40 protein-coding genes, 7 tRNA genes, 1 rRNA gene and 1 pseudogene are annotated in these 46,148 nt (G+C 40.7%); 40 read left to right on the top strand and 9 right to left on the bottom strand.

All coding sequences use genetic code 11. The features are described 5' to 3' along the window. The first annotated feature begins 177 nt into the window (after nt 1-177). The 6 genes from rrf to ihfA all read left to right on the top strand — a co-directional run bounded on the left by rrf (nt 178) and on the right by ihfA (nt 6,511). A 5S ribosomal RNA gene (gene rrf, locus PSI06_RS14390) occupies nt 178-292 on the top strand. Nucleotides 293-977: 685 nt separating this feature from the next. Then, nucleotides 978-2,033 (top strand): DUF2066 domain-containing protein, encoded by a 1,056-nt coding sequence (locus tag PSI06_RS14385; protein WP_273604080.1) that lies wholly within the window; start codon nt 978-980, stop codon nt 2,031-2,033. Then, complete coding sequence (gene hda / locus PSI06_RS14380; protein ID WP_198401346.1) at nt 2,033-2,743, top strand: DnaA regulatory inactivator Hda; 711 nt, start codon at nt 2,033-2,035, stop codon at nt 2,741-2,743. The genes PSI06_RS14385 and hda overlap by 1 nt, the downstream gene beginning before the upstream one ends. 82 nt (nt 2,744-2,825) lie before the next feature. Continuing rightward, a complete protein-coding gene (gene pheS, locus PSI06_RS14375) occupies nt 2,826-3,806 on the top strand; it encodes a phenylalanine--tRNA ligase subunit alpha (protein WP_054983635.1) in 981 nt (326 codons plus the stop codon). 15 nt (nt 3,807-3,821) lie between these two features. Continuing rightward, the gene (gene pheT, locus PSI06_RS14370; protein ID WP_273604079.1) at nt 3,822-6,209 is read left to right on the top strand and encodes a phenylalanine--tRNA ligase subunit beta; all 2,388 of its coding nucleotides are present in this window, start codon (nt 3,822-3,824) and stop codon (nt 6,207-6,209) included. Nucleotides 6,210-6,211: 2 nt separating this feature from the next. After that, entirely contained in the window at nt 6,212-6,511 is a 300-nt protein-coding gene (ihfA, locus tag PSI06_RS14365; RefSeq protein ID WP_002960690.1) for an integration host factor subunit alpha, read from the top strand. Nucleotides 6,512-6,600: 89 nt separating this feature from the next. Here ihfA and PSI06_RS14360 read toward each other — a convergent pair whose 3' ends face one another. Further along, complete coding sequence (locus PSI06_RS14360) at nt 6,601-7,401, bottom strand: DUF2989 domain-containing protein (RefSeq protein WP_273604078.1); 801 nt, start codon at nt 7,399-7,401, stop codon at nt 6,601-6,603. A 174-nt stretch (nt 7,402-7,575) separates the two neighbouring features. Between PSI06_RS14360 and PSI06_RS14355 the strand changes: the two genes are divergently transcribed. The 10 genes from PSI06_RS14355 (at nt 7,576) to ccoG (ending at nt 20,717) form a co-directional block, all read left to right on the top strand. Next, nucleotides 7,576-9,018, top strand: coding sequence for a glyceraldehyde-3-phosphate dehydrogenase (locus PSI06_RS14355; protein WP_273604077.1), 1,443 nt, complete (start codon nt 7,576-7,578; stop codon nt 9,016-9,018). 316 nt (nt 9,019-9,334) lie between these two features. Beyond that, a complete protein-coding gene (locus PSI06_RS14350) occupies nt 9,335-10,462 on the top strand; it encodes a M14 family metallopeptidase (protein ID WP_004587236.1) in 1,128 nt (375 codons plus the stop codon). Nucleotides 10,463-10,620: 158 nt separating this feature from the next. Continuing rightward, the gene (locus PSI06_RS14345) at nt 10,621-12,288 is read left to right on the top strand and encodes an alanine/glycine:cation symporter family protein (protein WP_004587237.1); all 1,668 of its coding nucleotides are present in this window, start codon (nt 10,621-10,623) and stop codon (nt 12,286-12,288) included. Nucleotides 12,289-12,347: 59 nt separating this feature from the next. Continuing rightward, nucleotides 12,348-12,674: a hypothetical protein gene (locus tag PSI06_RS14340; RefSeq protein WP_004587238.1), complete on the top strand. Its 327-nt coding sequence runs from the start codon at nt 12,348-12,350 to the stop codon at nt 12,672-12,674. Between the two features lies 1 nt (nt 12,675). Beyond that, nucleotides 12,676-12,957, top strand: coding sequence for a YeaC family protein (locus tag PSI06_RS14335; protein ID WP_004587239.1), 282 nt, complete (start codon nt 12,676-12,678; stop codon nt 12,955-12,957). Continuing rightward, on the top strand, nt 12,947-15,628 hold the full coding sequence (locus tag PSI06_RS14330; RefSeq protein ID WP_273604076.1) for a DUF349 domain-containing protein: 2,682 nt from the start codon (nt 12,947-12,949) through the stop codon (nt 15,626-15,628). The genes PSI06_RS14335 and PSI06_RS14330 overlap by 11 nt, the downstream gene beginning before the upstream one ends. 93 nt (nt 15,629-15,721) lie before the next feature. Next, nucleotides 15,722-16,279, top strand: coding sequence for a DUF1439 domain-containing protein (locus tag PSI06_RS14325; protein WP_004587241.1), 558 nt, complete (start codon nt 15,722-15,724; stop codon nt 16,277-16,279). Between the two features lie 115 nt (nt 16,280-16,394). Continuing rightward, nucleotides 16,395-17,714, top strand: a complete 1,320-nt coding sequence (locus PSI06_RS14320) for an ABC1 kinase family protein (protein WP_273604075.1) — start codon at nt 16,395-16,397, stop codon at nt 17,712-17,714. 57 nt (nt 17,715-17,771) lie between these two features. Then, nucleotides 17,772-19,190, top strand: coding sequence for a sigma-54 interaction domain-containing protein (locus PSI06_RS14315; protein WP_273604074.1), 1,419 nt, complete (start codon nt 17,772-17,774; stop codon nt 19,188-19,190). A gap of 144 nt (nt 19,191-19,334) precedes the next feature. Further along, on the top strand, nt 19,335-20,717 hold the full coding sequence (ccoG, locus tag PSI06_RS14310) for a cytochrome c oxidase accessory protein CcoG (protein ID WP_121637276.1): 1,383 nt from the start codon (nt 19,335-19,337) through the stop codon (nt 20,715-20,717). Nucleotides 20,718-20,735: 18 nt separating this feature from the next. Here ccoG and PSI06_RS14305 read toward each other — a convergent pair whose 3' ends face one another. From PSI06_RS14305 to PSI06_RS14295, 3 genes are all read right to left on the bottom strand, one after another. Further along, a complete protein-coding gene (locus PSI06_RS14305; protein WP_064386531.1) occupies nt 20,736-21,146 on the bottom strand; it encodes a hypothetical protein in 411 nt (136 codons plus the stop codon). Between the two features lie 250 nt (nt 21,147-21,396). Beyond that, entirely contained in the window at nt 21,397-22,311 is a 915-nt protein-coding gene (locus PSI06_RS14300; protein WP_138685924.1) for a M14 family metallopeptidase, read from the bottom strand. 64 nt (nt 22,312-22,375) lie between these two features. Further along, complete coding sequence (locus PSI06_RS14295) at nt 22,376-22,960, bottom strand: hypothetical protein (RefSeq protein WP_024032189.1); 585 nt, start codon at nt 22,958-22,960, stop codon at nt 22,376-22,378. Nucleotides 22,961-23,257: 297 nt separating this feature from the next. Here PSI06_RS14295 and PSI06_RS14290 point away from each other — a divergent pair, with 297 nt between their 5' ends. From PSI06_RS14290 to PSI06_RS14280, 3 genes are all read left to right on the top strand, one after another. Further along, nucleotides 23,258-25,765 (top strand): UvrD-helicase domain-containing protein, encoded by a 2,508-nt coding sequence (locus PSI06_RS14290; RefSeq protein ID WP_273604073.1) that lies wholly within the window; start codon nt 23,258-23,260, stop codon nt 25,763-25,765. 185 nt (nt 25,766-25,950) lie between these two features. Then, the gene (locus PSI06_RS14285) at nt 25,951-27,519 is read left to right on the top strand and encodes a cyanophycinase (protein ID WP_273604072.1); all 1,569 of its coding nucleotides are present in this window, start codon (nt 25,951-25,953) and stop codon (nt 27,517-27,519) included. Between the two features lie 164 nt (nt 27,520-27,683). Next, on the top strand, nt 27,684-27,932 hold the full coding sequence (locus PSI06_RS14280; protein ID WP_004587250.1) for a hypothetical protein: 249 nt from the start codon (nt 27,684-27,686) through the stop codon (nt 27,930-27,932). Nucleotides 27,933-27,990: 58 nt separating this feature from the next. On the opposite strand, the gene PSI06_RS14275 is transcribed toward PSI06_RS14280, so the two are convergent. After that, a complete protein-coding gene (locus tag PSI06_RS14275; RefSeq protein ID WP_054983647.1) occupies nt 27,991-28,314 on the bottom strand; it encodes a DUF2845 domain-containing protein in 324 nt (107 codons plus the stop codon). Nucleotides 28,315-28,743: 429 nt separating this feature from the next. Here PSI06_RS14275 and PSI06_RS14270 point away from each other — a divergent pair. Beyond that, nucleotides 28,744-29,152: pseudogene (locus PSI06_RS14270) on the top strand (LexA family protein). A 488-nt stretch (nt 29,153-29,640) separates the two neighbouring features. On the opposite strand, the gene PSI06_RS14265 reads toward PSI06_RS14270, so the two are convergent. Then, nucleotides 29,641-29,853 carry a hypothetical protein gene (locus PSI06_RS14265; RefSeq protein WP_024032185.1) on the bottom strand — a complete coding sequence of 71 codons (213 nt, stop codon included), beginning with the start codon at nt 29,851-29,853 and terminating at the stop codon, nt 29,641-29,643. 140 nt (nt 29,854-29,993) lie between these two features. Here PSI06_RS14265 and PSI06_RS14260 point away from each other — a divergent pair, with 140 nt between their 5' ends. The 3 genes from PSI06_RS14260 to PSI06_RS14250 all read left to right on the top strand — a co-directional run bounded on the left by PSI06_RS14260 (nt 29,994) and on the right by PSI06_RS14250 (nt 32,111). Beyond that, nucleotides 29,994-31,094, top strand: coding sequence for a hypothetical protein (locus PSI06_RS14260; RefSeq protein ID WP_273604071.1), 1,101 nt, complete (start codon nt 29,994-29,996; stop codon nt 31,092-31,094). A 389-nt stretch (nt 31,095-31,483) separates the two neighbouring features. Next, nucleotides 31,484-31,666 carry a hypothetical protein gene (locus tag PSI06_RS14255; RefSeq protein WP_024032183.1) on the top strand — a complete coding sequence of 61 codons (183 nt, stop codon included), beginning with the start codon at nt 31,484-31,486 and terminating at the stop codon, nt 31,664-31,666. Next, entirely contained in the window at nt 31,632-32,111 is a 480-nt protein-coding gene (locus PSI06_RS14250; RefSeq protein ID WP_024032182.1) for a hypothetical protein, read from the top strand. The genes PSI06_RS14255 and PSI06_RS14250 overlap by 35 nt, the downstream gene beginning before the upstream one ends. 16 nt (nt 32,112-32,127) lie before the next feature. Here PSI06_RS14250 and PSI06_RS14245 read toward each other — a convergent pair whose 3' ends face one another. The 3 genes from PSI06_RS14245 to PSI06_RS14235 form a co-directional block, all read right to left on the bottom strand. Beyond that, nucleotides 32,128-32,592 carry a KilA-N domain-containing protein gene (locus tag PSI06_RS14245; protein ID WP_273604070.1) on the bottom strand — a complete coding sequence of 155 codons (465 nt, stop codon included), beginning with the start codon at nt 32,590-32,592 and terminating at the stop codon, nt 32,128-32,130. Between the two features lie 126 nt (nt 32,593-32,718). Continuing rightward, nucleotides 32,719-32,795: transfer RNA gene (locus tag PSI06_RS14240), tRNA-Pro, on the bottom strand. 163 nt (nt 32,796-32,958) lie between these two features. Continuing rightward, complete coding sequence (locus PSI06_RS14235; RefSeq protein ID WP_154945978.1) at nt 32,959-33,582, bottom strand: arylesterase; 624 nt, start codon at nt 33,580-33,582, stop codon at nt 32,959-32,961. Here PSI06_RS14235 and PSI06_RS14230 point away from each other — a divergent pair, their 5' ends adjacent. The 17 genes from PSI06_RS14230 (at nt 33,583) to PSI06_RS14150 (ending at nt 46,147) form a co-directional block, all read left to right on the top strand. After that, complete coding sequence (locus tag PSI06_RS14230; RefSeq protein ID WP_273604081.1) at nt 33,583-34,296, top strand: ABC transporter ATP-binding protein; 714 nt, start codon at nt 33,583-33,585, stop codon at nt 34,294-34,296. Beyond that, a complete protein-coding gene (locus tag PSI06_RS14225) occupies nt 34,286-36,787 on the top strand; it encodes an ABC transporter permease (RefSeq protein ID WP_273604069.1) in 2,502 nt (833 codons plus the stop codon). The genes PSI06_RS14230 and PSI06_RS14225 overlap by 11 nt, the downstream gene beginning before the upstream one ends. A 128-nt stretch (nt 36,788-36,915) precedes the next feature. After that, nucleotides 36,916-37,440, top strand: coding sequence for a crossover junction endodeoxyribonuclease RuvC (gene ruvC / locus PSI06_RS14220; protein ID WP_004587270.1), 525 nt, complete (start codon nt 36,916-36,918; stop codon nt 37,438-37,440). A 2-nt stretch (nt 37,441-37,442) separates the two neighbouring features. After that, nucleotides 37,443-38,060, top strand: a complete 618-nt coding sequence (gene ruvA / locus PSI06_RS14215; protein WP_004587271.1) for a Holliday junction branch migration protein RuvA — start codon at nt 37,443-37,445, stop codon at nt 38,058-38,060. Between the two features lie 7 nt (nt 38,061-38,067). Beyond that, nucleotides 38,068-39,075 carry a Holliday junction branch migration DNA helicase RuvB gene (ruvB, locus tag PSI06_RS14210; protein WP_004587272.1) on the top strand — a complete coding sequence of 336 codons (1,008 nt, stop codon included), beginning with the start codon at nt 38,068-38,070 and terminating at the stop codon, nt 39,073-39,075. Between the two features lie 1,279 nt (nt 39,076-40,354). Further along, nucleotides 40,355-41,059: a protein TolQ gene (gene tolQ / locus PSI06_RS14205; protein ID WP_004587273.1), complete on the top strand. Its 705-nt coding sequence runs from the start codon at nt 40,355-40,357 to the stop codon at nt 41,057-41,059. Continuing rightward, a complete protein-coding gene (tolR, locus tag PSI06_RS14200; protein ID WP_004587274.1) occupies nt 41,046-41,477 on the top strand; it encodes a protein TolR in 432 nt (143 codons plus the stop codon). Before tolQ ends, tolR begins: the two co-directional genes overlap by 14 nt. A 4-nt stretch (nt 41,478-41,481) precedes the next feature. After that, nucleotides 41,482-42,408 (top strand): cell envelope integrity protein TolA, encoded by a 927-nt coding sequence (tolA, locus tag PSI06_RS14195; protein ID WP_024032176.1) that lies wholly within the window; start codon nt 41,482-41,484, stop codon nt 42,406-42,408. Between the two features lie 9 nt (nt 42,409-42,417). Next, entirely contained in the window at nt 42,418-43,776 is a 1,359-nt protein-coding gene (gene tolB / locus PSI06_RS14190; protein ID WP_004587276.1) for a Tol-Pal system beta propeller repeat protein TolB, read from the top strand. Nucleotides 43,777-43,812: 36 nt separating this feature from the next. Continuing rightward, nucleotides 43,813-44,355, top strand: a complete 543-nt coding sequence (pal, locus tag PSI06_RS14185; protein WP_004587277.1) for a peptidoglycan-associated lipoprotein Pal — start codon at nt 43,813-43,815, stop codon at nt 44,353-44,355. Nucleotides 44,356-44,368: 13 nt separating this feature from the next. Next, nucleotides 44,369-45,118, top strand: a complete 750-nt coding sequence (ybgF, locus tag PSI06_RS14180) for a tol-pal system protein YbgF (protein ID WP_273604068.1) — start codon at nt 44,369-44,371, stop codon at nt 45,116-45,118. 219 nt (nt 45,119-45,337) lie between these two features. Then, nucleotides 45,338-45,413 (top strand) — tRNA-Lys (locus PSI06_RS14175). A 72-nt stretch (nt 45,414-45,485) separates the two neighbouring features. Continuing rightward, nucleotides 45,486-45,561, top strand: a tRNA-Lys gene (locus PSI06_RS14170). Nucleotides 45,562-45,631: 70 nt separating this feature from the next. Further along, nucleotides 45,632-45,707: transfer RNA gene (locus tag PSI06_RS14165), tRNA-Lys, on the top strand. A gap of 72 nt (nt 45,708-45,779) precedes the next feature. Further along, a tRNA-Lys gene (locus PSI06_RS14160) sits at nt 45,780-45,855 on the top strand. 71 nt (nt 45,856-45,926) lie between these two features. Beyond that, nucleotides 45,927-46,002: transfer RNA gene (locus tag PSI06_RS14155), tRNA-Lys, on the top strand. A gap of 72 nt (nt 46,003-46,074) precedes the next feature. Continuing rightward, nucleotides 46,075-46,147 (top strand) — tRNA-Lys (locus PSI06_RS14150). Nucleotide 46,148: the final 1 nt, after the last annotated feature.

Genomic DNA, 46,148 nt, shown 5'->3' with positions numbered 1-46,148 from the left:
AGCTAACTTGTACTAATTACCCGTGAGGCTTAACCATACAACGCCAAACGCGTTTTGTGACAGAAACAAGCGACAGAAGTTAATAGCTAAAGTAGATAGATACTTAGACTTAAAAAATATTATCAGATATTTTCCAAATTTAGTTGGTACGTGAAAACGGACTGACACCCTAATTTGCTTGGTAACCATAGCGTTTTGGACCCACCTGACCCCATGCCGAACTCAGTAGTGAAACGAAACAGCGCCGATGATAGTGTAGCATTTGCTATGTGAAAGTAGGACATTGCCAGGCTTCAAATAAGAGAAACCCGTTACAGCGATGTAACGGGTTTTTTGCTGTCTGGGATTTAATAAATAGCCAGACCCATGGCTAACTCACCAGAGAAGTAAAACAGCTCGAAGGCGAGCCCGGCCAACGATAGTGTAGCATTTGCTATGTGACTCTCTACCGCTGTGGGCACTACGACATCGCCAGGCTTCAAATACAAGAAAGCCCGACTCGAAAGACTCGGGCTTTTTTACGTCCGTAGAAAAGTAAAATGCGGACAATTAATGCACACTCATTTATTTCTAGGATGTAGGTCGGGCGAGCGTAGCGACTCCCGACGCAATGATAATGCCCCATTTGCTATGTGACTCTCTACCGCTGTGGGCACTACGACATTGCCAGGCTCCAATTACAAGAAAGCCCGATTCGAAAGAGCCGGGCTTTTTTACGTCCGCAGAAAAGTGAAATACATGTCTTTACGTAATATCACCACCTCCGTAGCGTGGGTTGAGTATCACGAAATCCGCGGATAAGGCTCGCCTTACCAATTACAACCCATTTAACATATAGCTAAGTAGCTGTTTGTTTCTGTTTTAAGCTTTAAGAAAAACAATATTTATTCAACATAGCTAGATTACAAATATAATTTTGCTTTGTTACTGGCTTTGATTTAGGATCAAAATAGTTTAAAACCAAGAACTAATAGCCAGTGTATAGATTATTAATTAGTGCCATATCATTTATATTTTGTTTCTCTGTGTCGGCAGTTGAAGTAACTGATCTGTATCAAGATATATTAAAAGTCGATGATAAAAGTCGAGACACGCGTTTAGCCGCTAGCCGCAAAGCATTACTTAATGTTTTAGTAAAGGTAAGCGGGGATGAAACTGCTGATCAAAATAAGCTTGCTCAACAACGCACCAAAAACATTTCAGATTACATGCTCAAGTTTGAATACGACGAAAAAGCAAATGGACAGCTTAATCTAGTTGTTAAATTTGAAGCGCGTAAAATAAATGAATTAATTAAAGAATTAAATTTACCTCTTTGGGGCGTCCAGCGCCCATTAGTTGCTATTTGGTTAGGTATTGAAGATAACTGGCGTAGAGAGCTTGTTACACAAGAAAGCTATCCTCAGTTAGAGCAGCTTATATATGACAAAGCCGGTCGACGTGGTTTACCCGTTGTAGTGCCACTATTAGATTTACAAGACAGACGTTTGGTTGGCATTCCTGAAGTATGGGGTAATTTTTCAGAGCCTGTTGAAGAGGCGTCGCGCCGTTATAGTGCAGAGCGAAGCATTACAGCAAGAATGTATCAAGAACCCGACAGTGAAACCTGGATTTTAGACTGGCGTTTTACTAATGACGATTTATTTGATTCAAACCGCCTTGAAGGTGATAAACAACAAATAGTAGGCCAGATGATAGACAGCTTAGCGTTGGGATTAGCCAATGAATACGCTATCGACCCTAACGCGTATTATGAACAGGCTGCGGCTACGCTCACCTTAAAAGGCACTCAAAGCTTTGTCGATATTGAACTTGCAAAGCGTCGTCTACAAAGTTTGAGTGTAGTGACGCAAGCAACAATAATGCGCAAAACCCCAGAATTTGTTGAGTTTAAGCTTAACCACACCGGCAGTGTGGGCGATCTTAAAAAAGGCCTTGGCCTTGATAGTGCCTTTAGAGATTATGTTGACCCTCGCGCATTTTACCATGTTGTAGACAAAAACAGTCTTGAGTATCAGTGGGTCGGTCAGTAATGCTAAGTGCTGAGCCAATGCAAATGGCACTACCAGTCACCTTACCTGACGATGAAACATTTGCTTCTTATTTTGGTGGGGAAGACTCTTTAGAGGTAAACCACCTTAAAGCGAGCTTTTCAAAGCTTGCCAACAAATTTCAGTACACTTATTTGTGCGGCTTAGGCGATTCTGGTAAATCCCATTTATTGTACGCAACCTGCATACAAGCCCAAGAGCGTGGGTTGTCAAACATGCTGTTGTCTATGCGTGAAGTTATCGACTTTGGCCCTATGGTTTTAGATGGTTTAGAAGCACTTGATGTATTATGTATTGATGATGTGCACTTAGTCGCTGGCAATGACGCATGGGAAAAAGCCCTTTTTAACTTTTTTAATCGCTTTAACGAGCCCGGAAAAATGTTAGTGGTTACGGCCGATTTGCTCCCCGACATGCTTAATATCAGCTTGCCCGACTTAGAGTCTCGGCTAAAGTGGGGAACTACCTTTCAAATTCGATCAATGAGTGATGATGATAAAGCACAAGCACTGGTTAAGCGTGCGCATATGCGTGGGCTTGAACTAAGCGATGAATGCGCGCGCTTTTTATTGACTCGCTTGAGTCGTGATATGCGTGCTTTATTAGACGTATTAGACAAATTAGATCATGCATCAATGGCCGCACAACGAAAATTAACAATTCCCTTCATAAAATCAACGTTAAAGCTGTAGTAGGTCTAGAATCTAGGCCCTGCTTTCAGTTATCATTAGTCAACAAAATTGTAATCACCTTCTGTGAAAGATCAGGTATCGAATGAACTTAGAAAATATTTTAGCGCAAGCACTTGAGGCAGTTGCCAGTGCCAGTGAAATCGCGCAACTAGAAGAGATCAGGGTTAATTACCTTGGTAAAAAAGGCGAAATCACAAGCTTACTTAAAACACTGGGTAAAATTGCTCCTGAAGAACGTAAAGAAGCAGGCCAAGTAATTAACCAAGCTAAGCAAGATGTACAAGCTGCCATTAACGAAAAGCGTGAGCTATTAGCAAGTAAAGCGCTTGAAGAAAAGCTAGCAGCTGAAACAATTGATGTAACTTTACCAGGGCGCGTAATGCCTACGGGTGGCCTTCATCCGGTAACACGCACAATCGAGCGTATAGAAAGCTTTTTTGGCGAGCTAGGTTTTGCTGTTAAATCAGGCCCAGAAGTAGAAGATGATTTTCATAACTTTGATGCGCTAAATATTCCTGAGCATCACCCAGCGCGTGCTGATCACGATACCTTTTATTTTAATCCTAAGTTAGTACTGCGTACCCAAACAAGTGGTGTGCAAATTCGTACTATGGAAACAGAGCAACCGCCACTGCGAATTATTTCGCCAGGTCGAGTATATCGTAACGACTACGACCAAACGCATACTCCTATGTTTCATCAGGTAGAAGGTTTAATGGTTGATACTGATGTAAGCTTCACAGAGCTTAAAGGTATTTTACACGACTTCTTACGTAACTTTTTTGAAGAAGACATGGAAATTCGTTTCCGTCCTTCATTCTTCCCATTTACAGAGCCTTCAGCTGAAGTAGATGTTATGGGTAAAGACGGTAAATGGCTTGAAGTATTAGGTTGTGGCATGGTTCACCCTAACGTACTTAAGTCAGTAGGTATTGACCCAGAAAAATACACCGGTTTTGCTTTTGGTATGGGCGTAGAGCGCTTAACCATGCTGCGCTATGGCGTAAATGACTTACGTGCATTTTTTGAAAATGACTTAAAATTCCTAAACCAGTTCCGTTAAGAGTGAAAATATAAAATGAAATTTAGTGAAAAGTGGTTAAGAGAGTGGGTAAATCCTGCTATTGATACGCAAGCTCTTTCGGAACAGCTTTCTATGGCTGGCCTTGAGGTTGACGCAGTTGAGAGCGCGGCAGCGGATTTTAACGGCGTAGTGGTTGGTGAAGTTGTGGAGTGCGCACAGCACCCAGATGCAGATAAACTTCGCGTTACTAAAATCAATGTAGGTGGCGATGAGCTACTTGATATTGTGTGTGGTGCGCCAAACTGTCGCCAAGGCATTAAAGTCGCTGTTGCAACAGTGGGTGCTGTTTTACCGGGCGACTTTAAAATTAAAAAAGCCAAATTACGTGGTCAGCCATCACACGGTATGCTGTGTGCCTTTGTTGAGCTAGGTATTAGCGAAGAAGGCGACGGCATCATGGAATTGCCAAGCGATGCGCCAATTGGTACAGACCTGCGCGAATACTTAGGCCTTGATGACAACATAATTGATGTGGACTTAACGCCAAACCGTGGTGATTGCTTAGGTATAAAAGGTCTTGCACGCGAAGTAGGTGTATTAAACAGCGTTGATGTAAACGAGCTACAAATTCCAGCTGTTAGCGGCACTATTGACGATGAAGTACCTATTGAACTTGTTAATTCTGATGCGTGTCCGCGTTACTTAGGGCGTGTAATCAAAGGCATTAGCCTTGATGCAGAAACACCGCTTTGGATGGTTGAAAAGCTTCGCCGTAGTGGTATTCGCTCAATCGACCCTGTTGTTGATGTTACTAACTATGTATTACTAGAACTTGGCCACCCAATGCATGCATTTGATTTAAATGCAATTGAAGGCGGCATTAAGGTTCGCAGTGCCAATGCAGGCGAAGAGTTAGTATTGCTTGATGGCAATACTGCAAAACTGAACGAATCAACACTTGTGATAGCCGATCATAATAAAGCACTTGCAATTGCCGGTATTTTTGGCGGTGAGCAATCAGGTGTTACAGAAAAAACGTCTGATATTTTATTAGAAAGCGCGTTTTTTAACCCAGTCGCAATTGCAGGTCAAGCCCGTAGTTACGGCTTACATACCGATGCATCACACCGCTATGAGCGTGGCGTAGATTTTACCCTGCAACACGATGCAATGGAACGCGCAACTGCTTTATTACTTGATATTGTTGGCGGTGAAGCAGGGCCTGTTGTAGAAGCTGTGGCTGCTGATAAACTGCCAAAGGTGACAGAAGTACGCCTACGTCGTGCGCGTTTAGACCGAGTAATTGGTCATCATATTGACGATGAGAAAGTGACTGATATTCTGACTCGTTTAGGGTTAGACGTTAAGTTTGAAAACGACAGCTGGAGCGCTGATATTCCAAGCTACCGCTTTGATATTCGTATTGAAGAAGACTTAATTGAAGAAGTTGCTCGTGTTTATGGTTACAACAGTATTCCAAATGTTGCGCCAACCGCAAAATTAAAAATGACTACACATGACGAGTCAACAATTGCGCTAAGTAAGTTTCGCAATACGTTAGTGACACGTGGCTACCAAGAAGCAATTACGTACAGCTTTGTAGACCCTAAAGCACAAGCTATTATACACCCACAAAGTAATCCGCTTATACTGCCGCACCCAATTTCAATTGAAATGTCGGCTATGCGTGTAAGCTTAATGCCAGGGCTTTTAGCATCGGTTGCGTATAATCAAAACCGTCAACAACCACGTATTCGTTTATTTGAGCATGGTCTTAAATTTATCAGCGACGACAGCGCAGAAAATGGCCTGCAGCAAGTCCCTGTCATTGGCGGTGTGATCACTGGCCTTGCACACGGCGAGCATTGGGTTGAGCAAAAACGCAACGTTGATTTTTACGACTTAAAAGGTGATGTTGAAGCCTTATTAGCAATCACCAACGATACAAGCCTTTTTGAAATTAAAGCAGAGCAGTCAGACGGATTACACCCAGGCCAATCAGCAGTTATTTATGTTGAAGGTAAAAAGGTAGGATTTTTTGGTGCTCTTCATCCTCAAGTGCAAAAATCGTTAGATATCAATAACGCAACTTTTGTATTTGAAATAGAAATGTCTGCAATAGAAAAAAGAAATTTACCGCAAGCTGTAGGGGTTTCAAAATTCCCTTCAAACCGCCGCGACATCGCGATTTTAGTGGCTGACAGCGTTAATTCAGGTGATATTTTAAGCACAATAGAAAAAGTTGGCGGAAATCAATTGGTTGACCTAAACTTATTCGATGTGTATAAGGGCAAAGGTATTGAGCCAAATTATAAGAGTTTGGCGATTGCTCTAACACTGCAGGCGGTTGATAGAACACTCGAAGAGAAAGATATCAATCTGGTAGTTGATAACGTGGTGGCCACATTGGCCGAAAAGTTTAATGCATCGTTGAGGGACTAGATATGGCGCTTACTAAAGCCGACATAGCTGAACACCTATTTGAAAAGCTCGGGATCAATAAAAAAGATGCCAAAGATTTAGTTGAAGCGTTTTTTGAAGAAATCCGCTCAGCGCTTGAAAAAGGCGAGCAGGTTAAGCTCTCTGGATTTGGTAACTTTGATCTTCGTGATAAAAAAGAAAGACCAGGCCGTAACCCGAAAACAGGAGAAGACATTCCTATTTCGGCGCGCCGCGTGGTGACCTTTAGACCAGGTCAAAAGCTTAAAACCCGTGTAGAAGTGGGCACAAGCAAAGCAAAATAAAAAAGGGCAGCGTAAGCTGCCTTTTTTATTTAAGAAAACCATCTGGCATCATGTTTTAAAACACATTAAATGCCAGGGGTTTTGCTTACCTAAAATTCTCGCGGCGATACAAACTCACCGTTTTGTATTTGTTCATACGTTTGTTGAGCAAGGGCATCGAGCGCATCTAAATTTTTACCATCGCTCATCAGTTGGTGCTCAATGGGTAGTAAATCTATATTCTCAATGCCAGCGCTTTGCGCCACTTTCGAAAAAATGTAAGCGTGCTTATATTTATCATGTTTATAAAACAAGCTGATTAACGAGGTATACACTTCAGGGTTTGGCTGTTGACCTTGTTTATTTAGCTCAAGGGTTTTATATAGCAAATCAATTGTTTTTTCATCGTCAGACTTAATGTAATAAGAGGCTAGATAAAACTGCATTTCTGCACTATCGGTTACGCTTTCATCATTTTCCATTGCAAGTAAACGAGTCAGCGCACTTTGCTCATTGTTACGTGACCAATGATAGTAAAGCAAACCTGGGTGGTTAGTGTTTTTTGTGTCTTGATAAAGTCGGGTCATCTCTTTAATGCTAGTAAGCTGACCTTCAATACGCGATGTTGTTTTAGACTTTAGTTTAATATGTTCTATTTTTGCGGCTAAAGTAATACATTGATTATACGACTCAAATCCCTTAAGCAATTGGTATTTGTTTTCATCTGTGGGTTTTTTATATTCTATATAGCGTTTTAAAATAACCTCTGAGCGCTCATTTTTACAATGGCTATCTTTATTTAAATCACTACAAAAGCCAGGTGTTTCTTTACATACCTGAGCGAGAGTCAGTGGTTCTTCGCATCCTGTTAACGCTAGCATTGTTAGTATTGCGCTTGCTCTTAAAACCATCCCTTAACCTCAAATGAATATATACATTACTATTCTAGCGCAATCATTTGTGCGCTAACAGTAGAGAATAACTTTAGATTAACTTAGAATAGCCCTGCCTGAAGTGCATTACTCTCAAAATCTAATGCATTTTTAAAGGCTATCCGTTCAAAATGATTAAATTAGGTAAATAAAATGACCTCATCTCACGAATTAGAATATACAAATAGTTGGCAAGAACGCCAAGATTACGCTGAAAGCATGCAACCTATCATTGGTAAGCTTTATCGTAACCGTGGCATAGAAATCGCTGTATATGGCCGTCCTCTCGTTAATGCCAGTACTATCGATATTATCAAATCACACAAAACTGTAGCGCAATTTGAAGGCACTAAATTACGTTTACGCGAAAGCTTTCCGTTTTTAGAAGCCATTAGTAAAATGGAGCTAAACTCAGCACGTATTGATATTGGTAAACTTGCTTATAGCTATTTGTACAGCGATGCTGCTAATGGCCGCACAGTTGATGAATTTGTTAAAAACGAATTAGCCGAAATTGCAGACTCACCAGCCAAAGAGCCGCGTGATGTTGTATTGTATGGCTTTGGTCGTATAGGGCGTTTGTTAGCACGTTTACTAATCGAAAAATCAGGCCCTTATGCCGACTTACGTTTACGCGCAATTGTGGTACGTGGCGGTAAAGAAGGCGACCTTGAGAAACGTGCAAGCTTACTGCGTCGTGATTCAATTCATGGTCCATTTAATGGCTCAATCACAATTGATACGCAGCGTAATGCAATTAAAGCGAATGGCAGCTACATCCAAGTGATTTATGCTAACTCGCCAAGTGAAGTTGATTACACCGCTTACGGTATCGAAAATGCGCTCGTAGTTGATAACACTGGTATTTGGAAAGACGAAGCAGGCCTTGGTCAGCACTTAGAGTCTAAAGGGGCTGCAAAAGTACTATTAACAGCACCGGCTAAAGGCAACATTAAAAACATTGTTTATGGTGTAAATAACCAAGACATTAAGCCTGAAGATAAAATCGTGTGTGCAGCAAGCTGTACCACCAATGCGATTACGCCAACGCTTAAAGCATTAAACGATAAGTTTGGTATTAATAACGGCCACGTAGAAACAGTACACTCTTACACAAACGATCAAAACCTTATTGATAACTATCACAAAGCAGAGCGTCGTGGACGAGCTGCTGCACTTAATATGGTAATTACCGAAACAGGGGCAGCTAAAGCGGTATCTAAAGCGCTTCCTGAGCTTGAAGGTAAGCTAACAGGTAATGCTATTCGTGTGCCTACACCTAATGTATCGCTTGCTATATTAAACTTAAACCTTAATAGCAGCACCTCTGTTGAAGAGCTAAATGCGTTTTTACGCGAAACAGCACTGCATTCAGAACTGCGTGACCAAATTGATTACACCGCATCAACCGAAATCGTATCTACCGATTTAGTCGGTAGCCGCTACGCAGGTGTTGTAGACTCGCAAGCAACAATTGTTGAAGGTAACCGCGTTGTTTTATACGTATGGTACGACAATGAATTTGGCTACAGCTGCCAAGTAGTTCGTTGTATGCGTGATATGGCTGAAGTTGCTTTCCCAAGCTTACCTCGCTAATTTAAACGCAATTATACTAAGCCAGCTTTTTTGCTGGCTTTTTTAGTCGCGTTATATTTTTAAAGTGTACCCTGTGTGGTAGGCTTTAATTATTGAAATGCTTATTTGGTTTCATTCAATAATGCATTTTACTATTTAACCTGCATTCTGCTGAGATAGCTCAATTATCCACAGTACAGGTTTTTAAATAGTGTCAGTTCTGCACTTTTAGGCCGCTCTTTTTTGTAATTTAGTAACCAAAAATAGAGTCAATTTAATCCAAAATATCAACGTGCCTAACAAAGCAGATAAACTTATTCTACCTTAAGGTTTTTTCATGAAAATCAGCAGCAATTTTGATAGTGGTAACATAAAGGTTATCGAAGCCAACGATCCGTTAAATATTCAATTAGAGATAAACAACGATCACCAGTCTGAATTTTACCAGTGGTTTCACTTTCGTCTAGAAACAACGCCTTATCAACTGCATAAGTTAAACATTAATAATTTAGAAAACTCTGCCTACCCAGATGGATGGGAAGGCTACCAAGCTGTTGCCTCATACGACCGTCAAACATGGTTCCGTGTGCCCTCAAATTACGAAAATGGCACGCTTACATTTGAACTAGAGCCTGAATGCCCCAGTGTATATTTTGCTTACTTTGCGCCATATAGCTACGACCGTCATTTAGATTTATTAGCCTGGGCGCAAAGCGAAGAGCTTTGCCAATTACAAACATTAGGTGAAACACTTGATGGCCGTGATATGAGCGTGCTTAAAATTGGTCAGCCTAGTGAAGATAAAAAAACAATCTGGATCACAGCGCGCCAACACCCAGGCGAAACTATGGCAGAATGGTTTGTAGAAGGGCTATTACACAAACTACTAGATGATGAAGACCCGCATGCCGCTGCTCTTTTATCAAAAGCTGTATTTTATGTAGTACCAAACATGAACCCAGATGGCAGCGTACGTGGTCACCTTCGTACTAACGCAAAAGGCGTTAACTTAAACCGTGAATGGCAAACGCCTAGCATGGAAAATAGCCCAGAAGTGTATTTAGTACTGAATAAAATGCGCGAAACTGGCCTCGATATGCATTTAGATATACACGGTGATGAAGCTATTCCTTATAACTTTGTGGCAGGCAGTGAAGGTATTCCAAGCTACGATGACCGCTTAAAAGACTTAGAAGATAGCTTTAAAGCAGCGCTACTTACTATAACGCCAGAGTTTCAAGATGAGCACGGTTACGATAAAGACGAGCCGGGCAAAGCTAATTTAACAGTTGGCTCATCTGCAACGGCAGAAGAATTTAAAGCACTTACTTACACAATTGAGATGCCTTTTAAAGACAATAACGACTTACCAGACCCAGATTACGGCTGGTCAGACCGCCGCTCGTATCAATTTGGTCAAGATACTTTAGCGGCAATCGTAAATGTCGTTGATAAATTAAGATAAATTAGTATAAGGTAAGGGCAACATTAAAATGTTGCCCTTTTTTATTACAAAATTAACAAATAATAAAAGTGCGCAATAGCTTAGTTATCGTATTACCTAGCTCTGAGTAAGTAATAAACAATCAACAGTCTCAAATAAAATAATAAGAGGTATTTAGCGTGGATGCATTCGGACAACTTTTAGATAGCCTAGATGGCATGTTAGGGGGCGCAGTTTGGTTTCCCTATGTGCTGCTAGGAGTCGGTCTATTTTTTACTATTTATTTAAAGTTCCCACAAATTCGTTATTTCAAACATGCGTGTAAAGTAGTTACAGGCAAATTTGATAAAAAAGGCACCGAGGGTGACACAACTCATTTTCAGGCACTGGCTACTGCGCTCTCTGGTACGGTAGGTACAGGTAACATTGGTGGGGTAGCCTTGGCTATTTCTATTGGTGGCCCCGCGGCATTATTTTGGATGTGGATGACGGCATTTTTTGGTATGACCACCAAATTTGTAGAAGTTACGCTTTCACATAAATACCGCGAAAAAACCCAAGATGGCACCATGGCGGGTGGCCCTATGTATTACATGGATAAACGCCTAAACATGAAGTGGCTTGCTATTTTATTTGCCGTTGCCACTGTAATTAGCTCTTTTGGTACGGGCAGTTTGCCACAAATTAACAACATAGCGCAGGGTATGGAAGCCACATTTGGTTTTGCACCTATGGCAACCGGTGCTGTGTTATCTATTTTACTTGCGTTGGTTATTTTAGGTGGTATTCGTCGTATTGCTGCTATTACATCACGTGTTGTGCCCATTATGGCCGTGATTTATATCATAGGTGCGTTAGGTGTTATTTTTTATAACATTGAAAACATCGGCCCTTCGTTTGCGTCAATATTTGTTGATGCATTTACAGGCTCTGCTGCAGCCGGTGGCTTTTTAGGTGCCTCTTTTGCGTATGCATTTAACAGAGGTGTAAACCGTGGCTTGTTCTCAAATGAGGCCGGTCAAGGTTCTGCACCCATTGCCCACGCATCGGCAAAAGCGGATGAACCTGTGTCTGAAGGCATGGTGTCAATTTTAGAGCCGTTTATCGATACCATTATTATTTGTACATTAACAGGCTTAGTTATTTTATCGTCGGGTGTGTGGAATGAAAAATTCGAAACACATTTTGAACGATCGTCAATGAGCATTATTAAAGGTGACTACTCAGAAACCAACGAAGCGCAGCGCCAAGAGCTATACAATTACCTAAACGGTAACGATAGCAAGGTAGAGCTATTCAACGGCAACATTGATGTAGTTAATGGCGAGCCAACAAGTAATGGCTTTACCGTATTACATTCACGCTCAATTGGTGAAGACATACGTTTTGGTATTACCGACAAACATAAGTACACAGGTATTGTTGAAGTTAAAAACGGCATGCCAACCGACGACAGCATTAGTTTAATTGGTAAATCGTTAGTGCACTCAGCAGAGCTGACAACCAAAGCGTTTACCCGAGGCTTTTTTGGCGATAGCGGCCAATACATAGTATCGATAGGCTTATTGTTATTCGCGTTTTCTACTGCCATTGCGTGGTCGTACTACGGTGACCGTGCCATGATTTACTTACTTGGTAATCGCTCAGTTATGCCGTATCGCGTATTTTATGTTGCCGCGTTCTTTTGGGCTTCGTTTGCCGATACCACTTTAGTATGGAAATTAGCAGCCGTTGCAATTGTCGTTATGACCTTGCCTAACTTATTTGGCATTATGTTATTGCGCAAAGAAATGAAACAATCCGTAGATGACTACTGGGTTAAATTCAAAAAAGACAACGAGCAATAAAACAAGTACAATAAAAGGCGCCGCAAGGCGCTTTTTTTATGCGTAGTATGGAGAGTAGTATGGCGATTATTCATTGCCCCAAATGTGCAAAATCAATTTCAGATAAACATCAGCAGTGTCCGCATTGCAATAGTAACATTGGCGCGCTTAACTCTGAGCAGGTACAACAGCTTCAGCGCGAACAGCGAATTAAAAAACAGCAAATGTTTATGAACCATTCTTTCTTGGCGCTCATACTATTTTTAGGTGGCTTTTTTTGCTTATACTTTTTACAACCCGCAAAAGAAACCCTGCAATGGTACGCGTATACAGTAGCGATTGGTGTTGGCTGTATTTGGTACTTAGTAAACCGCGTTATTTTAGTGACTCTAAAAAAGAAAAGATGACATGAATATTGACAACCTTGTACAAAATATAACCCCAGAATTATTTGAGCGTTTACAGTACGGTGCTTCAACCGGCAAATGGCCCGATGGCACGCCGCTCTCTGATGAGCAAAAGCAACAAACGGTGCAACTTGTTATGCTTTACCAAGCTAAAATAGCGCAATCAAACGAGCAATTTACCATTGGCGCTAATGGCGAAATGATCCAAAAGACAAAAGCACAACTACAAAAAGAATTTAAATCAGAAAACGAAATAGCTAGGTTTAGTGAACATGATCTTTAAACACCTTTTTACACCTAAGTGGAAACACCCAAAGCAGCAAGTTCGTCTAGACGCAATTGAAAAACTTGATGTAGAGCGCGACGCATCAATTTTAAGCACATTAGCGCTGGAAGATAACTCAGCCGAAATACGCCGCAAAGCATTACAAAAAGTAAATAACTTACCACTGTGGTGGAAAGCCTATAAACAAGATCACGCGCTAAAAGATGTAGCCGAAATACAAATTTCAAACGCAGTGTTAAACAACGAAAGCGCACTGAGCACGCAAATTAAAAGTGAGTATATAGACCGTTTTGCACCGGTTAAAACACTAGAAAAGCTCGCCTTTGCAGAGAAAGAACTGCAAGTACGCGTTAAACTTTTAAAGCGCTTAGCTAATCCTAAATTAATTGAAAAAGCGTTTAAAGAGGGCAGCGAAGAGCTTCAAAGCCAACTTGTAGAGCTCGTTATAACGCATCAACTTATTAAGCCATTAGTAAAGCACGCTAAAGGCGATGCTAAGCAGCAGCTTGAGCAACACATTGAAAACGAACGCTTAGCGATTGAAATGCCCGCTCAGGTAGAGAGCGCAACACGCGTTATTTTAGCAAAGCTAAATGCCCTGCGAGATAAAAACGATTACGCCATAGTAAACCCACAAGCCGGCGAATTAATGGCGCAGTGGCAAGCACTTGAACTTAAATGGTTAAGCGAAGAGCACGTTAAAGAGCTAGATAAAAAATACATCAGCATTACTGATAAACTCGATGCGCATATTGCTACGTTAAAAGCTCAGCACGAGCAACAACAGCAGCGTTTAGCCGAGCAACAACGCCAATTATTAGCCCTGGCAACACTTGAGGCATTGAGCGAAGAAATAGAAAACGCGTTGCAATTAGGCATAGAAACCCCAGAGCAAATTCAGCAAGATTGGTTAGAGGCTAAAGTAGCGCAAGCTAAGCAAACGTTAACCGATGCCCAACACGGCGATAACGCACAAACTAAGCAAGTTATTACAAAGCTTGAAAAACTATTCAATCAGGTGGCTAAACTACCAGAGCTTAGTAGCGCAATTGCACAGTATAAAATTGCTTTTGAACAGCTTAAAGAAATTGAGCCTGCGCAGCAGTTAGCTGATTACGATGATGTTTTAACTCGTTTTAATAACGCATTTAAACAAACTCGTAGCCATTTAAATGTGGTTGATGGGGCATTGCAGCAAAACTTTAAATCGCAATTAAATACGCATAAAAAGCAGTTTTTAGCGCAAATGAGTGAGCTGACAAAACCGCTTGAAAAAAACCAAAGCACAGCCAAACGTAAAGCACGCGATGTAAAACGCCTTATTGAGCAAGGCCGCTTTAATGTTGCTTTTGGTGTATTTAAAGGCTTTGAAGAGTTGTTTGATAAGTTAACACCGCAATTTCAGCAGCCACTAATAAACTTAAAAGCCGATTTAGAAGCACAACTTGCAGAAGCAAAAGATTGGCAAAAATACGCAGCCGCGCCAAAACGCGAAGCCTTACTTGAAGAAGTGGCAGGGTTAGTCGACCAACAGTGTGACGACCCACAACAGCGTGCAGAGCAAGTTAAAGCCTTTCGTAAGCGTTGGAACGAGCTTGGCCGTTTAGATACAGAGCAAGAAAAGCAACAAGGTGAGCAGTTTGATAGCAACATAGAGCTGTTGTTTGCACCGTGTCGTAGTTACTTTGCCGAGCAAGAAGTGGCGCGCGAAGCTGCAAAAGCCCAGCGTGAAGTACTGATAAACGATATGCAAGCACTAAGCGAGCAAGACACCGCTATTGAAAGCTTTGATTGGAAGCAGTTTGAAAGCCAATACAACCGTTTAAATAAAGCGTGGCGTAGCGTGGGTAAAGTTGACCCTAAAACATACCGCGTATTAAACGAAAGCTTTAAAACACAGCAGCAGAGCGTACTTGCTATATTAAATGCATACCATAAAGGTAACGCAGCACAAAAAAATGCCTTAGTGGAGCGCGCCTCAGCGCTTTCGCAAAGTGAAGATTTAGCTGCAGCATGCCAAGAGTTAAAGCAATTACAACAGCAATGGCAAAGTATAGGTTTTGCAGGTTTAAAAGCCGAAAATGCGCTGTGGCAAAAGTTTCGCCAGTATAACGATGAAACCTTTAGCAAACGTAGCAGTGAGTTTGAGCAGCAAAAGCAGGCTCAAAACGAAACAGATAAACAAGCTGCAATAGAACTGGCTGAGCTAGAAAGTGCCCTTGAGCAAGTAAATCAAAAAGCCCAATTGCATGACCTAGAAACCAAAGTAAAAGGCTACGCACAATATAAATCGCTTGCGTCAAAAGTGGCAGCATTATTAAGTGCTATTGACGAAAAGCTAACTTTACTTACAAGCCAAGCGCAGCATGCGCAATTTGAAGCGCTGATCACTGCACTTGAAAACAACGATGTAGTGCCAAGCCAATTTCAAGCTCCGTTAGCGACGTCGCTTAGTAGTGAACAACTTATTACAAGAATGGAAATTCTTGCCAATGTAAGCTCGCAAAATGCAGCGCTTAGAATGGCAGAGCAAGTCGCCATGCTTGATGATAAACACCGTGGTGAGCATGCTGATTTAAACTATTATTTAAAGCAGCTATTAGCGCTCAGTAAGGGTTCAGTTGAGCCTGACACACTAGCTAAAATTAAAACCATTTTTACAGCATAATATGTAATTAGCTTGTATTAAATACAGGTATTGCATAATAAAAGCCGCTGTTTAAGCGGCTTTTTTATAATTACAACGAGGATAAAGGTTAGCATGAGAATTTTATTACTGTTTTTAACCACACTATTTTTAAGCGCATGTAATTCTACACAAGGCGTGTCTGTTTACTCATTTACCAGCTCAGAAGTAGAAAGTGTGCTAGGTAAACAGTTGCCTAAGTTAAGCGAAAAGGTGAGCTTAATGGGGCTGCCAGTGCAGTTTGATGTAAACGATTTAAGTGTAAATATTGGTCCAGATAACCGTGATGTAGTAGTACTTGGTGCAGACTCCAGTGCAGAAATAAATGCATTTGCACTAAAATACCCAGTACGCTTAAAGCTACAAATTGAAGGCAGCCCATTTTACGACAGTGAAAAAAAAGCCGTGTTTTTACGCAATGTTAAACTACTAGATTCGAGTGTGGATGCTGGTGGCTTTAAAGGTAATTTAGCGGCGCTTGATAATGAAGCGATGGAAGTAATTAATGCTTTTTTAGCTCTCAACCCTGTTTATACGTTAAATATGGACGACCCTAAAATGATGCTGCTAAGCAAATTACCCCTTGATATGAAAGTGGTTGAAGGGGCAATTAAATTAGTACCGCGCCTTTAATATACAGCACACTGCTTGCGATAGTTTTTTTACCCAAACGTTTGGTTAATTAGATCGAGCCCAGTAAAATATACGTATTAATTAGCCTGTTTCTCAGGCTAATTAGGTTTTTATAATGGCAGCTTCGCGCAGCATACCTACCTCAAGACTCTCTCGATTTGCAAAGCTTGGCTCCTTAGCCGGTGGTGTTGCAACCAACATGCTTATAGATGGCACTAAAAGTGCGCTTTCGGGTAATGGTTGGAATAATAAAGCTTTACTCTTACAACCTAAAAACATAGAAAAACTAGCTGTTCAGCTAGCACACCTTCGTGGTGCTGCCATGAAACTAGGGCAATTACTGTCTATGGATGCTGGCGAGCTATTAAGTCCTGAACTTACTCAATTACTCGCATTGCTTCGCGCTGATGCAAACCCAATGCCGCACAATCAATTAGTTAAGGTACTTAAAAGTGAATGGGGTGAAAACTGGCTTAATCGTTTTTCGCATATTGAACTTAGGCCATTTGCAGCGGCGTCTATTGGCCAAGTGCACTTAGCTTATCAAGAAAATGGTGAAAAGCTGGCGGTAAAAATTCAATACCCAGGTATAGCGCAAAGTGTACATAGCGATGTAGACAATGTTATTGCACTATTAAACATTGCGCGGTTAATCCCTAAAGAGCTTGATATACAGCCACTAATAAATGAGGCTAAAGCGCAGCTACTTGCCGAGGCTGATTATGAACGCGAGGCACACTACCTTAAAAGATACGGTGAGTTGCTAAGCCAGCACGTTAATTTTAAAGTGCCTAAAGTATATGGTGTTCACAACACTAAACGCATTTTGGCAATGGAGTATGTGCAAGCAACGCCTATAGAAGCGCTTAGTAATTTACCTCAAGGTGAGCAAAATAACATTGCAGCTAGGCTCATAGATTTATTTTTTAAAGAAATGTTTGAGTTTAAGCTAATTCGAACCGATCCTAACTTTGCTAATTTTCATTATCAGACCCAGAGTAAGCAAATTGTGTTATTTGACTTTGGGGCAACCCGAGAGATCTCGAATAAGTTGAGCAAGGCTTACCTGTCACTATTTATTGCAGGCACTGAAAACAATAGGGCGGGCGTGTTAAGCGCAGCACTAGAAATAGGTTATTTTAAAGATACCCTACTAGATTCTTACAAAAGCCATGTTATTGATTTGTTTTTAATGGCGTGTGAGCCGCTAAGAACCACTGGCGAGTTTGATTTTAAAAACAGTCCCTTAGCAACGAATATTAAAAATGCAGGGCTAGAGCTCAGCGCACAGTCGCAGCAATGGCATACACCGCCCGTTGATGCGTTGTTTATTCATCGTAAGCTAGCTGGGCTTTATTTAATTGCGGCAAAGTTAAATGCAAAAATAGATATTAACGCTTTATTTAAGCCTTATATTAAAGGCCACTTTATTTAACTGTTTAGCGCGTCACTTTATGGCATAATAATCGTGATATTTCGCGAGGATGATGCAATGATAAAACAATTTTTAAATGACCCCAAACTTTTACTTAATGCGGTAGGAGAGGGCATTTACGGCTTTGATTTATCGGGCAATGCGGTGTTTGTTAACCCAGCCGCTGAACGTATGACTGGCTGGAAAGCCAAAGAATTGTTGGGCAAAAAAATACACCAGTATCATCATCACAGCCACGCCGACGGCTCTCCTTATCCAGCCGATGAATGCCAAATATATTGCACCATGTTTGATGGCAAACGCCGCGAGGTTAAAAACGAAGTATTCTGGCGTAAAGACGGCACCTCGTTTGCAGTAGAATACACATCAACCCCCGTTTACAGGCAGGGTGAGTTAATTGGTGCGGTCGCGGTATTTCGCGATATATCGGCGCAGCAGCAAACCCAAAACGAGCTTAAGCAAGCGCTTGAGCAAGTTAAGCATTTGAGTGAGCAGCTGCAAGATGAAAATAACTACCTAATTGCAGAGCTTAACGAAGACTGGCAAGACTCAGGTTTAGTTGGCCAAAGCCATGTTTTTCAAGCTATGTTGGCGCAAATTAAACTCGTTAGCGAAACCGACAGCACAGTATTAATTTTAGGTGAAAATGGAACGGGCAAAGAGCTGGTGGCGCGTAACTTACACCGGTTAAGTAAACGCAGTAATCAAGCTTTTATAAAAGTGAACTGCGCAGCGTTTACGCCAAGCTTGTTGGAGTCTGAATTATTTGGCCACGAGCGCGGTGCGTTTACCGGTGCAAACGAGCGACGTAAAGGTCGCTTTGAGCTGGCCGACAAAGGTACGCTGTTTTTAGACGAAGTTGCTGAGCTGCCATTAGAAGCGCAAAGTAAATTGCTACGGGTATTACAAGAGCAAGAGTTTGAACGGGTTGGCGGCAGCACAACGCTTAAGGTAAATATTAGAGTATTGGCGGCAACCAATCGCGACTTATGGCAAATGGTGCAAAAGGGCACCTTTCGAATCGATTTATATTACCGCCTTAATGTGTTTCCTATTAAAGTGCCAGCGCTTAAAGAGCGCAAAGAAGACATTCCTTATTTATGCACCAATTTAATTACTCAACTAAATAAACGCTTAGCAAAGCAAATAAAAGGGGTGAGTAAAAAAGCAATTAGCCAACTACAAGCTTATGATTGGCCTGGTAATATTCGCGAGTTACAAAACGTACTAGAGCGCGAAGCTATTTTAACTAAACATACTGTCCTTAAACTGAGTCAGCCATTGCATGGCGATGCAAGCACAGCTGTAAATACATCACTTACGCTTGCAGAGGCGCAAAAACAGCACATTATTGCGGTGCTTGAATTATCACAGTGGCAAATATCTGGCGATAAAGGCGCTGCTTGCAAATTAGGCTTGCCCGAGAGCACTTTGCGCTCAAAAATGCGTAAACTAGGAATAAGCAAAAAAACGTGATATATCGCGTTATTCGTTAAATATCGCGAATAAATTTTATTGATAATTTATAAATGTATTTAATATCAATTATTTAAGTGAGGTTTCAGCTTGGTCTGAAAGTTGCAAAAGTAGCATTAATACCGTCACTATTAAGTAGCTACTATGAAGTTTGATATTAAAGAAGAAGATATGATAATCAAGCCCTATAACACACCAGGGCCTATTTATATTCGTGAGCAAAAAGGCTTTTACCAACAAATACGCCGTAATCTTGGTTGGTTACTTATGCTTATGTTTATTGCCATTCCTTGGATTCAATACAAAGGTGAGCAAGCCGTGCTACTTGATGTAGCCACGCAAAAGTTTACTATTTTTGGTTTAACCTTACTGCCGCAAGACTTTATGATTTTAGCGCTGCTATTTATGGTAGGCGCGTTTGCTTTGTTTTTTGTCACGAATTGGCTTGGCCGCGTGTGGTGTGGTTATACCTGCCCCCAAACAATCTGGATGTTAATGTTTAGTTGGGTTGAGCAACGTATAGAAGGTACTCGTAATCAGCGTATAAAGTTAGATAAATCGCCATGGAGTGCATTAAAGTGGCGTAAAAAAATAACAAAACATGCTGCGTGGCTTGTTATATCGCTGCTTACTGCAACGTCGTTTATGGCGTATTTTATACCCGCTAAAAGTTTATACCTTGAAATGTTTACCTTACAGTGGTCGGGCATTACCAGCTTTTGGGTGTTTTTATTTGCATTTTGTACTTATGGAAATGCCGGCTTTTTACGCGAAAAAATGTGTAACGTGGCGTGTCCGTATTCTCGCTTTCAATCGGTGATGTTTGATAAAGATACATTGGTAGTGAGCTACGATGCAAAGCGCGGCGAAAACCGAGGCCCTCGTAAACGTAAAGCTGATCCTAAAGCCCTTAATTTAGGCGACTGCGTTGATTGTAATTTATGTGTAGAGGTATGCCCCGCGGGCATAGATATTCGTAACGGCTTGCAATACGAGTGTATAAATTGTGGCTTATGTATTGATGCCTGTGACGACACTATGGATAAATTTGGCTATCAAAAAGGGTTAATTAAATACGCCAGCGAAAAACAGCTAGAAGGTAAAAAAACCAATCCATTTAGGCTTAAATTAGTGGGGTATGGTGTATTAACAGGGGTATTACTTATTTCTATGATTGCGTGGGTATTGCAACGTACGCCAATAGAGGCATCGGTACTGCGCGACAGAAACGCATTATACCGTGTAAATTATGAAGGCTTGGTAGAAAACCCATACACACTCACTATTATCAATAAAACCCAGCAGCCATTGCACTACGGCGTAGCCATTGAAGGCCTACCTGTGGCCACACTTAGTGCGCCAAGCTCTATTTTGGTATTGCCAGGAGTGATGAAAAAAATTCCGGTTACAGTCACCGCCGATGGCTACGACATAGCAACAAAAGTGACCCCAGTTAGCTTTGTTATTACCGCTGTAGAAAACCCTGATATAGCGATTACTAAAACAAGCCAGTTTTATAAAAACTAGCAATGGCTTGGGCTAAAATTAGCTCACGCCATTATTTAATTGCGATGAAATAAAACGTTTTGCAGCATCTAGGTTATCAAATAAACATTGGTTAAAATCTACATCGCGTTTAGCGTTTTGCATTATTCGCTGCATTTGGCTTATAGCAATAGGGGAGGTGAGGACAAATGCACTTATCAAGCAGTTAGTGTGCTGCATATGTGTGCTTATGGCGACCATTTCTTGCTCTGCATCGGGCGTAGCTGCAAGTACACACGATGAGTCGCTTATGTAACCCCATTGCTTACCTTCAAATTCAGCCACTTTATCAAAAAGGGCGGTTTTAAAGTTGGCCAATAGCTCTAGGTCTAAATTTCCGCTAAATTGGGCAATAATTATATTGCCCTCAACGGATAAAGTTACCTCGGCATGCTTATTTTTATACTTCATCGTAGGTTCCTAATTTAAATTAGTTTATAACTTATACCAATTTGCTTAATTAAGTTAGCTTTCTTGAGGCTAGAAAACATGTTGATAGCTTGGCAAAAAATTCGCTATTTAGTTGTTCTAGGTAATTGCTCCTGCATTGCTCTACCTTCTGCATCCATGCAGTCGTAAATGAGCATTTTGTAACGAAGGTAGCGACACGTTCAACCCCGCAAAATGATTAAGTATTATCGCACATGGGTATTAAAAGCCACTAAAGTGACTTTAAATAATCTAACGCGCCGGTAATAACAGCAACTTGCGCTTGAGTACACTGCTCATCTGAGGCACTTGGGCTATCTGGGTATACTTCGGTTGTCGTTACATAAGGGGCATTAGTAAAGCCCATGCATAAGCCCAATTCGCGAGCGGCGTAATTTATAACGCCAAATTGCTCCTGCGGTACACCAATTAATTGATTGTTTTCGTCACTGGGGGCTATGTGCGTTACCTTTTCAACACTATTTAAAATGGCTTTTTGAAAATCAGGTGCTGGTTTTTTGCTATCAGCCACTAAATAAAAACCATCTGGTATGTTCCAGTTGGTGTTAATTTTACCATCGCGCGCCGCCAAAGCGGGTCTAAATTCACTGTTGTCTGTGTCTGTGGTTTCGTGCAGATCAATATGCGCAACTAACTCAGTGTTAAGCGAGGCTACATATTTCATAATAGCTGCAGATTCTTGGGCAGGGCTGTTATCGTAAAAAGAGCGATTTGGATCAATAGCTTCTGGGTTCCAGCGGTTTATGGTTTCAAAACCCCACGGGCTAATACAAGGCGCAATAATAAAGTTAAAACGCGTTGTATAAGGTGCAACAGCGGTTTGAGCAAATGCCAGCGCACCCATAACGCCACTTGTTTCGTAGCCGTGCACACCCCCAGTAATTAACACGGTAGGGCGATCACTTTGCCAATTTTTACTTTTAAATAAATAAAGTGCAAAGCTAAGTGGCGAATAATTTAGCTCGCCGTACTGCTCTACATCTAAAAACTCATTAGGCTGGGTAATTTTACTGACTACGAGCTGGTTATAATCGCGCTTTTTTTGTTGAAGTTGTAACCATGCTGCTTTGTCACTGTCGTTCCATGGTTTATTAGGGGTACCAATTGGGTATAAAGTGTCGCTCATTGTGTGCCTTTAACTTGTCGCTTTATAAAGGCGTTAGCTTATCGCTGCAATTAACAGCCTGCAACTAGAAATGCTCAGTTACACCAGCCGTGTTTTCGTACAAGGTGGCGTTTTCGCGTTTATGTTTTTCAAATAAATACTCACGTAATGCCTCTTTACCACTTTTGATACTGACAATTTTTGCGGCATAGCCTAAATTAGTTTTACGGACTAAATCTATAAGCAGAGTGACTTTTTTCTTATTGGGTAGTTTAAACGTAATATGTTGCGCGTGGGTAAGGCTATAGCGATGATCGCGCGGCTTTAATAGCACGCCACTGCTTGAGAGCGAAAGCACATAAAAGCGCTCGCTTTGTAAATGCAGGTCTGAATAACGCCAGCTTCTGTCTACACCTTCGGTATCAATTACCTCAGGCGCACTCAGTACGGGGTTTAAGTAGCCGTCATCGTTGAGCTTAAACTCAAGCGGAAACCACAACTGATAATGGCCCACCTCAGCTAACATGGTTAATTTAGCGTGAGACAACAAACCTTTTAGTGTATCTGGCAAAGCCGTTTTTAAGCTAAGCTGCGAGTTATCGTTTGTATTGTCCTTGTTACTGCCTACAACAGACGAAATAAAACTTAACTCTTCCTTAGTTAAATCCATATTATTTCTCGTTTAATAAAAGCTTCACATTAAACTAATACAGTAATTTGTTCAATATTTAAGCTGAAAAATTAAACTAATATAAACACCTGTTTAGAGTAAATACTTAAGACGAGTTGATTGTTTTAGGAGCAGTTTACCGCAGTTTAAACACCCAATGTACACAGCCTATGGGCTATTTATGAGGCCTGCTTGTACATGCTTTGGTTAACCAGGCTGCCACTTTTAAGGCGCGGCGCGCCTTGGCGTTTAAACTGTGATAAAATTTATTTTTAATTTTAGTTTATTCAAGGTTTTATGGCGCAGTTTATTGCCACTCCAAGCTGGTTAGGACGTTTTTTTACGCGTATTAGCACCGTTACTATTAAGCAAAGTTCACTCGTTATACATTTTAAAAATAATACCTCACGCGCCTATTTAATTAGCGACTTTACTAATTTTACCCAATTTAAAAAAGGCCTGTTTAGCGGGAAAATAACCCTCAACCATAATAAAAAAACGGTAATTAGCTTTTTAAATAAACAGCAGGCTCAAACGCTTAGTGAGCAGCTAAACAGCGAGTTTGCCAATCACCTAGAAGAAAAAGTGAATACAGCAAAAACGCTTGTAAAACGTTATGCAACAAACGAGTATCTTCGCGACTCAAACGTGCCGTTATTAAAATCGGCGGTGTTTTCACTGGCACAGCGGTACGGCGCAATACCTGCACTATGGCAGCAGCATTTATCGGCCATTAATATTAAGTTTTTAACTATTTTAAGTAGCTCACCAACAGTAGCGCATGCCACAGAGCAGCTACGTAAAAGTTATGAGCAAAAAACATTAACGGCAAGAGCCGACTTTTATAATGTGGTTGAATCAAACCCGCTTACACACGATCAACGCCTTGCTGTTATACGCAATAACGACAAAAATTTAGTGCTAGCGGCCGCAGGCACTGGCAAAACCTCAGTAATGGTTGCAAAGGCCCTGGATTTAATTGCCCACGGTGGTGTAAAGCCCGAGCAAATATTGATACTTGCTTATAATAAAAATGCGGCAAACGAATTAAATCAACGCTTTAATTTAAGGGCGCAGCAAGCAAATTTAAACGTTACGCCGCCTACTATTTTAACCTTTCATGCGCTGGGGCTTAAGTTACTGCAAAGCGCTAATAAAACACGTAGCTTATCGCCTTTTGCAAACGATGCTATGGCGCTTAATAAATGGTTTACACAGTGGCTTAGTAATACCCTAAAAACAGACTCACGTTTTTGTAAAACTTTTGTTGATACCCTGTACGAACCTACTGATAGCCTCAATACCGAAACTAGAACCGCAACTAAAACCGCCTTAAAAGCACAAACCTATCACACCTTATCGGGGCTAAAAGTAAGCAGTTATCAGCACTTATTAATTGCCAACTGGCTTTATATGTATGGTATTGAACACACTTACCAAAATGATGACACCGCCGATTTTTACTTGCCACAGCACCAGGTTTACTTGGCACATTTTGTGACAGATAGGCAAGGTAATTCAGTGCAGCACGCGGCTAACTTGCACAATAGCGAGCATATTAAATATGTACGCGCGCACCATAAAAAACAGGGTCATGCGTTGGTGCAAACATTTCATTATAACTGGCAAGAAGGTCAGCTTGAGCAGCGTTTAAAAGCACAACTACAAAAACATAAAGTGAACATTAACCCCGTAGATAACCAGGCAGTGTACGACCGCTTATCTGCAACAGGGCTGTTAAAGCAAAATATAAATAAGTACTTAAACTGCCTAAGCGCAATACGGGGTGAGCAGTTATCAAACACTCAAATAGCAGCGCGAATAGCTAAAAGTGGCATTATAAATCATAAAAGTTATGCAACATTATTGGTGGCAATGCAGCGTGCATACTACGAAAAATTAAAAGAGCAAGATGCTATTGATTTTGACGACATGATTGCAAGCGCAGCTCAGGCGGTTAAATCGGGGGAGGTAAGTTTGCCTTGGCACCATATTTTAGTTGATGAATTTCAAGACATTTCATGCGCACGCATGGCGTTTTTAAATACGTTAATAAAGAGTGGTCCGCAACCTTGTTTTACTGCGGTTGGCGATGATTGGCAGGCTATTTATCGGTTTTCAGGCGGTAATTTGGCGCTCACCACACAGTTTAACGATTTAATAGGCAGTCACTCACTCACGTTATTGCAAAAAACGTTTAGATATAACAACAGTATTAGTGAGGTAGCGGGGCGCTTTGTAATGCAAAACCCTGAACAATATAAAAAGCACATAACCACACATACGCAAGTAAGTACCCCTCAAGTTGTGTTACTTGACGATTTACACCAAGGTAAAAAGTCAGTAGCACTAAAAGTGCAGCAAACTATAGCCACAATTAATAAAAATAATAACACAGCCAGTATTGCCGTATTGAGCCGTTATCGGTTTATGCTTAATGAGGTAGAGCAGCACTTAGCAGGTAACAACTTTGCTAACCCACTGCATTTTTGGACGCTGCATGGCTCAAAAGGACTCGAGGCCGATTACTGTATTATTATAGGTTTTGAGCAGGGCAAGTTAGGTTTTCCAAGCAATAATCCGGGCAATTTACTTGTTGAGGCATTATTGCCCGCACCAGATACCTTTAATCATTCAGAGGAGCGACGTTTATTGTACGTAGGGATCACGCGCGCTAAGCATAAAAGCTATTTAATTGCTCCGCCATCTGCGTGTTCTGAATTTATTAGCGAGCTAATAAACGATAATTACCCTATTGATATAGCCTCTAATTTGTTTGTAAAACAGAGTAAGCATAATAAGTAAGATTAATGGTTAAATGTAAGAGTATTGGCTGCGTAAAACGCACATCGCGCTTTTTTAACTAGCAGTCAAACTTGCTTTATACACTAATGCCATGTGTCGCCATCATCGAGACCCACATTTACTATTTAGCCTGCCATTACATGCTGTTAAACTTAACGCCTATTTAGATCATTTTTGAGAGCGTTATGCGTACCCGTGCTTTTTTTACTAAGCGAGTGAGCTTTATATTCGTTTTATTTACTTTATTTTCATTTAAAGGGGCTGCCCAGCAGCAAGAGCAAACCCTTATTTTAGCCGGTAGTACAATTAATAGCTGCAGTGCTAATACGGCGCAACGTTGCAATACGCAAAATAACTCAAAGTCACAAAGCGTGTTTAAGGTAACCAATGCTAACCTTGAGCAAATAAAATTAAATTGGCCCACTAACAATTCAAATAACCAAGCAAATGTTTTAAATACCTTACGTGCCCTTAGTAGCAAAAATGCAAACGCAGTCTCTAAAAGTGAGCTGCTTTGGCAATGGCGCGATATAAACAACGAGCAACTTAATAGCCTAACAAAGCAAGAGTTTAATTTTGTGTTTGATATGCTCGAACAACCTTATGCAAACACCACCCCAAAAGCTGAGCCACCAAGCAACGGTATATTGCAATTTATAGCGGGGAGCTTAAAGGTTGCTAACCCAACACCCACCTTATTAATTATTAGCGCAGCCCAGCGCGACCCATACGCACAGGTAGAGGCGCTTAAAACGCTTTTACCAAAAGGTGTAACCAGCCAATGGTTACCGCTTACACCTGCACTTGCTAAAGCAATTACTAACAATACCTGTAGTGATTTACCGGCGCTGCGTCACTCACAAATGAACCTGTATAATCGCAGCAATGTATACCCCGAGCTCATAAAGGCTGAGCAAACACTTTGTAATAATGGGGTTGAGGCGTTAGTTAATTTAATAAACACCAGTACCGGTGTTTTATTTAGCGACGGCACGGCTAAAAATGCTTTAAAAGCACTGTATGATGAAAATAATACTGCCTACCCCTGGACGAATGCGCTTAAAACTCGCCCTGTTATTGTAGGGCTAGGTGCAGGAAGCAAAATACAAAGTGAAAACGTCTATCTCTCACAGCACCAAAGCGAAACGGTATTAAAAGCAAAGCTTGCCCCACAGCCTAATGCACTTAACGGGTTAAACACGTTTACCTATGGCCCACTGAGCACCCGCTTTAGTGAGCAAAATCAAACGTTAAACCTAGCCAGTACATTAAATACCGCAAAGCAAAAAAACGGTGATATTAAGCACGGTTTTGGTATTGATGAAAACACAGCCCTTGTTGTTATTAAATCCAACAAAGGAAATTTAATGACCGTAATAGGGCAAAGTGGGGTTGCGCATTTAAGTACGCAGCAAAAAGCAAACAGCTATAACTACTCGTACTGGCCTGCTCGCAGTGTAATAAATATTACTAATGCCGGGTTTGAACTTAGCGAGCGCACCATTAGCCAAGCATTAGCGCCTATTAAAATACCACCTTTACCGGTGCAGCGTTTTGCCAATATTTTAACCGATTCAAAACTACGCTCGCTTACGCAAGCAATGTGCTTAAGCCAAGAGCAAAGTGCGGTAGGGCAACAAGATGACCTTTTAATAAATTTAACTGCCACAAAAAATACGCATTATTACCGCATTAATACCCAGCCGTATGGTTGCGCGTTAAGTAATTTGTCACTGAATGTAGAGCGCTTTTAACCTTAAGCGCTAGTACTAAATATACTTAATAACCCGATACAAAGGTTTATGTTTATTTTAATGGGCTTTAAAATAGCGCCCAAGTAATTTATACCTATTCGCTTAATTTAGTGGTTACGTTATACGAATAGGCATTAACCAAGCAGATTTACAAAGAGCAATTTATGAATAACGAACACGACATAATCGACAACCTAGCAGAGCTTGAGAACTTTTTAGTAATGGTAGAAAACGGCGGCTTAGGCTTAAAAGGTGTATCGGGTGTAGGTATGGCTACAAGCAATAAAGACGGCAGCCATTTTGTTGCAGTATTTGACGACAAACAACAGTTATTACTGGCGCGTGGCATAACAGCCGAGGTATTTGAAAACGGTAAAGACATGGTGCGTAACGGCGTAGGGCGTACACACTAATAAAAACTAAAAAGCGCCGTATGGCGCTTTTAACTGCTTAAAACTAACTCTAAAATATTTAAAGCCTGTCGACTTGTTTTGAACTAATACTGGTCACAATATTATTTTCAAAACGGATCAATACAATGTACATCCCACCAATCGAGCCTTTTAGTTTATAAGTAAACTCTTCTGTTTTAACTAATTTGTCGCCATTACCAATATCAACAGCTTCATTAAGCACATCTTTATAAAGTGGTGCGCCCACTACAGCTACAATGTCAGATTTAGTTTTACCCACACTTAATAGATTTCCGTTTTTAAGTCGAAAACTACCTTGGGCAAACGCAAAGCTTGAAATAAAAAGAGATAAAAGCAGAGGAAACACAATACGTTTTTTCATAAGTCATCCTTAAACACATAGTATTTAATGCTATGTATACAAGGTAATACAGAAAAATGACAGTGAAAAAGAAATAAAGAGGAGGTTAAATGGTCGGTATGGCAGGATTTGAACCTGCGACCCCTGACACCCCATGATTTTCTTCAAAATTAAGTTAATCTATTGAAATTATGTAACATTACGAATTAAACACTGTTTTTTTATACAGTTAAAAGTGTATTTTTTCTCATTTTTATACTTTTGTAAAATCAAGCGGTTAGAGTGATTATTACAAATACAATTCTCAGCTTTTTTATAAAGCCCTTACTAAACAACATATTAGAAAATTTAATTGTGTAAGCCTAAGTTCAAGCAACTTCAAAATTCACTTTCAGACATCTAAATTCTTACTATTCTGTATATATGTACAGTATTTTGGTTTTGTTACTTATTTTTGTTATCCCAATTTATATCGAAGCTGGTATAACAGGCTTTGAATCTCCTGTAGGTCAATACAAAGAGCTAGGGCTATCGCTTGATCAGCTATTAATTAAGAATCCTGATTCTACCTTTATTGGTATGGCTTCGGGGCAGTCTATGCAGGGAGTAGGGATTTATGCTGGAAATTTACTATTAGTTGATAAATCGTTAGGTGTAAGCACGGGGAATGTCGTTGTTGCTATATATAATGGTAGCTTTTTGTAAGATCATAGATAAAGATAACCGGTTGCTGTTATCAGCCTCTGATGAATTAAAACCGGTGTATGTTTCACCAGAGGATGACTTTTGTTTAGAAGATGTAGTTACCAGAAGCATTCGTTTGCATAAGCCTTGTATGGAATTTAAAATTCAATATTAAGAATAGGTGAGCGCAAACCCGTAGGACTGTACGCTACTAATTTTATTCAGATTTGTACATACGTAATTAAATATATACAAGTCATTATGTGCCATTCCTCCCGGCTCGATAAAGATAACTGAGTAGCGTTGAGTGACTTTTTGCAAATACTTAATTTCAAACTTAGAGAATTTATTTACCTAAATATGCAGCGCCTAAAGTTACAATTCCACCTAGCACACCTGCAGGAAGTGTGGCCCCAAAAGTGAGGAGTAGAAGAACTAGTAGGAAAAGTGCAGAAAATTTTAAATCCTCTTTATTATAATTATTCAAATTTTACTCTTATATATTTTGCACCCAAAATCGTACTCTTGCAAAGGTGCGGGTCACAACTTAGCGAGTTTTACAAAGCACACGAATGGTTAAGTTCTTGGTGTGTGCAATACTTATACGATTAACCGCTATTATAGGGTTAAGTTGTTCAAGTTCAACATAAAAAATATCACCCGCTAATATAGCGGGCATTTAGACACTGAAATTGTCCTCACACTTCGCTTCATCATTTCAAGGTTGTTTGATAACACCCACAGCATGCCTGCTAGGGTGTCTTTATCCATTCCTTCAAAGTGATCTTCAATACATAACGCTTTAATTGCGGCTTCTGCTTGGTAGATGTTTTTATCTAGTTCGTTTTTAAGTTGTAGCGCTTTGTTGTTTTGCATTTGGCATTTCCTGCTGTTTTCGTTGAGGGAAAGATACAAGTAATTTTGTGTGTTAAAAAGTGAAAACATAATCGTCCTATGGTACAAATTACGTCGTTAAATTCGTATTTAAGTGTTATATATTAAAAAGGACGTAGTAAATGGAGAGAATTACTCCCGAAAACTTAAGAGAATTACGTAAAAAATTAGGTTTATCGAGTCAACAAGCAGCAGATAGTGTTTATAAAAACCAGCGATTATGGCAAAGGTATGAAGCACCGGTGATCGCTAGTAGTAGTTTGAATATACCGCCAGCTACACTTGAACTATTCTGCTTAAAGCACGGTTTACCTTACCCACCGAACAAACAAGGTAACTTAGGAAAGCTTGTTAGTTTTTATGGTGGCCAAGGTGGTGCAGGACATACACTACTTACTATTGATATTTGTACCTTGTTAATGCAAGAAGGGTTTGAGGTTCTTATTGTTACTGGTAAACATGGGGCGAGTATTTATCGTAATCAGGCTACAGACTTAAACTTACCTTTTCCGCGTGTTAAAGAAATAGATGAGTATTTGCTACCCACTAAAAGCTCATTTGTTAATGCTATTGACGCAATGCATAACAATAGCAAAAATATAAAGTCAGTTTTACCTAATTATGATTTCGTATTTTTAGATATATCTAAAGGTGCTTCACCTAGCTTTTTTGAAGAGCTACAACCTGATTTAATTATTGGGCCATCAAACTTAGATGATGTACCAATGAGGCAAATGCAGGCTTACCATAGCTTAATAGATTTAAAGTTAAATTTTAAAGAATCAGGTAATGATCATACAAAACTAGCGTTGCTGATGATGAATGTGGCGACTGATTATACTTTTAGCTTGAGTTATTATGGGCTTTTGGACTTTGAAGATGATGAGCTGATCCAAAAAGCCACAAATATGAATAATGAACTAACTAAAAGAAATAATTGGCTTAAAAAAGAAAAGGCTAAAATGAGTGAGTGGTTTCATGATTTAAAAGCAGAACAAAAAGAGTCTCAAGCTGAGCTAATTGAGCTGTTTAACAACTTACACAAAATTGGCATCACTTTAATGCGAAGTTATACATCAAATACTTATAAAATATATTCGAAAGGTTATGATAAAGGATTCAGTATATTTAATAAGGCACCAAATTCACTGCCGGCTCATGAATTACGAAGTGTTAAAAATGAAATATTGAGGCTACTTGGTGTTCCGGAAAGACCTTATTGATATATAACTACAATTTAAAAAATTGTCAGTTGTATTCATAATACTTTGTATATAGTGGTTTACTTTTAAATTACGAAGACTCAAAAGCAGTTTGCGTCATTAGCCGTTCGGTGTAAGCTATTAGCTGATGTAACAGCTGATTACTTAGAACTGGTGATCGTAATAATATAAAGCGTTTGTTGCGTGTTAATAAGCTTAATGGTGAAGTGATGACGGGGTTAGATGTATAATTGACTGCTTAAAAATAAAGCTAGACATAACAAACGCTATATCCTAAGATCACAAAAGTACCCATGGGTACTTTTTAAAGTTGGTGGGGTCACTAAACAGGTCTAACATTGCTTATGATCGCCCTAGTGTTCACACCTAATTATACTTAGGAGGTTTACATGATTAACAGTAATCAACAAACCCACATGAAAGAATTTTCTCAAATAGTAGCAGCAACTGATTCTACCAATAGAATCTATTTGCGTGGCACGCAGACAGAGAAAAAAGCTGCTTTAATTAGCGCACTAGGGAAAGCAAATATAACCAATGTCGCAGCAAAACCCAGAAAAAAAAGAAATTGAAGACGCTACAGTCAACGAACTATTTGCAGTGTTATCCGCCGAGTTTGGTTATGATTACTCTGAGTGGCTTGATGAGATTGTAGCGCTGCAAGAACTTTGGCAAACCCAAGGTTATGTTGAAGTTTATGAATCAAAAAGTCATCGACAATACGGTAGAATTAAAGATTCATCCCTCAAAGAAGGTGCTTCACCTTGGTACATTGGTATTTATCACGCAAGATTATTACCCAACGATGAAGAGAATGATCCTCTAGTAGTCGTTAAGTTTCACGAAACTGAAACCGGTGAAATTGTAGATATGAAGCTAATGCTTGACCATAATGAGATTTTTGGTGATAAAACGGATAAGTATGATCCAAATACAATGAAGCAAATAAGGATGCAGATTGATGCTTTCGTGCAGCAAGCTGATGCTAAGTTAAATGAAGAAAAACCCGCTGATTAGCGGGTTTTTTATGGGCTTAGTATTTATGGATTAGCCGGCTTAGTTTTTCGTTGGCGGCTTTGGCTATTTCAAGCAGCTGGTAGGGCTGTATTTTAAAGCTTTCGCGGATGACGTTGGGCAGTTTGTCGAACGATGTAACCATGTCTTCTATGGCCAGTGCGTTTGTATGTGTGGTTTCGCCATCTTCTATATTGAGTAATATGCGCTGGTAGTCCAGTGGTGTGGGTGCTTTGGTGATGGCCTGTTGTTGGGCGTCAAATGCGCGGATGACTTGTAGATGAAACTTAGGGCTTATCCATATGGCGTAGGCGTAAACCAGTTCTTTGCATACCCAAGTTCCTATTCCGCGCTTAGTTTCAACGGGGTTGTCCATATCTGGACAAGTTGAGATTTCGTTTATTAAATCTTTAGCTTGTTCAAGTCTTAGAAATTTGACTGGTCGATTTTTATCTAGGCCAGCACTTAGTAGACCACTACACAACCAGTATGCGCGAACGATTAAAGAGATAAATTTTTAATTTCTGACTATAAAAAAGAGTAGAGTGGCTACACGAAGTGTTTTTGTAGAAAATAACTTATTAGGAATTGGGGTAAGTTATTGAAAAAATGGTCGGTATGGCAGGATTTGAACCTGCGACCCCTGACACCCCATGACAGTGCGCTACCAAGCTGCGCTACATACCGACGTTGTTTGCAATAGTACGTATATTTTATTAAAAATCAATAAGTGATTGTTTGTTTGCGTGTTTATTGTGCAAATGAGCTAAAAAACTTTAAACTAAGGGCGTATCGCCCTTAGCGAGCATCCGGCGGCAGCGCATGTTAAGCCACCAAATAACAAGACGACCTAATCTTTATTTAGCCATTGATTGATCGAGTCATACATTTCATCGCGTATCAGCGGTTGTGCTTCTTTATTTGGATGTAATTGATCTTTTTGCATTAAGTTTGGCTTATCTGCCACATTAAGCATAAAAAAGTTAAGTAAATGAGCATTTGTTTTTTCACTTACTTGTGTAAAACTGTCAGTGAACATTTTACTGTAACGCGGCCCGTAATTAGGGGGAATGTAAATTTCCATTAACGCGACCATGGCATTTTCAGCTTGGCTTTTTTCGATTAAATCCGTTAAGTTGGCCTGCATTTTTGTTACCGGAAAACCACGTAAACCATCATTAGCACCAAGCTCAATAAGTACATGGCTTGGTTGGTATTGCGCTAGTAAGGCATCTAGCCTGCGTAAAGCGCCACCGGTAGTCTCGCCACTAATACTGGCATTAATTAGCTCTATATTACGCTGCTCTGCATCGTATTTATCTTGTAACAATTTAACCCAGCCTTGCTCTTGTTTAAGCCCATAGGCTGCACTTAAACTGTCTCCAAGTATTAAAATCGTGTTGTCGGCCGCCGCACTAAGTGGTTTGATAACTAAAAATAAAACGAATACAAAACGTAGGATTGAATGAGTCATATGTCAGCGCTTTCTCAATTAAATATTATTCAAGTAAATGGTTTGTCTAAAGTAGTTTCTACCTTCGAAGGTGAGTTGCCCATCCTCAGCGACATCAGCTTTAATGTCAAGCATGGCGAGTCAGTTGCTATTGTTGGCACCTCTGGCTCAGGAAAATCCACGTTATTAAGTTTATTAGCGGGGCTAGATACCGCCAGCAGTGGTGAAATTACCCTTGATGGCGAGCGGCTACATAAATTAGATGAAGAGCAACGCGCGGCATTGCGTGCTGAAAAAGTAGGTTTTGTATTTCAATCTTTTATGTTGGTACAAAGCTTAACCGCACTTGAAAACGTGATGCTGCCGGCAGAGCTGGCTGGCGAAAGCGATGCCAAAGAGCAAGCTCTAGCCCTATTAGAGAAAGTGGGGCTGAGCCATCGTATTGATCATTACCCATCGCAACTCTCTGGTGGTGAGCAGCAACGTGTAGCCATTGCCCGTGCCTTTATAGGCACACCTAAAATTTTATTTGCCGATGAGCCTTCTGCAAATTTAGACAGTAAAAACGGCAAAATGGTGGAGTCACTATTATTTGATTTAAACCAGCAGCACGGCACAACGCTAATTTTAGTAACTCACGATGAAGCACTTGCGCAAAAGTGCCAGCATATTGTACAAATTGAAGCGGGCTGCTTAGTTAAAAACTCAAAAGAGGACGTAGCGAATGTGGGCTAAGTTAGCACTTAAATTATTTGCGCGTGAATTTCGCCGCGGCGAACTTACGGTAATTAGTGCCGCCATTGCGCTGGCGGTGTTAACGGTGCTTACACTGTCTATGGTCACTGAGCGAATAGCACAAAGCATAGCGCAAAAAAGTAGCGCGTTTATTGCCGCAGATAGAGTACTGGCAAGCGCCCATGAGCTAGATACGGCGTTTATTAGCAAAGCCAAACAAGAAAACTTACAAACTGCGCAAATGATCTACTTTGATACCATGTTATTTGCCAACGACGAGATGCAATTTACCTCGGTAAAAGCGGCGTCTAACGAATACCCGTTAAAAGGCGAGTTAAAAGTAAAATCATCATTGCTTGGCGAAACACAAGTAGTGCAGGGCGGCCCAAAGCCTGGCAATGTCTGGCTAAGTGAATCGGTTTTTTACAGCTTAAATATTGATATTGGCAGCCAAGTAGAGCTAGGCGCAGCAGTATTTAATGTAGAAAAAGTGGTGGTTGAAGAGCCAGATGCGCCGTTTAATGTATTTTCGAGCAGCCGCAGAGTGCTTATAAATATTGCTGATGTAGCAAAAACTGAGGTTATTCAACCTGGCAGCCGAGTAAACTACCGCCAACTCTACGCAGGCGATGAATCAGATATAACGCGGTTTTATGAATGGTTAAAGCCGCAAATGGCGGAAAACCAACGTTGGTATGGCGTAAAAGATAGGCAATCACCCATATCAAATAGCTTAAACCGTGCAGAAAGCTTTTTATTACTAGCCGGTTTGCTGGGCATTATTTTGGCTACGGTTGCTATTGCTGTGTCGGCAAAGCGTTATTGCGAGCGCCAATACGACCCCGTAGCAATGATGAAAACCCTTGGCGGAAGCCGTGCATTAATTCGTAAAATATATTTTATGCACTTACTCATGGTGTGTGCTTTAGCGGTTATTGTGGGTTTAGCCATAGGCTACGGTTTACAAGAAATAGCCACTGGTTATTTAGCAAAAAGCATGGATATGAGCTTACCTGCCGCCGGGTTTAAACCTTGGCTGGTGGCCATTAGCACAGGTGTTATATGTGCGGTTATGTTCTCTATTAAGCCACTGCTTGATTTATTTGATATTCCACCGCTTAGAGTATTGCGCCGTAATTTAGGCGACAGACTAGCGGTAAGCCGTGTGCACTTAGGTTTAAGCGCGCTTACGGTGTTTTTATTAATGTGGTTATTTAGTAACAACATTAAAATAACGCTTATTTTATTTGTCTCCACGCTTGCTTTGATTGCGGTTTTGTTTGTTATTTCAAAACTAATATTTGGCGGTGGCCGTAAATTAGGCTTAAAACCAGGCAACAGCTGGTCGTTAGCTATTGCCTCTATACAAAAGCGTGCCAACGTAAATGCGGTGCAGCTTATTAGCTTTTCGTTGGCGATAAAATTGCTATTGTTTTTGATTGTGCTTAAAAATGACATGATCTCAGATTGGCAGTCTCAATTACCCGCCGATGCGCCTAATGCATTTTTAGTTAATATTACGCAAAACGAACTTGAGCCTGTAAATAATTACCTAGCAGAGAACGATATTTTAGTATCGGATTTTTATCCGACCATTCGTGGGCGAGTAAATGCGGTAAATGGCGAGCTTGTTGCGCGTAAAGTGTCGTTGCAAGATAACGAGAAAAAAGATGAAGAAGCGCGTTCAGGCATAGGCCGTGAGCTTAACCTAACCTGGCTTGATAATGTGCCAGCCCAAAACGAAATTGTGCAAGGGCAGTGGTTTGGCGAAGGCGCAGTGGGTGAGGCATCGGTTGAGGAGTCCATGCTGGAGCGCCTAGACGTAGAAATAGGCGACACCTTAACATTTTTAATTGGTGCGCAATCATTTGACGCCAAAATTACCAGCGTGCGTAAAGTAAATTGGGCGACGCTAAAACCTAACTTTTTTATTATTTTAAGCCCCGATGTACTAAAAGATTTTCCGGCTACGTATATTTCATCTGTGCGTATAGAGCCAGAGCAAAAGAAAGCGTTTAGCCAGTTACTGCGCACTTATCCAACCATTACCGCCATCGATGTAGATAACTTTGTTAAGCAAATACAATCAACCATTGAGCAGGTGTCGTTAGCTATTGGCTTTGTGCTTGCTATTGTGGTGTTGTGTGGCGCATTAGTGCTTATATCTCAGGTGCAAGCGAGCCTTGGCGAGCGAATGCAAGAAATAGTAATACTGCGAACTTTAGGCGCCAAAGGGCGGCTAATAAAAAATGCGACGCTTTATGAGTTTTTGCTATTAGGTGGCTTAGCCGGGTTTGTTGCTGCATTATTTAGTGATGTAGCCTTGCTGATTGTTCAGCAGCAAATGTTTGACTTAGCCGGTAAATTGCACCCAGCAATTTGGCTAATAGGGCCTGTGTCGGGCGGGGTATTTGTAGCCGCACTTGGCTACTTTATGATTGCCCGTAAACTTAAACAAAATACCCAAGGCTTAGTACGTGCTTTAGCCTAAGCTATACTTTTAACGCTAAACGCCCGCACTAAGTAGCGGGCGTTTTTGTTTTTACTCGCCACTGGTAATTTATACAGTGCTCTGGCATTATTACCGTTATTGAAAAATAACAATAATGAGTGTGCTGTTTGGCCATTATTTTAGGGATAGACCCAGGTTCGCGTTTAACCGGTTATGGTGTGGTTGCGCATCAAGGCGCTAAATTTACCTATTTAGGAAGCGGGTGTATTAAATTAGCCGAGCATGAGTTCCCCATACGATTAAAAATGATCTACCAAGGGATCACGCAAATAATAGAGCAGTTCTCCCCCGAAACCTTTGCCATAGAAAAAGTATTTATGGCGCATAACCCGGATGCCGCGCTAAAACTTGGCCAAGCCCGAGGAGCCGCCATAGTGGGAGCCTCTATGGCCGACTTACCCGTATTTGAATACTCAGCACGGCAAATTAAACAAGCCGTGGTAGGGAATGGCGGCGCCGATAAGTCGCAAGTGCAACACATGGTAAAAAATATTTTAAAATTACCTGGCACACCGCAAGCCGATGCGGCCGATGCGCTTGCCATTGCAATTTGCCATGCGCACTCAGAACAAAATTTAATAAAACTAGCGGGTAGCGCAAGCAAAACCGTTAGAGGACGTTTAAGGAAATAAGTATGATTGGCCGTTTAAATGGCACTTTAGTTGAAAAGCAACCGCCTGAAATTTTATTAGAAGTAAGCGGCGTAGGCTACGAAGTACAAATGCCCATGACCTGTTTTTACGACTTACCCAATATTGGCGAAAACGCCATAGTGTACACACACTTTGTAGTACGCGAAGACGCACAACTATTATTTGGCTTTAATAATAAAACCGAGCGCGCGCTTTTTAGAGAACTATTAAAAGCAAATGGTGTGGGTCCTAAACTAGGCTTAGCTATTTTATCGGGCATGTCGGCGCAACAATTTGTTAGTTGCGTAAACAACGAAGATGCCACAACATTGGTTAAATTACCTGGTGTGGGTAAAAAAACCGCTGAGCGTTTAGTGCTAGAAATGAAAGACCGCTTAAAAGATTGGGGTAACGATTTATTTACGCCATATAGCGATAACGCCGTTATAGAGCCCCCTAGCGATGCAACAATTGCCAATAATGCCGCAGACGATGCCGTATCGGCACTTGTTGCGCTTGGTTATAAATTGCCACAGGCGCAAAAAGCAGTAAAATCGGTAAGTAAACCCGATATGTCTACTGAGGTTCTTATTAAAGAATCTTTAAAATCAATGTTGTGAGTAACCCATGATTGAAGCTGATCGTTTAATTGACGCGAGCGAAAAAACCAACGAAGACACCATAGACCGCGCAATAAGGCCCAAGCTTTTAGCCGACTACAAAGGTCAGCCGCATGTTAAGCAGCAAATGGAAATATTTATAGAGGCAGCGCGCAGCCGCGGTGAAGCGCTTGATCATCTATTAATATTTGGCCCGCCGGGCTTAGGTAAAACCACGCTTGCTAATATTGTTGCCAATGAGCTTAATGTAAGTATTAAAACCACTTCAGGCCCAGTGCTTGAAAAAGCCGGCGACCTTGCTGCATTACTTACTAACCTTGAAGAAGGCGATGTGCTGTTTATTGATGAAATACACAGACTCAGCCCACAAGTTGAAGAAATACTTTACCCCGCAATGGAAGATTACCAACTCGATATTATGATTGGTGAAGGCCCCGCTGCACGCTCTATTAAATTAGACTTACCGCCGTTTACGCTTATTGGCGCGACAACACGCGCAGGCTCACTTACCTCACCACTTAGAGACCGTTTTGGTATAGTGCAGCGCTTAGAGTTTTACTCAGTAGCTGACTTATCGCATATAGTGGGGCGCTCTGCACATTACCTAGATTTACAAATGTGCGACGATGGCGCTACCGAAATTGCAAAGCGCTCACGAGGCACACCGCGTATAGCTAACCGCTTATTGCGCCGTGTGCGCGATTACACGCAAGTAAAATCAGATGGTACAGTAAATGCCTCCGTTGCCGAACTTGCCCTTGATATGATTGACGTAGATAAAAGCGGGTTTGATTATATGGACCGTAAATACTTACTTGCCATTATCGAAAAATTTATGGGTGGGCCTGTAGGGCTAGATAATTTAGCCGCCGCCATAGGCGAAGAAAAAGAAACCATTGAAGATGTGATTGAGCCTTTTTTAATTCAGCAAGGCTTTATTCAGCGCACACCGCGCGGGCGAATTGTATCAGACAATGCGTATCATCACTTTGGTTTACTCCCCAAACAAGATTAACCCCTCTTTAGCCTGTTACAGTAAATGTAGCGGGCTACTTCCTCTGTTAAATGTAATACCAATTTGCAATAACACTTAATCATTTTGCGAGGTAAACGTGTCGCTACCTGCGTTAAAAACTCTCATTTACGACTGCATGTAAAAGGTAGAGCAATGCAAGAGCAATTGCCAAGAACAACGAAATAGCGAATTTTTTGCCTAGCTATCAACACGTTTTTCCAGCCTCAACATAGCTCACTTAATTAAGAAAATTTGTATAATTTTTTAAAACTTACTCAGCTTTCATCCACTTTGTTGCAAATGTAACCAATAAATTAAAATCGTTTTGTAATTCACTTAACGTTAAGACTGGCGTGGCTATGCTGCGTACCATTAAAGCCAGTTAGCTTTAAAACAGTAGCAACATAAGAGATTAGGCGTGGCGCTAATTGTGTTAATAAGTTTTACCTTGTTATAAACATGCTTTTTACTGAAAGTAGATAATTTAATGATACAAAACGGGTAAAAAAAGATAGTAAATACACCGTTGGCAATTAAACAGATTGTGTAATTTATAGCGGCTGTATGCCAAGTTGGCGGTAAAATTTAGGCAAAAAAAAGCCCGCATATAATGCGGGCAAACAACAAGTTGAAGGAAGTAATCCAGGGAACTACGTTTTACTTAATCAGGTTTTATCCAAAAAGAGTAAAACAATGTAATACGATTAAAAATCCTATTACTAAGAACTTGGCTTAATGAAAAATGTTTCATTCAGTGCGTAAGCTCGGTATGGGAGAATAATACGGAATAAGCATTTTTTGTTCAAACTAGAAAATTTAAAATTTCAGATAAGAAAAACTAATCTGATGAATTTTATTGTTGTTCGAAACTTGTACGTTAATTATTCGTTAACTTTATAAGTGGCTGAAAATTAATAAATAACTGGTCTGAGCTGTATTGTTACAGTATTAGTTATATTAGTACATGCAAAGTGGCGTGAATTACTTTTGCGTGCTTATGCACTTTTTATGAATAAACGGTGCGTTTTATTAAGTTTACTGCGTATATTTACGCACTTTTGTAGTATTAAGTTGTGTTTTGCTAAACGCGGTAGTCGCGTTTTAGAAACAAACAAGCGATTGAGCGTATGTTTAACGTTTTTTGTTGCCAATTCATAGCAATATCGTTGTCAGTAAACCCTTGACTCGATACACTAGATGCAACTTATGGCCGTTACAATGGTCTTATTTACACAAAATAACCAAATTGACGTTTTTTGAAATTATTTAGGAGTTTAACGTGGGATCAGGGCTTAATTTTTTAGATCTAATTCTAGAAGCCAGTTTGCTTGTGCAGTTAGTAATGCTAGCGCTAGTAGCAATGTCTGTTATGTCATGGGCAATTATTTTTCAGCGCAAAAAAGCAATTAGCGACGCCTTGTCTGATGCAAAAAAATTCGAACAAAAATTTTGGTCAGGTATCGACTTAAGCAAACTATACAACGAAATCTCATCACGTAGCGGTCAATCTCATGGTATTGAAGCGTTATTTACATCTGGCTTTAAAGAATTTGCACGCCATAAAAAGAACACCTTTCAAAGTGCTGGCATTGTAATGGAAGGTACGCATCGCTCTATGCGTGTGGCACTGTCACGTGAAATTGAAAAACTAGAATCGAGCTTATCATTTTTAGCGACAGTGGGTTCGATTAGTCCGTATATCGGCTTATTCGGTACGGTGTGGGGTATTATGAATGCCTTTATTGCACTTGGTGAAGTGAAGCAAGCAACATTACAAATGGTAGCGCCAGGTATTGCTGAGGCACTTATTGCAACGGCAATGGGTTTATTTGCGGCTATTCCGGCTGTTATTGCGTATAACCGCTTTGCTAATAAAGTTGAAAAACTAGAATCACACTACATCAACTTTATGGAAGAATTTGCCAACATTTTACACCGTCAAGCAGCTACCCAAATAGAGGCTAAAGCGAATGTATCAGCGTAAGAAGCGCCGTCCGGTCGCAGAAATTAATGTAGTACCTTACATTGATGTAATGTTGGTATTGCTAATTATATTTATGGCAACAGCACCGCTTATTACTCACGGTGTGAAAGTTGATTTACCAAAAATGGAAGAGTCGGATTTAGTTGATACTAAAGACACGCCACCCATTATTGCCTCGATTGACTCGGCAGGTAAGTACTATGTAAGCATAGGCACTGATCCAGAGGAGCCAATGGAAGCACTTGATGTGGCCGCGGTTATTAAGCTACAGCTAATGAAAAACCCTGATGTACCAGTAATGATTAAAGGCTCTGGTAAGGTTTCTTACCAAGAAGTGTTGTTATTAATGGACTTTTTAAAGAATGCTGGCGTACCATCTGTGGGTTTAATGACAGAATCCTTTGAGGGGACACAGTAGTAACATGAATAGTTCTATAATCAAGTCAGTACTTTTACATTTAGGTTTAGGGGGCTTTTTGTGGGCAACTGCAAATATACACCCACCGGCACCTAAAGTAATGGAAGTGACTCTTAATTCGGCTATTCCTGAGCCTGATAATGCGGTTTCGGCGGTCACTGTTGATCAAAAACAAGTGGAGCAAAAAATTGCTGAGCTACAAAAAAAAGAAGATGCTAAAAAACGCGCTGAAGATAAACGCATTCGCGACTTAGAACGCAGAGCCGCCAATGCGCGCAAACAGCGTGAAGCCGAAGCGCGTAATATTAAAAAGCTAGAGCAACAGCGCAAAGCTAAAGAGAAAGAAAAAGCACAAGCTGAGGCTGAAGCTAAAAAAGCGCGCGAAATTGAACAAAAAGAGCGTGCTAAAGCAAAACAAGCTGAAAAGCAAAAGCAAGAGGCTGAAAACGCCGCTAAAGCTGCTGCAGATAAACGCAAAGCAGAAGAAGAGGCACTGAAAAAAGCCGAAGCAGAGCGTAAAAAGCGTGAAGCAGAAGCTAAAGAACGTGCAAAAGAAGCCGAGCGTAAACGTCAGCAAGCACTGCAAGAGCAAATGTTACAAGAACAACTTGCTAAAGAGCAGGCTGCACGTAGTAAAATACGCCAACAGCAAGTAGTAAGCGAAGTTGATAAGTACCGTGCTTTAATTATGGCGCGCATTCAGCAAAACTTACTGATTGATGAAAAAATGAAAAACCAACAGTGTCGAGTAAATATTCGTCTTGGGTTTAATGGTTTAGTAACGCAAGTTAAATCGTTAGGGGGTGATAAGCTAGTGTGTGAAGCTGCACTTAGAGCTGTGCGCATGGCCGATACATTACCTGTATCTAAAGACAAAGACGTATTCGAGCAACTTAAGAATATTAATTTAACAATCAAGCCAGAATTTTAAAGGAATGATATGTTCAGCAAAATTAAAATAGCCTTTGTAGTTATATTATTAGGGTTTCAGGGTGTAGCAAATGCGGCACTTGAAATTGTAATAACTGAAGGTGTAGACGGCGCACGTCCTATTGCCATCGTGCCTTTCAAATACAACGGTGTTGGCCCAATTCCACAAAAATTGAGCGATGTAATTGCTGCCGATTTAATGCGCAGTGGTAAATTTAAACCGGTAGATGTAGCACAAATGCCACAGCTTCCTAATAAAGATGGCGACATTGACTACGCAGCATGGGTAAACCAAGGTGTAGAAGCGGTTGTAGTAGGCGAGGTAGAGCAACAAACTGATGGTCGTTACTTAGTACGCTACGAATTAGTTGATGTTATTCGTGGGCAAATTACCGGTGGCCAAACTCAAATGATGAGCAGCGGTAAACTAGTAAAAAGCCAAGATCATATTTTAGAAGCGCGCGAAAGCGTAATTGGTGAAAGTGGCTTTCGCCGTTATTCACACCGCATAAGCGATGTAGTATATGAAAAGCTAACCGGTGAAAAAGGCGCGTTTTTAACTAAAATTGCTTATGTAATCGTACGTGAAGACCAAGCTAAGCCATACCAATTAGTGGTTGCCGATTACGATGGCTTTAACGAGCAAGTATTATTGCGCTCAAAAGAGCCGTTAATGTCGCCAGCTTGGTCACCAGATGGTACTAAGCTTGCGTATGTAACGTTTGAAAACCGCCAAAGCCAAATTTACATTCAAGACCTATACTCAGGTAAGCGTGAGCTGATCACTAGTTACCGTGGTATTAACGGTGCACCGCAGTTTTCACCAGATGGCAAAAAAATGTTATTGGTGCTTTCTAAAGACAAAACAGGTGCAACCGAAGTTTACGTTTTAGATTTAGCAACCCGTAAAGAAACACGCCTTACACGCCACCGTAGTATAGATACTGAACCATCTTGGTATCCAAATGGCCAGGATATTGTGTTTACATCTGAAAGGGGTGGTAATGCCCAGATTTATAAGTTAAATTTAAGAACTGGTAGGTCACAACGATTGACCTTCGACGGCGATATGAACCTAGCGGGTTCTATAACGCCAGACAGTAAAGAATTAGTGATGGTTAACCGTACCAACGGGCAGTACCATCTTGCTAAGAAAGAGCTGGCTACAGGCGCGTTTCAAGTATTAACGCGAACTCGCCTTGATGAATCACCGAGCATAGCGCCAAACGGTTCGATGATCATTTATAGCACGCTTCATAATAATAAACAGGTACTCGCGCTGGTATCGATGGACGGTCGCTTTAAAGCACGTTTACCCGTGCTAGACGGACAAGTAAAGGCACCAGCTTGGTCGCCATATTTACAGTAATATTTGCTGGTTTACTCAAAAATAGGAATCTACTCAATGCAACTTAACAAAGTACTTAAAGGCCTGCTAATCGCTGTGCCAGTAATGACATTAGCCGCTTGTAGCTCATCTTCAGATATTGATGAAGGCGCAGCTAACCAATCAAATCAAAGTGCAGTTGAGCAATCAACAAACACGGATACAGTTGAAGTAGCAACAATTTCACCTGAACAACAAGCAGAAGAGCAACTTCGTCAAAAGTATGAAGCGCTTCGTCAAGAACAAATTATTTACTTTGACTTCGACAAAGCAACTGTTGAGAACAAGTACGCAGAATTACTTCGTGCACATGCTGAGTTTTTAGTTCAGAACCCTTCAGTAAAAGTATTAATTGAAGGTCACGCTGATGAGCGCGGTACGCCTGAGTACAACATTGCACTAGGTGAGCACCGTGGCCAAGCTGTAGAAAAATACCTACAAAGCTTAGGTGTTTCTGCTAGCCAAATGTCAGTAGTTAGCTACGGTGAAGAGAAACCAATGGTTAAATCTCGCACTGAGTCAGCTTTCGCTAAAAACCGCCGTGCGGTACTAGTTTACTAAGATAAGAGATATTATGAAGCCGAAAATTATTTTGGCAGCCATGATATTGAGCGGGAGCACCCAAGTTTTGGCTGCTCCCGCTCCTGTTTCAGAAGCTGCAAGTTCACAGTCGAGCATAGAGAAGCGTTTAGCGTCACTAGAAAACATGATGCAGTCGCGAAACTTATTACAAGTTGAATTACAGCAACAACTTAATCTACTTCAAGATGAAGTAAGCCAAATTCGCGGTGTTACTGAAGAGCAAAGTTATAAACTTGAAAAAGTACTTCAGCGCCAGCGTGAGCTTTATCAAGAAATAGAAAACCGCGTAAGCCAAGCGTATACACAACCCGCTACTGCGCCTGCAACCGATTACACGCAATCGAGCGACGCACAAACCTATAGCAGTGACTTATCTGAAAACGAAGCGTATGAGCGTGCAGTAGCGCTAATAATGAAAGATAAACGCTACGACCAAGCTATTCCTGAGTTTCAAACATTTTTAACAACCTATCCTAATTCTGTGTATGCCTCTAATGCACATTATTGGCTTGGGCAGTTGCTGACCATTAAAAATGATGGTGTAAAAGCAAGTGAGCATTTTAAAGTTGTGGTTAATGAGTTTCCTAACTCAAATAAACGACCAGATGCCATGTTAAAGTTAGGCACGCTTTTACAAGAGCAAGGCCTGAATCAAGAGGCACAAAAAATATTGGGTGATCTAATTAACCAATATCCAAGTACAACAGCTGCAAAACTTGCAACCGAGCGTCTAGCTAATTAAGACGCATTTAAGCGGTGTATTTAAAGCTCAAACTACATAGAAATACTCGGCGAATCTTGTATTTGCGTGTAGTTTGAGCACAAACGCTTTAATTTTGCTCACCTAGGCATAAAAACTGAAAAAAAGAGACATTTTCGGTTGCACTCATTTTATAAATAAGTATTATAAGCGCCCGCAGCAAACGAATGGTTACCCCACTCAAAATGCGGCAAAAAGAGCGGGTCATTAGCTCAGTTGGTAGAGCAGTGGACTTTTAATCCATTGGTCGATGGTTCAAGTCCATCATGACCCACCATTCTTTATTTAGGTGAAGATTGGTTCAATCGGCGGATTTACGCAGCTCACTTAAATAGTAAGCACACAGAGCGGGTCATTAGCTCAGTTGGTAGAGCAGTGGACTTTTAATCCATTGGTCGATGGTTCAAGTCCATCATGACCCACCATTCTTTATTTAGGTAAAGATTGGTTCAATCGGCGGATTTACGCAGCTCACTTAAATAGTAAGCACAGAGCGGGTCATTAGCTCAGTTGGTAGAGCAGTGGACTTTTAATCCATTGGTCGATGGTTCAAGTCCATCATGACCCACCATTCTTTATTAAGGTAAAGATTGGTTCAATCGGCGGATTTACGTAGCTCACTTAAATAGTAAGCACATAGAGCGGGTCATTAGCTCAGTTGGTAGAGCAGTGGACTTTTAATCCATTGGTCGATGGTTCAAGTCCATCATGACCCACCATTCTTTATTAAGGTAAAGATTGGTTCAATCGGCGGATTTACGCAGCTCACTTAATAGTAAGCACACAGAGCGGGTCATTAGCTCAGTTGGTAGAGCAGTGGACTTTTAATCCATTGGTCGATGGTTCAAGTCCATCATGACCCACCATTCTTTATTAAGGTAAAGTTTGGTTCAATCGGCGGATTTACGTAGCTCACTTAAATAGTAAGCACATAGAGCGGGTCATTAGCTCAGTTGGTAGAGCAGTGGACTTTTAATCCATTGGTCGATGGTTCAAGTCCATCATGACCCAC

Source organism: Pseudoalteromonas sp. GABNS16E (assembly GCF_028598715.1).
In the GTDB taxonomy this organism is placed as follows: Bacteria; Pseudomonadota; Gammaproteobacteria; order Enterobacterales; family Alteromonadaceae; genus Pseudoalteromonas; species Pseudoalteromonas atlantica.
This window is presented reverse-complemented; position numbering and strand designations above follow the sequence as displayed.

Coding starts and splice junctions, on each gene's coding strand:
- hda (WP_198401346.1), top strand. CDS start 2,033: ATGCTAAGTGCTGAGCCAATGCAAATGGCACTACCAGTCACCTTACCT.
- pheS (WP_054983635.1), top strand. CDS start 2,826: ATGAACTTAGAAAATATTTTAGCGCAAGCACTTGAGGCAGTTGCCAGT.
- pheT (WP_273604079.1), top strand. CDS start 3,822: ATGAAATTTAGTGAAAAGTGGTTAAGAGAGTGGGTAAATCCTGCTATT.
- ihfA (WP_002960690.1), top strand. CDS start 6,212: ATGGCGCTTACTAAAGCCGACATAGCTGAACACCTATTTGAAAAGCTC.
- PSI06_RS14360 (WP_273604078.1), bottom strand. CDS start 7,401: ATGGTTTTAAGAGCAAGCGCAATACTAACAATGCTAGCGTTAACAGGA.
- PSI06_RS14355 (WP_273604077.1), top strand. CDS start 7,576: ATGACCTCATCTCACGAATTAGAATATACAAATAGTTGGCAAGAACGC.
- PSI06_RS14350 (WP_004587236.1), top strand. CDS start 9,335: ATGAAAATCAGCAGCAATTTTGATAGTGGTAACATAAAGGTTATCGAA.
- PSI06_RS14340 (WP_004587238.1), top strand. CDS start 12,348: ATGGCGATTATTCATTGCCCCAAATGTGCAAAATCAATTTCAGATAAA.
- PSI06_RS14335 (WP_004587239.1), top strand. CDS start 12,676: ATGAATATTGACAACCTTGTACAAAATATAACCCCAGAATTATTTGAG.
- PSI06_RS14330 (WP_273604076.1), top strand. CDS start 12,947: ATGATCTTTAAACACCTTTTTACACCTAAGTGGAAACACCCAAAGCAG.
- PSI06_RS14325 (WP_004587241.1), top strand. CDS start 15,722: ATGAGAATTTTATTACTGTTTTTAACCACACTATTTTTAAGCGCATGT.
- PSI06_RS14320 (WP_273604075.1), top strand. CDS start 16,395: ATGGCAGCTTCGCGCAGCATACCTACCTCAAGACTCTCTCGATTTGCA.
- PSI06_RS14315 (WP_273604074.1), top strand. CDS start 17,772: ATGATAAAACAATTTTTAAATGACCCCAAACTTTTACTTAATGCGGTA.
- ccoG (WP_121637276.1), top strand. CDS start 19,335: ATGAAGTTTGATATTAAAGAAGAAGATATGATAATCAAGCCCTATAAC.
- PSI06_RS14305 (WP_064386531.1), bottom strand. CDS start 21,146: ATGAAGTATAAAAATAAGCATGCCGAGGTAACTTTATCCGTTGAGGGC.
- PSI06_RS14300 (WP_138685924.1), bottom strand. CDS start 22,311: ATGAGCGACACTTTATACCCAATTGGTACCCCTAATAAACCATGGAAC.
- PSI06_RS14295 (WP_024032189.1), bottom strand. CDS start 22,960: ATGGATTTAACTAAGGAAGAGTTAAGTTTTATTTCGTCTGTTGTAGGC.
- PSI06_RS14290 (WP_273604073.1), top strand. CDS start 23,258: ATGGCGCAGTTTATTGCCACTCCAAGCTGGTTAGGACGTTTTTTTACG.
- PSI06_RS14285 (WP_273604072.1), top strand. CDS start 25,951: ATGCGTACCCGTGCTTTTTTTACTAAGCGAGTGAGCTTTATATTCGTT.
- PSI06_RS14280 (WP_004587250.1), top strand. CDS start 27,684: ATGAATAACGAACACGACATAATCGACAACCTAGCAGAGCTTGAGAAC.
- PSI06_RS14275 (WP_054983647.1), bottom strand. CDS start 28,314: ATGAAAAAACGTATTGTGTTTCCTCTGCTTTTATCTCTTTTTATTTCA.
- PSI06_RS14265 (WP_024032185.1), bottom strand. CDS start 29,853: ATGCAAAACAACAAAGCGCTACAACTTAAAAACGAACTAGATAAAAAC.
- PSI06_RS14260 (WP_273604071.1), top strand. CDS start 29,994: ATGGAGAGAATTACTCCCGAAAACTTAAGAGAATTACGTAAAAAATTA.
- PSI06_RS14255 (WP_024032183.1), top strand. CDS start 31,484: ATGATTAACAGTAATCAACAAACCCACATGAAAGAATTTTCTCAAATA.
- PSI06_RS14250 (WP_024032182.1), top strand. CDS start 31,632: ATGTCGCAGCAAAACCCAGAAAAAAAAGAAATTGAAGACGCTACAGTC.
- PSI06_RS14235 (WP_154945978.1), bottom strand. CDS start 33,582: ATGACTCATTCAATCCTACGTTTTGTATTCGTTTTATTTTTAGTTATC.
- PSI06_RS14230 (WP_273604081.1), top strand. CDS start 33,583: ATGTCAGCGCTTTCTCAATTAAATATTATTCAAGTAAATGGTTTGTCT.
- PSI06_RS14225 (WP_273604069.1), top strand. CDS start 34,286: ATGTGGGCTAAGTTAGCACTTAAATTATTTGCGCGTGAATTTCGCCGC.
- ruvA (WP_004587271.1), top strand. CDS start 37,443: ATGATTGGCCGTTTAAATGGCACTTTAGTTGAAAAGCAACCGCCTGAA.
- ruvB (WP_004587272.1), top strand. CDS start 38,068: ATGATTGAAGCTGATCGTTTAATTGACGCGAGCGAAAAAACCAACGAA.
- tolR (WP_004587274.1), top strand. CDS start 41,046: ATGTATCAGCGTAAGAAGCGCCGTCCGGTCGCAGAAATTAATGTAGTA.
- tolA (WP_024032176.1), top strand. CDS start 41,482: ATGAATAGTTCTATAATCAAGTCAGTACTTTTACATTTAGGTTTAGGG.
- tolB (WP_004587276.1), top strand. CDS start 42,418: ATGTTCAGCAAAATTAAAATAGCCTTTGTAGTTATATTATTAGGGTTT.
- pal (WP_004587277.1), top strand. CDS start 43,813: ATGCAACTTAACAAAGTACTTAAAGGCCTGCTAATCGCTGTGCCAGTA.
- ybgF (WP_273604068.1), top strand. CDS start 44,369: ATGAAGCCGAAAATTATTTTGGCAGCCATGATATTGAGCGGGAGCACC.